The organism is Methanobrevibacter sp. (assembly GCF_030539555.1).
GTDB lineage: Archaea > Methanobacteriota > Methanobacteria > Methanobacteriales > Methanobacteriaceae > Methanocatella.
Map to the genome: position 1 here is coordinate 1 of NZ_JAUNXX010000009.1, position 46,752 is coordinate 46,752.

Below are 46,752 nucleotides of genomic sequence, written 5' to 3' on the forward strand. Positions count from 1 at the left end.
GTAGATCGTCGCCTTGGCATGGCGGAGGCCCCGGGTTCAAATCCCGGTCAGTCCACTTATTATTTTTAAAATAAAGAATAATTGTGATTAGAATATGTTATTAATTGCTCAGAATCATTTACAATTTATAATAGAAGTAGGAATAATGCTATTTGTTACATGGATATTCTGTCTTAACTTAATTCCTTTATCTTTAAGTGTGGTAACTTTCTTATCTTTATTCCTTATGGGTGGTTTCACACTTCTTTTCGGAGCAGATATTGCACTGCTTGTTTTATCTTCGAGTCAGGCAGAATTCACTCACCCGTTCGGACCAATAGCATTGCTTGGAGCTGTAACAGCTTTTGCTTCGCTGAAAGTGATGAAAGAATCGGGTGTTGATATAAGGCCTCTTAGAAGATTTGTAATTCTCTTCACTGTAGGTATTACAGTATTCGGAGGATTGATGCACAGGTCTTTCTTGATTTTATGGATTTTAGGATTATTCTTAGGGTATTTATTAATATCTAAATCTTTCAGAGAAAAAACAATCATAACAGGTAAAAGAATAATGATGTTTGCCGGAGCTGCAGTTGTAGGTTTGGTATCTCTTGAATTATTAGCTAAAATTACCGGAATGAGTATTTTCTCACCACTTCTGAGATTGGGTAGGATTGAGCAATACTCTCTGTCAAGTATTAAAACAGTATTGACTAACACACAATTGATAGGACACAGCGGAAATGCTTCTTATTGGGGTGTTGAAGGAACTGCTTTTGCTGAAGGGTATATTACATTACCAATGCAATTGGTTTTATTCTTTGGTCTGCCTTTCCCAATGTTTTTCGGTATATTGGTAAACCAAAAAGACACAATCGATTATATGCTTCCGGGAATATTCGGATACGGTTTTGATTTCGGATATCTTGGATTGGTCGGATTAGTTGTGTTTGTGCTTGGAACAATTATAATAGGCCTTAAAGTTTTAACAATGTACAGGGAAAAAAGAGAGAAGAATAATAAAAAATACTTGGGTAGAGAAGTATTATTAACAGGCGCATTAGCAGCATTCTGTGCACAAGCCCTAATTGGTCTATTTGTTTTTAACAGAACAATAAATGGTATGGCATTATTAACATTCTTATTCATAGGCACATTAATTTTAGCCAATGTGGTCACACTTAAAACAAGATCGTAGGAAGTTATTATCATGAAAGCTTTAGTATTACTTGGATGTCCTGAAACCCCCTCACAAACTCCAATGGCTGTTTATGTTTTTAACAAACTGACAAAAATGGGTTATGATGTAACAATAGCTGCAAACCCTGCGGCATCAAAACTGGTAAAGATTTCAGACCCTGAAGGTTATTACAAACTCAATCTTGTGGATTTGGAAAGAACTTTAGGTGAAATTAATCAGGGAGATTATGACTTGCTTGTGGGTTTTGTTCATAAGGATGCAGCAGCTTCATTTTTCGTAACATTTGACCAGATTATTAATACCAAATCCCTTGCATTGGTATTTTCAAGGGATATGGATGAAGTTGAAGAATTTGTTAATATGATTGAAGAGAGTGGAAGCAATGCTAAAATAGTTGCTGTTAGAGCATTCCATAATCCTTCTCCTATAAAAGTTAAATTCGATAAAGCGATTAAGGAGTTTGAATAAAATGTCTTTTTGTTTAGATACTTATCTTCAACAGTCTGATAACTATGAAATCCATGCTTCAAAAGCAGGATTCAAAGACTGTGCAATGATTATTAGATTTAAAGCTGATGATTTGGTATATATAAAACCTGGAGATGAGGTTTTAGGTGTTAGAGTTATTGGAATTCCACCGATTCCAATAGGATTTGATCATGAAAAAGGGACTGTTTTTCTCCCATATACAAAGCCTTGTCATGGAACTTCTGTTGTTGAATTACCAATAGATGAAGAAGAAGTTGAAAAAATAAGAAAATTGGATACTGGTAATAAAAAATGAAATCAACAGTTGTTGGTAGTTTTCCTGCTGAGGAAAGCTCCCCTTCTAATTTTAAAGATAAACTGTTAAATTCTTTAGGGTCATTTGATCCTTTTAAAGATGCTATCAAAAGCAGTGTTATCGCTCAGCTTGATGCTGGTGTGGACATTATCTCTGATGGTCAGGTCAGAGGAGATATGGTTTCTATTTTTACAAGATACATTCCTGGAATGAAAATAGAGGATGGGAATACTGTAATCGTTTCTAAGATAAGAAATCCCACTCAGGAAATCTCCATAAAGGACATGAAGTATGCAAAGAATGTCATGAAAGAGTATTACGGTGGAAAAATTCCTGAAGATAAAGGAATTAAAGGGATTATCACAGGTCCGAATACAATCGTACATTCATCAAGAATACAATCATTTTATAAAAATAAAGAGGATGCTATTATCGATTTGGCACATAGCCTGAAGTTTGAAGTTGATGCAATTGCTAAAAAGATTCAACCGGTTTATATCCAGGTTGATGAGCCGTTTTTATCAACAGGAATGGTGGATATGAAAACAGCCCGTGAAGCTATTGACATTATACATGACGGTTTGGATATTCCATTGGGAATGCATGTATGCGGAACGCTGGATAGTGCATTCAAAGATTTAGCTAGTTTTAATGTGGATATTCTGGACATGGAATTTGCCGGAAATGATGTTAATTTGGGAGTTCTGGAAAAGAACGCTTCTTTATTGGGTTCCAAAAAAGTCGGATTCGGATGCGTGGACTCTTCCGTTAATGAAGTCGATGACATTGGAGACATTGATTATTTAGTCACAAAAGCTATTGAAATAGTGGGAAAGGAAAATTTACTTTTAGATCCGGATTGTGGTCTGAGAAGAGCACCTAAAGATGTTGCTTTTGAAAAATTAAGATTAATGAATGAAATTAAGGATAAATACAGTTAATCCTGATAACATGAATTTTGAGTTTTCTTTTGTAGCATTAATTCTTCTGGTGATGTTGTTTGTTCCCAATATCTTGTGGAGCAGATTCCCTCCAAAGAATTATGAAAAATATTCTCAAAATGAAAATAAACTGCTTTTAGTTTTTGAAAGAATTGGCCAGGTATTGGTTGTTGTCTTCTCATTGTTTTGCGGTGTTAAATTTAGTTTAAATCCGGTACTGTTGGTTGTCATATTTTTAATGATTTTGTATGAAATATATTGGATAAGGTTTTTTAGAAGTTCCAGGACAATGAATGACATGAATAGAAGTCTTTTTTTAATTCCCCTTCCTGGCGCTACACTGCCTGTAGCGGCTTTTCTGCTTTTGGGAATCTTTTCAAATAATATATTTTTAACATTGTCTTCGGTTTTGTTGGGAATCGGACACATTGGAATACATGCCGGACATGTAAGAGAATTGGAATAATTCTTTTTGTTTTCGTCAAAAAAATATAAAAACTTTTATTATATGTTTTATAAACTAATGAATAAGTATTTAATTTGAGGGAGTATATGAATATTTTTAACATAATATGTCATAGAAAACCTGAAAGAAGCTTTTTTATTAGTGGACATCAATTTCCAGTCTGTGCTAGGTGTACTGGATTTTATATAACATTGATATTATATTTTGTTTACACCTACTTCTTTTTTGTAGATTATTCTCCGTCTTTGATAATGTTGGCGGTTATTTTACTGGTTCCGGCTATTCTTGACGGTGCAACCCAATTATTTTCACTGCATGAAAGTAATAATACATTAAGGTTTACAACAGGTTTACTAGGTGGATTAGGTCTGGGAATACTTATAAAAGCTTTAAAATACTTTATATTTCTAAATTTCAGAGGGATTTAAAATGAAAGGGATAATAGAACAGTGGAATGAATTTAGCACAGGACTAAAGGTAATTTCACTCATTATGGTATGTTGTATTGGTTTGGCCATTATTGGCGGGATAATAGGTGCACTGATGCCTGATGCAAATACGTCTCAACAAATGTTATTAAATAATTTGGATGATAATAATATGTTAGGAGGAAATCTCGCCAGCTCAGATAAGGACATCAAGGTAAAAATCACATGTCCTGTTTCATGGTCTGCTTCAATCAGTGATGGAAACTCAACAGACACTTATGAGGGAACCGGTAATGAGGTCATTACCATGAATAGATCAGATTACAGTGCATTGGCTGTTGCGGCACATAAAAAGACTAGCGGTTCTGACCAGCTTAAGATAGAAATTATTAAGGATGGAGATGTTTATGCTAGAAAAGCCACAACAAGTAATAATGTAATTTCTGCTAGTACTTCTTTTGACAAACCTTTAAGTAACAGTGCAGATGAAGGTTTGAAAGTAAGAATCACATGTCCTGTTGAATGGTCCGCTTCCATAGGCAGTGGTGATGACAGTACCCATTATGAAGGTACTGGAGATGATGTCGTTGAAATTGATGATTCTAAGTATGACGTTATAGCTGCTGCGGTACAGAAAAAGACTAGCGGTTCAGATAAATTAAAAGTAGACATTATTAAGGATGGCAAAGTTGTAGACACTGAAAGCACTACAAAAGACTATGGTGTAGTTACAGTTAGTGCAACTCTCAAATAGTTTGGTTTTTCAATCAAACTATTCTTTTTTTTAGTTTTGAAAAATAGTTAGGAAATTGTTAATTTCCTAATTTATCTATATTCGTGTTTAAAGTTTTTATCATATAGCTTGGATGGGTTAAAGTCACCTGGGTCCAACACATCTCCCACCACAATCATTGCAGTCTTTGTTATGTTGGCATCTTTTACTTTTTGTGCAATATTATCGAGGGTTCCTTTAATTATTTCCTGGTCTGGCCAAGTGGCTTTTTTCACAACTGCAATTGGGGTATCTTTCTCATAACCAACCAACAATTCTTCAACCACTTTATCGATCATACCAATACCTAAAAATATGCACATTGTTGCGTGATGTTTTGAAAAGCTGGATATGCTTTCACTTTCAGGCTTTGGAGTTCTGCCTTCTGGACGTGTAATGATAACGCTTTGTGATATTTCAGGCAAGGTTAGTTCAGCCTCTAACACGCTGGCTGTCCCGAATAAAGAACTGACTCCGGGAATGATTTCATATTCGATGTCATGTTTTTTGAGTTCACGAATCTGTTCGCCTATTGCACCATAGATTGAAGGATCTCCCGTATGGACACGGGCTACCAGTTTCCCTTCACTTACAGCTTCAGTTATGATTGCATCGGTTTCTTCCAAATTCAGGTAAGCGCTATTGTGAATTTCGCAATCCTTTTTTGCAGGAGTTAAAACATCTTTGTTGACAAGTGAACCTGCATAAATGATGACGTCTGCTTTTTCAATTATTCTTCTGCCTTTAACAGTGATTAAATCAGGATCTCCAGGACCTGCACCAATGAAAATAACTTTTCCTTTCATACTATAATTTTTTATTTCAAGTATTATTTAATAATTTTGTATTAAAATTGACCTTGGATTTCAATAAACTTTATTAAGCTCTAAAATAATTAAAAAATATGGATAAAAAAGGTTTTATTTCAATAGAAAATTTGTTTTCAATCTTTATTATGATAATTATTGCTTTTAGTTTGTTATTTTTTACATTAACATCAATAGAGTCCGTCAATAATATTGAAAATAATGTTCAGCATAGGTTAATTCTAGATAAGGTGGCAAGTTTAATAAGCCAGGTAAATGCTCATGGTGCGGGATATTCGATGTATCTTAAATTGGATTCGAAACCTGGATATTATGAGATAACGGTTGAAAAAAATAAGCTGACAATGGAATTTTTAAATAAAAAGGGTGAAACATTAATACTTCCAATAAAAATTGATTCCAAATATAAATTGCATGGTGGAAAGAGTTATATAGTCAGTAAAAACGATGAGGGGAGTATTGTGATACAATGATGGAAAATAAAGGACAAATCAGTGGGGAGTATTTGCTTTTAGTTGGGGTATTGATAATCATACTTATGGTGTCGGCGGTATTCATTGCAGGTGAAAATGAACTGAATGTCGCTATGAGTGCAGCCAGAAGTGGAGTTACAGAAGGAATCGGAGTATCATCAGCAGCAATGTATTCAATAGATAGCTATAATGATTATTCAACATCAAAAAGCAATCTTCTGCACCCATATTCAATTGATATTGTCAATATTTCCTATAGTGAACTTGGAGTTGACAATAACTACGGCAAGAAAAAGATTCAGTTCAATGTATATGCTAAAGCATCTGAAAAGTACAGTAAAAGTGAACTTGACTCTATTGGTGATAGGATAAATTATAATTTAAGAAAATCACTTGCAATCAGTTTCAATTCAACTTCTTCAACAAATAATTTATACAATCCAGTTTTTTCACAACATTATGTTTTCACAACAGCTAATATTAAATGGGTTTAATTCAATAATAATTAATAAGTGATTACTATGGACAGGTATGAGAAAGGAAAGGAATGTCTTGAAGGTATTCAGAATTCATCCGTCGAAGAGATTTTCAAGGATTTGGAGGATATTGCACCTGATCTGTCAAGATTTGTTGTGGAATTTCCATATTCAGAAATCTATACAAGAGATGAGGTTGATTTGAAAACTCGTGAACTGTGCACTGTTGCGGCTCTAACTGCAATCGGAACAATCCCTCAGTTAAAGGACCATATCAATGCAGCTTTAAATGTTGGAAACACTCCCATTGAAATTGTTGAAATAATAATGCAAATGAGTGCATATGCAGGTTTTCCAAAAGCCATTAATGGGGTAGTTGCAGCAAAAGAGGTATTCTACAAAAGAGATTTGCTTCCGATTAAGTAAGATGAGATGTATGGATGAAGAATATTTTAGGAAAGTTGCCCTGAAAGTACAAGACGAAATGGTTCAAATCATTGGAAATAACAGGCAGGTCAATGATTATGAGCTGATTGTATACAAATATGTATTTTCTAAGGAGCTTGAAATTCCCCTTATAGATGATTTGGCTATTGAAGTAGCAGACGATGGATTCATTTTATACATCCTTCCGGACAATCTCCCATTCAATAAATTAAGAATGCTGGATGATGTTTTTGAAAAATTTGAAATAGAATTCATGCCTAATTCATATAATGTATTGAAATTGAAATTTTTTATAAAGTGATGATATGTATAACGAAGAAGAAAAAAAGCAGCTGATGGATGATCTGGTTGAAATGGAAACATTCAAAGCTGATGTCGGTGATGAAGGAAAAATATTGCAGGAAGATCTGAAAAAATATTTCATTGAAGGGATTGGAGATAAGCAGGATTTGATATTCAGATTGGAGCTTTACTTCTATGCCTTTAAATTGTTCTGCAGGAAGGAAGTGAAGATTGATAAAAACCAATTTATAATATATTTAAATGATTCATTACTGGAATGGGATTTAATCAAGTTGGTAATGGATGACTTCACAGATTTTGAATTGGTGATAGAATCAGTTCGTGAAAACAAGGATGTATTGACAAACTTGAATTTCACATATCACTTTTAGATTTTAAAAATCTTACGGGCATTGTTTGAAGTTATTTCATCAACAGTGTCCAAATCCATGTTTTTAATTTCAGCTATTTTTTTAACGGCATTGGCAACATTTGCAGGTTCATTTCGCTCTTCTTTAGTCATTGCCAAATAAGGGCTGTCAGTTTCAGTTAAAACATAGTCAAGATCAATTTTTGCTATCAGGTCTTGGTGATGTTTTGAGTAACAAAGCATTGTAGAAAAGCTCATAAAACAGTTATCTTTATTCATGATTCTTTTTGCAGTTTTTAGGCTGCCTCCGTAGCAGTGAAAAACGAAATATGGAATATTGTCATAGTCTTCAATGATATTGACGGCTTTTTTTTCACAGTCCCTTACATGCATTACTATTGGAACTTTATACTCCTCGGCAAGATTTAAAAAGCTCATAAAAATTTCTTGCTGCCTTTCTCTTAAGGCTTTGTCGGTTACATAAAAATAGTCCATTCCCACTTCACCAACAGCCACAATATCGGAAAGGTTGTCAATTAAATGATTTTGGGCATCTTTCAGTTCCTCATCGGTTGAGTTTTGAGAACTCACAGGGTGAAAACCGAATGTGGGATAAATGAAACCTTCGTATTTTTTGGATAAGTCCAGAACATTCTGGTTGCTTTGTTTGTTAAAGCCGGATGCAATAACAAAATCCAGGCAATCCTGCGCTCTTTTTATAACTTCGCTTCGGTCATCATCATAGTCCTTGAAATCAATGTGGCAATGGGAATCAATCATTATTTAAACTCCAAATCTTCTTTCACGTGCTTGATATGATCTGATGGCTCTGATAAAATCAACTTTCCTCAGTTCGGGCCATAGTGTTTCACAGAAGTATAACTCGGAGTATGATGACTGCCAAAGTAAAAATCCGCTTAAACGTTCTTCGCCGCTGGTTCTGATGATTAAATTAGGGTCATCTAATCCACCCGTATAAAGGTTTTTACTTACTAATTCCTCATTAACATCATCTATTGTAATTTTGCCGTCCTGAACATCCTGAATGATTTTTTTAAATGAATCGATGATTTCCAGACGTCCGTCATATCCGATAGCTATGTTGAATAATCTTTTGTCATATTGTTTGGTTGCTTCCTCAGCATCTTCAATGGCTTCTTTTACATTTTTCGGAAGCAGTTCGGTTCTGCCTACAACTTTCACTTTCACTTCATTTTTATGGATTTTCTCGTGTGTTACCAGTCTTTTGAAATTTTTAACAAACAGGTTCATAAGTCCTTCCACTTCGTGTTCGGGTCTATTGAAATTTTCAGTTGAAAATGCATAAACTGTTATGATTTCAATTCCGAGTTCTATGCTCCAGTCTAAAACATTTTCTAATGTATCCACTCCTATTTCGTGTCCCTTAACAACATCCATATTTCCTTGGAGTTTGGAAAATCTTCTGTTTCCGTCCATGATTATTGCGACATGTTTTGGCATTTTTTCTGGTTTTAGATCACGTGATATGTACCATTCATATATTCTATAAAGTATATTTTCTGCCATTTTAATCACATAAAAAATATTTTCTATTGGTATTAGATTGTATTTATAATATATTAATCTTTGGCCAGGTCATGTGCTAGAATTAAGCTTCTCACATATCCTTCAATGCTTTGGTCTCTACTAGTGTCGATGTAGGTTCTATCTATTCCAAATGTTACTGCCCCGTAACTTGGCCATGAATTAAGTAGGACAAGTGTTCTAAATATTATATTTCCTACTCTTCCGTTTGGAGCAATGATAACATTGCATTTGTCCTTAATAGCTTTTTCAATTAGAATATAGTAATTTTTGACTTCCTCTTCTGTATTTTCCTGGATGAGTTTGGTTAGTTTTCTGCTTTCTTTAATTGAGTTGGACACTTCACTGCCTCTTCCAAAATCATCTTCTCTTCCTTCAGCAAGAATTGCAATTTTTGGAGTTTTTCCAACTTTTTTTAGAAAATCAACACAGTGCATTGTCATTTCAAAGCGCTCTTCGACACTGGTTCCTTCATCGATTCCAACAGGCGTTAACAAGAATTCAAATTCATTTCCATTAACATATGTTGCTCTTGAAAGATTAGGGTAGTGTTCTTTCAGCTCTTTCATGATATTGGATGCTGGAAGGGATCCTCGCACTACTCCATCTATTTTTTTGTCTAATACTGCTTTAATCAAGTCTTCATCATTATACATTAGTATAATATCCGTTTTTGGGTGTTTTTCTTTGAAAATATGGCATGCCTGAATAATATTTTCATTTTCTCCAACACCAATAGCTATTCTTTTCATTAGTTAATTATTTATGCTTCACTATAAAATAAGTTTTTCTAATTAATTGATGTTTATGTTGTATCTAAAAGTGTAAATATAATAGTAATCTATTTTAAATTTAATTAATTAATATTATAATATGAACGAAGAGGATATTTTTAAGTTAATTGGTTATGTAATTGCATCACAATATAGGACCAACATAATCAAATGTATAGGAAATGACATTAAAATTCCATCAGTAATAGCAGAGGAAGTGGGATTGCGGACAAATCATGTTTCCAATGTCTTAAATCAATTGAAGGAAGAAGGAATTGTTGTTTGTTTAAATGAAGAGGCTCGAAAAGGAAGATTGTATAAAAATACTGATTTGGGCATCGAAATTTTGAAATATATTTAATTTTCTTTTTGATGATAAAAAAAAATGAAATTTGGAAAAATAATTTTTTCCTATTTGTTATTAAAGCTGTCAATTGCTGAATCAACCAAACCGAGTACAGATTCAGATAAATCAGGATATCTATTATCAATCGCAACAGGAATATTGTCACAATAAATCACATCCAAACCAGCAGCCATAGCATCTTTGGTAGCAACATCAACAGCAGCTGCCTTAAGTTCAGTTAACATAACATCAGCTTTTGCAATGTATTTCTCCATGTCTTGGCGCAGCAGCGGCCTATTGGATAAATGTGCAGTTGTTCCAATCACTTCACAATTATAATTTTTTTCCAGATAATCGACTAGCTTGTCTTTGACACCTTCGGGAGCAGTTGTTGCAAACAGAACTTTTTTGCCGCTTAGGTCACCTAATGGTTTTGGTCTGAACACAGTAGATATTACTGTAGCGTCGGGATTAACTTCTTCTACAAACTCTTCAATGGCTTTGATTTTATTTTTATCAGCCATAGGTTCTTCACACATGGTTAAAATTATCAAGTCTCCAAGACCAACTCTATATGGTCCGAAGTATGTGGTTAAGTTTTCCAAAGGTTGATTCGCTCCGATGAGGACAATCTTCTTATCAGTTTTAATTGGGGGTATGGCAGCTCCACTTCCCTCAAAAATCGCAAATTTGGAATCGACTTCATTGGCTAGTTTGGCACCCTGTTTCATATTTGTTAGGAATACTTCACCGGCCATTCCTCCTCCGCAGCGTCTGCAGCCAATTGTCAAGATTCTACTCATCAAAGCATCTTCCCAATGATCACTCGCTGCATGAACTCCTTTTTCAGATTGCTCAAGCAGAAATTCGGCGTTAATCTCTAACTTTTCACCATGGACTATTTCAGGTTCTTCAGGACCTCCTCTTCCCATAGCTATTACGCACGGTTCATAACCGTTTTTATCGATTAATCTTGCAACAAAACCTGAAACAGCTGTTTTTCCAATACGTTTGCCTGTTCCAAGAATGGTGATTGATGGTTTTTCCATTATTTCATATTGGGAAGTCGGTTCGAATTTAAAATCAGGTCCTTCATAGGAGATTCCTTCATTTAGAACTTTACATGCAATTTTGAATCTTTTCGGATAATCAAGAATAGGTTCATCACTTAAATCCATCACTGAATCGATAGCATATTTTCTAATCATTTCGACAATGATGTCATATGGTATGTCCTTGTCTTTTGCAAACTGAACCGGAACGCCTAATTTTTCAGAGTAAGAATCTTCAGAATCGTCTCTAAGCTTTTCAGTTCCTCCAATAAAAACGCAAGCCGCAATATCAATGTGTTCTAATTTATTTAAAGTATCTATAGCTTCTTTAGTAACTGGCAAATAGTGTTCTCCGTCAACTAAACAAAGCATTTTGTTAACGCCTTTCATAGTATTATTATGAAAGTTATTATTATTTATAAATATTCAAAAAAAAGTATGAGATTAAGCCACTTTAAGTTCTTTTTCAGAACGAGCAACTAAATCTGATAGGGAATTGCGCACGTTTTCAGGAATGGAATTTCCTTCTTTATCTGCAATAACCTGTGAGATAATTTTACAAAGGACAAAAATTGCATGTTTATGTTCTGCTTTTGTCTTGTGTATGTGGTGTGGGCTAATTTTTAGGGTAATGTATTCGCTACAGTCGTTAGTTATCTGATCATCTTCTGCTAAGTATTTTAAGACATATACTAAAAATTGATGTAATTGTATCATTTCATCCTTATACATAACTATCTAACCTTTTATTTAACCTATTACTTTAGTTAAACGATAAATTATATGAAATTATAATTTATTAATGTATTTTTTTAATATTATTATATTGTTAACTAATCATATTTAAATATTGCATCAAATTATGTTTACAAATTTCTATTTTTCAATGTTTCTACATTGTCTATTAAAGTTTCATTGATAAATCAATTAATTAGTTGTAGTTTTCAATATTATGTTCACATCGATGATTTAGGTTAATTTTGTTTAGGGTTGTCGGATATTTTTTTACAGTTTTACATTAAATTCGTTTGTTTCAACAATTTCCGGCAACTTCCCTATTGTAGCGATGTTTTCATCTGAAATTATGAGTATTCCTTCATAAAATTCCCTGAAGTTTTCAGCTGTCTCCAGTGCGTTTGTGATTTTATCCTGTGATGTTTCACCGTTTACATCATTGGCAATTCTTGTTGCGAGTCCGTCGGCAATTGAAGGGCTTTTGCCTATTACTGTTACGCTGTCTGCACTTCCAAAGCTTATTGAATGGCCGATTTTACCTGATGATGTACATATTCCCAATTGTCTTTTTCTGGGCTTTATTTTAAAAGCTATGCTGTTTCCTAAAATCCTGTTGTTGGAATATATTCCGCAAAGCGTTGTCGTATTGTTTATCAATGCAATGTCTCCGCCATTTTCGACTATTGAATTTTTTGAGCCTTTTTCAATTAGATAATCCAGGGATAGCTGGGATATTGCACCGGCAACGCATGCCATGGGACCGACATCAGCTTTGAGTGATGATTCATGCATTGTTTTAACAATCAACGGCAAATTTTCATCAATTAGATTAAGCGGTTCAAGTGAAAGCAGAAAATCTTCGTTTTTAACGATATAATTTTTCAAATCAGACCTTAATGAGTAAATGCAGTGTTTTAAATCGTGCTTTGATAAGTCTGTCCTGAGGCGTATATGTGTTTCACCTAAGTCAATCTCCTCATGATTCATGTTTTTTATATTAATTGAAGTAATTATTAAAATTTTTTCGATTAATTGTTCATATGCTATCCGTTATTTTTTCTCTAATTTGATAGAACTTTGCCTTAAAAAGCAAAATATTAAAAAGATTTATATATAATATTTTATTATTTAATAAGTAAAAAAAATTGAATTAACACGTGTGATAATTGTGAAATCCTTTGAATTTTTATCTATTGAAAGAGAAGAAAAGCCAAGAAAATGCGGAATAACAATGGTTTTGGACAAAGGTATGGGTCTTGAAACCGCATCAAGTTTAATGGACATTTCCGGTGAATATGTGGACTATTTAAAATTCGGCTGGGGAACATCAATAGTGCATGAACAAGACATTATAAAAGCAAAAGTCGAAATGTACAAGTCTCATGAGATAACTCCTTACACCGGAGGAACATTATTCGAACTTGCTTATAAAAACGACAAAATATATGAATTTTTTGATGAAGCCCACAAATTAGGTTTTCCGGCAATAGAAATATCAGACGGATCATTGGTCATCCCTAGAGAGGATAAATTAAACTGCATAGAAATGGCTAAAAAAGATGGTTTTGAAGTATTGTCTGAAGTGGGTAAAAAAAATCCTGATTTGGATAAGGAATTGTCTTTGGATGAGAGAATTGAATTCATGCAAGATGAACTGGATGCTGGGTCATCCCTAATCATTGTCGAGGCAAGGGAAGGCGGAAAAAACATTGGTATTTTCGATAAATCCGGAAATGCAAAAGAAGATGAAATAGATTATATTTTGGATAGTTTCAGGGGAGATAAAATTCTTTGGGAAGCTCCAAACAAAGACCAGCAGGTCTTTTTCATATTGAAATTGGGAAACACTGTTAATTTAGGAAACATTTCAAGTGATGATATCACCTCTCTTGAAACATTAAGAAGAGGATTGAGAGGGGATACATTAGGCAAAATCCAGTGAGGCTTTAAATTGAACGAAAGAACTATTGACCAGATCAATAAAAAAATTGATGACGGCGAAGCTAATATATATACTGCAGAGGAGTTTAAAAAGCTCATAAAAAATGATGAAGCGCCAAGCTTTGAAGAGGTGGATGTGGTTACATGCGGAACCTGTGGGGTAATGAGTGGAACTGCTGCCGTACTTAACTTCATAGTGTCCGAACCGGGTGAATTCATAAGAGCCAGAGAAGTATACTTGAATGGAGTTCCGGCATATGCAGGACCATGTCCAAACGAATGGCTGGGTTCGGTAGATGTGATACTTCACGGAACCGCCCATTCGATTTATGATGAAAACTATGGTGGAGGATTCTTGCTTAAGGAAATTCTCGAAGGCAGAGAAATTGATGTGCGTGTGGAAAGTGTGGATGGAAAAACCATAGAAAACAAAATCACTCTTGAGGATATCACAAGAGCACAGATAATAGGTTGCAGAATGGCATTTAAAAATTATACAGCATTCACAAACCCAAATGTTGAAGCGGTTTCATCAATATTTGCGGCCATTCCTCTGGAAGGTAACTTGTCCGGGCTGACGTTTTCAGGATGCGGTGATTTGAACCCTCTTCAAAACGACATTCCTCATAATGTGATTAATGAAGGCAAGAAAGTCCTTATAAATGGGGCTCAAGGATATATTTTAGGTGACGGTACCAGATCAAGTGCTGAAAAACCAAACCTGATGCTTACAGCTGATTTATGCAATATGGATCCATATTATGTTGGCGGATTTAAAACAGGTCAGGGTGGGGAGGTATATGACACTGTGGCTATTCCAATTCCCGTTTTAAATGAGAATATTTACAATAATCTATTAATCCGAGATGAGGATATTGACCTGCCTGTAGCAGACATTAAAGGCCGCCATCTGCCATTGGACAATACCAACTATAAGGAAATGTGGCAGGATTATGATTTGAGACCGAAATTCAACGATTCCGCATGCGGTAAGTGTGATAAATGTGTTGTGGAAGATGTATGTCCTACAAATGCATTTAAGAGTGAAAGGCTCAATCTGGCATACTGTTTCGGTTGCGGAATGTGTGCACATTACTGTCGCCACAATGCATTTAATATGAACACCGGAGATGTTGATTTGAACATCAACGGAAAAGATGTCAATGTTCCGATAATATGTAGGCAATCCGACAGATTAAGAGCAAATAAATTATCATTGAAGTTAAAGAAAATGATTGAAAATAAAGAATTTAAATTGTAATGGGATGGTTATATGACTACTCAAAAGATTACGGACACTCCGATTGAATTTGCAGAAGACATTATTTCTGATGTTAAGAATTCAAAAGAGGATGGTGTTTTAAAATGTGTGCAGTGTGGAATGTGCACATCAACATGCCCGGCTGCGCGTCATTCGGACTATAATCCTCGTGATATAATTGAAAGGGTCTTGGATGGGGATATTTCAATTTTAAAAGACGACAATATTTGGAATTGTTTTTACTGCTATACCTGTCATAGCGTATGCCCAGTCGGAAACAGCGTATGCGAAGTTAACCAAATACTTAAGCAATTCGCAATCAGCAAAGGCATAGGCTATGATAAATTATATGAATATATGGGATTTGCCGACAGTTACTTTACCGCAGCTATTGGAGCAATTCCGGAAATATTTTTTGAGGATATTGCAAATGATGTTCCCGGATGGTGGGAATTCAGACAGAATTTGGGCGAAATAAGGGATGAGCTGGAACTTGAACCACCACTGATGCCATCAAAAGAAGTCATTGGTGAGGTAAGTAAAATATTGACCATAACTGGCTTTAAAGATAGGATTGATAAGATAAGAGCATCACAGGAGGAAAAAAATGAAGGAGATTCCTGATAAAAACATACTTCTATTCAGAAGCTGCTTAGTCAGCGTGGAATATCCCGGTGTCGAATCGTCTACAAAATTTGTGTTCGACAAACTTGGAATCAATTACGCAATTTCAGAAAAGCAGACCTGCTGTACCGGCCTTGGACATTACTCTGATGTCTTTGACCAGGTTTCCACATCAGCTATCGGAGCCCGTAACTTCAGGATAGCAAAAGAGCTTGAAAGACCAAACCTTGTCATGATGTGTGCAACATGTTATGCAATCAACAAAAAATCAGTCAAGCTGTTAAATAAAAAAGACGACTTGAGGGAAAAAATCAATAAACTTTTTGATGAAAATGGTTTGGCTCATCTGAAATATGAAAAGGGCGACCTGAAACCTACAGAAAACATTTTCCATGTGGTGGATATTTTATATAATAAAATTGATGAAATTCCGGATAAAATAAAATATGATTTAAGTGGTTATACCATAGCCACTCACCATGGATGCCATTACTGTAAAGTTCACTATGAGGATACGATTGGTGGAGTAAGAGATCCTCGTATTATGGATGATTTAATTGAAGCATGCGGATGCAAAACTATTGGTTGGTATGACCATAAGAGGTCAACATGCGGAACAGGATTCAGACAAAGATATTCTAACAGGGAACTGTCATTCAGTGCAACAGCAGATAAGATGAATGCGATTGATGATGAGGACGTTGATATTCTTGTCCATTTATGTCCTAATTGCCATATTCAATTTGACAGGTACCAGCATTTAATTGGTGAAAGGGAAGGCAGAAAATTTAAGGCAATTCATTTAAACATCACCCAATTCATTGCACTTGCGATGGGTGGCGATCTGGACAAGGTAATCGGTCAAAAAGCACATACAGTACCGATTAATTCTATTATTAAGGAATTGAAGGAGGTTGAAAAATGAGGGATGATTTGAAAGTTGGCGTGTTTTTATGTGAATGTGGTGGAAATATTGCAGATACAATAGATTTGGATGAGGTAAGAGATGCATTGGATGTTGAATTTATTGGACAGTTTGAAAATCTATGCTCCTTAAACGGCCGTAAGATAATCCGTGACGCAATATTTGATTATGATCTTGACAGGGTTGTTGTTGCAGCATGCTCACCGATAAGCCATGAAAAAACATTCCAGGATTACGTAAAACCTCTAAACCCTTATCTGATGGACATGGCAAACATAAGGGAACAGTGTTCATGGGTACATTCGGATAAGAAAAAGGCCACTCATAAAGCCATTACATTAATTAATGCATCAATTGAAAAAGTCAAACAATCTGATGCTGTAGATCCGATCTATTGTCAGACACCAAAGGAAGTTGCGGTAATAGGAGGAGGAATTGCGGGAATGAACGCCGCATTGTCCCTTGCAAAGCAGGGAACAAAGGTTACAATAATAGAGAAATCCCCCTCAATCGGAGGGCATATGGCTAAAATTGGTAAGGTATTCTCACCAGTTAAAATTGCTGAAGAATGTGGAATGTGCCTTTTAAACCCAATATTAAATGAGCTTGTCTGGAATGAAAACATTGAGGTATTGACAAATGCAAAAGTGATTGAAGCTGAAAGGAGAGCAGGAACATATAACCTCATAGTAGAACAGTCTCCAAGATATGTCGACCCTGAAAAATGTATAGCATGCGGCAAATGCGCCGAAGTGTGTGAAGTGGAAGTTCCAAACGACTGGAACGACAATCTTTCCATGAGAAAAGCAATTTACAGGCCTTTTGGCCAATCATATCCCGAAGCATATGTCATTGATATGGAAAACTGTTCAAAATGTGGGGATTGCTTTAGGACATGTAACATGAAAGCAATCAAGCTTAAAAGAAAGCCTGAAAAATTATTATTGCAGGTTGGCTCAATTATCGTTGCAACAGGCCATAAGTTATTTGATATGGAAAAACGTCCTGAATACGGATATGACAGATATGATGATGTGATAACACAGTCAGAACTGGGTCGTATCACAGGTGTAAACGGCCCAACCAAAGGAAAACTTCTTAAGGCAAATGGTGAAGTTCCAAAACGTGTTGTAATGATTCAATGTGTGGGGTCACGTGATGAAAAACCTGATGGACATAAATACTGTTCAAAAATATGCTGTACGGTAGCCCTTAAGAATGCAAACATAATCAAACATAAATATCCTGATACTGATGTTTTAATCTGTTATACAGATATCAGAACGCCGGGAATGTTTGAAAAATACTACAAACACACCCAGGAAAATGAAGTGAGATTCCTGCGTGGAAGACCTGGTGAGGTAGTCAAAAAAGGAGACAATTTTATTGTTAGGACAGAAGATACTCTTAAAGGAGAATTTGTAGAAATTGAAGCTGATATGGTAGTACTTTCAACAGCAATGGAACCATCTGAAGGCACATGTGAAATTGCAGAAATTTTGAACGTTGGAACCACAGAAGATGGTTTTATTAAGGAATCTCACCCTAAAATCAAACCTGTAGCTACCGATGTACAGGGAATTTTTGTATGTGGAACTGCACATGATCCGAAAGACATAACGGATTCGATTATGCAGGCGACAGCAGCTGCCTCAAAAGTTTCAGAATACAACTACGGTGGTGTTGAAATCGAACCGTTCATTGCTGAAATCGACAAGGAAAAATGCATTGTCTGCGGAGAATGTATTGCGAGATGCAAATACAAATCCATGAGCATACAGGATGATGAAATTTACATTGATCCTATGAGCTGCACAGGTTGCGGAAAATGCCTTGTAGGATGTAACCAAAGAGCAATTACAGTAAACGGTAACATTGATGAAAAGATATTGTCCACAATTAATGGGGTATTGTCTAAAAAACAAGAAGGCGAACGCATGATTCTGGTGTTCCTGGATAATATAGGATATACTGCCGCCGATAACATTGGAGTTAACAGATTGTCCTATCCTGAATCAATACATATCATCAAGGTAATTTCTGTAAATAGGGTAAGGCCAAAACATATTAGATATGCACTTGATAATGGTGCTGACGGTATATTTATTGGTGAATTCCCTGGAGATTTGATGTATGATGAGGTGGAACGTAAAATCCAAAGGGTTAAAGATAGAATTTCCGAAATGGGTCATAATCATGAAAGGATTACATTTTCAAAAGTTTATATACCCTACTTCTCAGGTCTTGCTCGAAAATTCAATGATTTCGATAAGAAAATCGCAGAGCTGGAAGAAGGAAAATAGTACGGTGATGTTTAGTTTTTTTCTAAACTAAGCATTATTTTTTTTAATGAAATATTTTACTTTATAAAATTTATATTAATTTAATACATAACTATTATTATGTTTAAAAAAATAATCTTTGCCCTAATTATACTCATAATAGCTATTTCATCAGTCAGTGCAACTGATATTAACTCGACATGTGATGAATATAGTAATTTTAACATGATTTCAAATAATATTTCTGATGTTAGTCTCACTGAGTTCGATGATGTGGGACTTGCTGACACGGATTCTGATGCATTGGCAGCAGCAAAAACAGTTTATTTTGATGCATCAGCAAGTACGGATGGGTCAGGTACCAAATCAAATCCTTATAAATATTTATACAGCGGAAGGATTACATCCGGCATGACAGCTTATTTTGCTAATGGGGTATACTCGTTTTCAGGCACTGGAAAAATTGGGTATAATTCATTATACAAAACCACTTTCATTGGGCAAAGTAAAGATAAAACAATTATTCGATCCACTGCAAGTTATTCGTTCGATTTAATTGTTTCATCAAATTCAAATTTAGTTTTAAAGGATTTAACATTTGACTATGGTCATATTGTAAACAGTGGAAATGTCGAAGCGGAAAATGTCATATTCAAGAATTCAGTGTGTTCATACACTTCTACAAGTTCTTCTGTAGGATCATATTCCTGCGGCGGAGTAATATACAGCAATGCTTCAAAAGGAAGTACATGTTCCATAAATCTTAAAAACTGTAATTTCCAGTCAAATGAAGCAAAACATGGCGGAGTTATATCTGCAAACTATACAAATATCGTAATAACAAATTGTGTTTTCCAGAATTCCATATCAAACAGGTCAGGTGGTGCGATTTATAGTTTAAATTCAAACATAACTATTTCAAAATCTTCATTTACTAGGAATAATGCGAAATATGGTGGTGCAATTTATAGTGAAAAGGGTATAATTAAGCTGATAGATTCAAATTTCACTTCATCACAGGCATATAGCTTTGGTGGTGTAATAGCTTCTCAATTATCCAATATATCATCAAGTAATTGTATATTTTATAATTATAATTCCCTAACCGATTCGGGTGGTGCAATTTATTCTGATAGGGGTTCTGTAGATATTTCAAAATCCACTTTTAAAAATGGTGTGGCTGATTTTGGTGGTGCAATATGTGTTTTAAATGTAGGTTTAACAGTTTCAAACTCTAATTTCCAAAACAACACTGCAAACTATGGCGGAGCCATCTATAACATATATAAAACTGTTTATATTTACAACACCAATTTTAAGAGTTCCACTGCATACCTTTATGGTGGTGCAGTCTGCAGCTATCTTGCCGATTCAATCACAATAAAAAATAGTGTTTTCGTTAGTTCAGATGACATGTATATCTTTGCAAAATCAACAACTAAAATTGTTCAAAGCGGAAACAGCGGTTTAACAAATGTTAAAACTGTTAATACTACTATATTGACAGTATCCCCTAATGTTGTTGCTCCAATAATCAATTATTCACCATCATCTCAAAATTCAATTCCATCTTACTATAATTCTAATGACTACGGCTATGTCACTCCAGTTAAAAATCAGATGGATGGAGGAAATTGCTGGGCTTTTGCGGCTATTGCAACATTGGAAATCTGTCTTAAAAAAGCAACTGGAATCACATATGACTTTTCAGAAGAAAACATTAAAAACCTCATGTCAATCTATTCGTTAGTTGGAAGAGACCAGTATCCCAATAAGGGAGGATTGGACAATATGGTTTTCGGATATCTGACAAGCTGGCTGGGTCCGATTAATGATAATCTGGATGTTTATGATGATTATTCTGCATTGTCCACAATATATTCTTCTCTTTTGCATATCCAAAATATTTATTTCCTGCCGGTTCGAGCAGATACAAGCGATAATAATGCTATCAAAAAGGCCATAATGGATTATGGTGCCGTTGCCGCCAGTTATGCTTGGACTACAAGTTATCATTCAGTCACTCTTGTCGGCTGGAATGATAATTATAATGCTAAGGATTACTTTGGAAATTATGCTAAGGGAGTATGGATAGTAAAAAACAGCTGGGGATCTGATTCAGACGATAACGGTTATGTATATATTTCATATGACAAGAACTTTAAATATGAATCATCCAATTATCATAACTATCTTTACACATTCATTTTCAATGATGCCGAAGGTTATTCAAGGAACTATCAGTATGATTTGAATAGTGTAAATTATTATGAAACTTCATCAAGTAATGGGGTTAAATATAAAAATACATTTGTAGCACAGGATAATGAAATATTGTCCGCATTCTCTACAGTGTTTAAGGAGCCGACAAGCTATAAGGTTTCACTTTACAAGGGAAATACTTTGATTTTGACTCAACAAGGATACAGTCAGGCAGGATACTATACAATTCCATTCAATACTAAAACAACATTATCTAAAGGCGACCAGTTCACAATATGTATTGAAAACCTGAATTCAGGAAAGAAATTTATTCCTCTTTCTGATGCTTCATATTCTAATCTGGGAAATTTCCCGAAGGGAGTCTCCTATATCAGTTTTGGAAGTAGCTGGTATGACTTATATTCACACTATAGTAAACCTAAGATTGCATGTATTAAAGCATTTACAACACCTTTGACCTTGAATGAGGTTACACTCAGCATTGATAAATTCACTAATGTTTATGTTAATGAGAAGTTGACAATTAATTTTAAATTAAGCAATAGTAATCTGAATAGAGGTTTTGTAACTGTCAATATTGGCGATAAAACTTATTATGCAAGTGTTTATGGTGGTAAGGCCAGCTTAAAAATTAGTTTCAATGCCATAGGGTCATACAATTTCAAAGCCCAATATAAAAATAACCTTTATGCATCAAACACTGTCAGTTTTAACTTTAATGTAATCAAAACTGCAGGTGTGATATCCATTTCAGCTCCTGATGTGACTAGTTATTATGGAAGGTCCACCAAATTCTCCATCAGGTTAACCGATGATGGCCAACCTATTAACGGTGCTGTTGTCAGTTATACATGCGGTTCTTTTTCAACTACTGCAACTACAAACAGCAATGGTTATGCGTATGTTTATGTTAATTTAAGTCCGGGAACATATGATGTAACATCACAATATGGCGGTAAATCAGTTAAATCCAAGATTACAGTCAAATCTACCATTTCAGCCAGTGACCTGACTTATGATTATGGAAGTTCTTATATTAAGGCCACATTTTACAATACTGCCGGAGGAGTTCTTTCCAACACTCAGGTAAAATTCCAAACTGGAATTTTAACGTATACTGTTACAACCAACAGCAACGGTGTTGCAGTTGTTAAATTTGATAGGAATGCATCCACATATGGTGTGATTGCCATTAACCCTGTAAATAACGAGGAGAAATCATTTAAGGTAACGGTTTCAAAGGTTACTCCAATCTTAACCTTAAAGCAGATCACATTGGATGGTTATGATGCGGTAAGGGCAAGTCTGTCTCAAACATCAGCTACAGGAAATATTGTTTTCACAGTCGAGGATACAGACTATTCTACTGGAATCAGCGAAGGCATTTCAAATCTAAAAATAATTAACCGTAACGGAATCTATGATGTAACGGTTAAATATTCCGGAGATGCCAATTTCAATCCAGTTTCCAAGTCAATATCTGTTAATGTGGGCAGTTATTTAGCATCAATATCCGTTAGTGGCATTACAAAGACCTATGGTGATTCCAAACAGCTGGTAATCACTGTTCGTGACAATCATGGTAATCCTGTTAAAGATAATTTCATAAGTGTTGATGTTTATGATGATGATTTGGAATTCTACGATAGCTATTATTTATGGACTAATTCTAAAGGTCAAGTAAAACTTAACTGTAATTTCAAACCAGGTACATATAGTTTGGATGTTAGCAATGATGATGATTATATTAATGTGGATGTGGTTGTAAAAAAAGCCGCTTCTAAATTGACTGCAGCAAATAGGATTGTCAATGCCAAATCAAAGATAAAAACCTATACAATAGTGTTGAAAAACAACAAGAACAAGGTTCTTAAGAATCAGAAAGTTACTTTAAGGGTTGGAGGTGTAACTTATGTTGCAAAAACCAACGGCTACGGCAAGGCAATATTTAAGATAACTAAATTAAATAGAAAAGGAACTTTCAAGGCCATAGTTAGCTATGCTGGCAATTCCTACTACAAAAAGATTAGTAAGATAGTTAGATTCTATGTACGATAAGGGGAATTATATCCTCTTTTACACTTTTTTGTAAGTATTATATACTTATTTTGATATAATTATTAATTAGTATGAATACATGGAGGGAAATTTTTGTCAAATAAAATGATAATACTTGTGTTGATTCTTGTAAGTTTTCTTGCAATTTCCACTGTCAGTGCACAGGATAACTCTACTGTTGTAGAAAATGCTCAAGACAATGATTTAGACAGTCAGATTGACATACAGGAAATTACTTCAAGTGAAAACACTTATTCTTTAGCTAATACTAATGAATCTGCAATAGGGGATGTTGAAGATCCCGGTGCATATATTTACACACCATCAAAAATTTATTATAGCTATCAAAAGGATTATGATGCTTATGAATATGACAGCAATATAATATACGGATACAATAATCATTTCGAAGGTTATTTAAAAATCTATAATGGAAATGCTCTCATTGCTTCCCACTTCTGCAATGGTACTGAAGACTTTGAAACAGGTTCATTTTTTGATTTGATTGATGGAAAGAAAGTGTCTTTAAGCAAATATACCTTGAAAATGGAAGATATGGATGGTAAGGTTTGGGTGTCAAAATCTTTAAATGTTGTTAAAAATCCAATAAAACTGGACTTTACCAGTTTTAAAGAGTCTGCTGAATATTCATCAGAAACTTTTTATCAGTATGTGCTGGATGAATATGGTAACAGCATTAATGATGCCAAAGGAACCATTACACTAACTTTAAATGGAAAACAATACAAAACTACAGTTAAAAACGGCAAATTCAAATTATCTTTTAACATTCCAGTAACCCCAAAAACATATGTCTGTAAAGTTAAGTATTCAGGAGATGCTAAATATCAAAGCAGTTCCAAAACTTTCAGGTTAACAATTTACAAGCCTGTTCCCAAAGTATATGCTTTAAATAAGGCAGTTAAAGTGAAATCAACTAAAATATATTCTGTAATACTTAAAAATAATCATGGCAAAGCCATGAAGAAAGCCCAAGTTTCCTTAAAAGTTAATGGAAAAATCTACTATGCAATTACAAACAATTATGGAAAGGCTTTATTTAAGATAACTAATATAAATAAAAAAGGAACAGTTAATGCTTTCGTGAAATATTCAGGAAGCGTAATTTATAAGCCTGCCTTCAAAACTGTCAGATTCACAGTCGTGTAGATGAAAACTCATCTACAATCTCTTTTTTTTTAAATCATTGTTTTGATTTTCTTTCAGTTTGTTGAAATTATTTTGGAAAAATGGAAATAATTGCTGTATCATGTAGATTAGGCAATAGCTATTTTATTAAATTTTATCATCGCTTGAAATCATTGATTTTTCAACTAATTATTTTAATATGTTTTCCAGCAGATGTTGAAAATATTGTTGGATATTGTCATTTAATGGAATTGAAAAATGGTTGATATTTCTGTGGTATTGAAAGTCATTTGGTGGGTTTGTTTTCAGTCGAGCAGTTCAATCAGTTGCAGCCCTAATTCAGTACATTTATATAATCTTCCCTTTCTCACTTCTTCATTAATGCAGATGACCAAGTTTTGGTTTTTTAAATCAGATAATGCAGAAGATACCTGGCTTGTGTTAATATTTATGCCTCGAGCAATTTCCGAAGGCATTTTCAAGTCATCACCTATGAATTTTAAAGTGTTTTTTCTATAAGATGATATTTTAACATATCCGAGAAGTTCATATAATTTTGTTTCATCCATAGGTATACTATTAACAAATTAATTTTAAATCTTTATATATCACTTACATTTTTTTATACTTTTTTAGACATAAAATACTCATAATTTTAACGAAAACTTAAAAAAAGGATGATGGCAGAGGAAGATTTTGGGATGCTTAGGGTCTGATTGCATCCATAAATCTTTTTTTAATTGTAACAGGATCCAAATCAATTATTGGCGCTTTTGAGTTTCCAGGTTCCGTATCATAAACAATGAAACTTACATCATCACTTTCGATAATTTCACGTAGGTTGATGTCTTCAAATCTATGGCTGTTTTTAAATCCAACACTTTTGGCAATTTCACACAAGTCTATTGCTTGTGCGTAAGTGTCCTGATTTCCTGTTGAGCCATATGCTCCATTGTCTATGACAATCCAAGTCAAGTTTTTAGGATTATTTGCAAATATGGTTACAAGTGAACCCATGTTCATCAGAAGTGACCCGTCACCATCAATTACAACAACATTCCTGTCGGGACGTGCCAGGGCAAGTCCAAAACCGATTGATGAGGCAAGGCCCATTGAACCAATCATGTAAAAGTTTTCTGCCCTGTCCTTTATATCATACAGTTCTCTGGATGGGAATCCTATATTGCAAACAACAATTTCATCATCAATATAATTCATTATATCCTGAATAGCTTCTCTTCTTGCCATATTATCACCAGTAACTTATTTCCAATAGTATTGAAACAGGTTTTCCTTCTTCAATGGATAACTCCCATGAGTCAAAGACGGCTCCATATGCAGCTTCGGGATTTCCGGGTTTGAAGAATCTGAAGTCCATCGCCTCCAATATTCTTGGGGTTGACTCTCCCATTGGGACTTGTCCGCAAATGTTTTCACCTTCTGTCCCCCTATGGCTCATTATCATGATGAGGGGAAATTCATATAATTGTGTCAATGATTTGAGGGCATTAATCGAGTTTCCAAGTCCTGAATTTTGCATTAAAATGGCGGTTTTCTTACCTCCCAAATAAGCTCCGGCACATATTCCGATTCCCTCTTCTTCACGGGTTACCGGAATGTGGATTATTTCATCATCCTCATCAATCATGTTCAGTAATTTTGATAGGTTAACGCATGGAACGCTTACAATAAAATCAATTCCGGCATCTTTAAGCCCATTAAAAATAGCTTCACTACTGTCCATTGTATCACATCTAATTTTGAATATTACAATTATATAATTCATTATTTAAATAGCTATTTTGTCATTTAATATTATTATTCTTCAATCTTTTTTTAATTTGGATATCTAATAATTCAACATTTTAATTTATATTATTGTACATTTTCATACATTTGATTTAGATTATAGAAAACTTTTTATTTATCTTGATAGTAATATATAATCATGTTTGATAAACTACCGGTTTCTTCTAAAACTGAAAAGATTTTAACCAAATCATTGGACGAGCAAATTACAGTTGAAGAGGCAAATTATTTGATGAACATCAAAGGTGCAGATTTGTATCCTCTTCTTGCAACTGCCGATTATTTAAGAGATCAGATTGTTGGAAATAATGTTACTTTCATTAATAACTGCAACATTAACTTCACCAACATCTGTACAGTCCGATGTGGCTTCTGCGCATTTGGAAAAGATTCGGATGACCCTGAAGCTTATATCCTAAATGATGAACAGATTCTGACTAAAGCTAAAGGCGCTGTTGAAAAGGGAGCTCATGAGTTTTGTCTGATGGGCGGAGTGCTTGCAGATGCGGACATTGAATATTATGAGCATCTGCTTCAGCTACTGAAAGGGGAATATCCCGATGTAATGATTCATGGATTTTCACCTACAATGATTAAGGATGCATGCGATGTGTCCGGAATCGACATTGCTGAAGGATGCGAAAGGCTAAAAAGTGCAGGTCTTGACACCTTGCCGGGAACTGCCGCTGAGATTTTAACAGACCGATCAAGGGAACTGATTTGTCCTGAAAAGGTAAGTGTGGCTGAATGGATTGATATTGTAAAAACAGCCCATGAAGTTGGAATTCCGGGATCTGCCACAATAATGTATGGTCATGTGGAGACTTTAGAAGAAAGGGTAGAGCATATTGACATTATAAGAAATCTTCAGTTGGAAACTAATGGGTTTACCGAGTTCATTCCAATGACATTTATGCATGAGTACTCTCCAATTTTCCTGGAAGGTCAGAAAAACCTTGGAGCTACCGGAACTGAAGATTTGAAATTATACGCAGTATCCAGATTGATGCTTAGGGACTTGATTCCAAACATCCAGGTATCCTGGGTAAAAATGGGTTTCAGATTCGCTCAGGTATCACTTACAGCAGGTGCAAATGATTTGGGTGGAACTTTGGGGGGAGATGAACTCTCAGAAGCTTCAGGCGCTCCTGATGGAGTTGATGCATCAATTGAAACTCTTGGAAATATTGTAAGAAACCTTGGAAGAAATCCAATAGAGAGAAACTCAAAATATACGGAATTCTATCCGATTGATTAGGTGGGTCATGAAGAAATTTATTGTTATTGACGGACTTGACGGGTGCGGCAAGGACACCCAGGTTAATTTATTGGCTGAAGCATACAAAAGCCGTGGAAGGGATGTTACTGTCCGATCCCACCCATGCAATGACAACAAGTACGGTAGAAAATCAAAACAGGCACTTCTAAAGACAGGCAAATTCAATCATATTAAGGCCACAATCTATTTTGGTTTGGATGCAATCAGATCAGTTCAAATGTATTATTACAACAAGAATACGGATGTGCTGATATTTTCAAGATACACAATGGCTGTTGCATACCTTCCGAATATGGTTGATGTGATTGTTTATAAGATTGTTTCATTTGTTCTTCCAAAATCGGATTGCATGTTCTTTTTGGATGTGACTCCCGAAGAATCACTCAGACGTATCAAATCACGTAACGAACAAGAAGAAATGTTTGAAAATATCGATGCCCTTCAAAAGGTCCGTTCAAAAACAAGTAAAGTCACATATGAATGGAATGTTATTCCAGCTGATGATTCTCCACAAACAATTAGCAGTAAGATTATTGCAAAATGCATGGAATCTGATTAGCTATAACACTTCTTTTATCCCGTCGGTAGTAATTATCATCAGTGAATTAAGATTTTCCAGAACCATTGAAGCTATCGGGTGGGTTTGAATATCCTTGTGCATGAATATGATTTCATTATCGATTATGTCAATCCAGTTGACGTGATATATTACAATGCCGTTAACTATAAGTCCCAGGAATTGTGGAATGAATCTATTTTCATTAACTTCATCAAAAAACTGGCTTTTTCTCAATATTTCCCTTAATGCTGAATCCATATTTCATACCTTCCTTTCATAAACGAATTTCGGGACAGCTTTTGAGAAGGGATCAAAGGTTTCCCTGTTTTCGACTTCCATGCATTTCATGCTGACTTTGGAGTGCAGTGATGATGGGAGTCTTAAAATTCTTTTCAAATCTATTGTTACTTTGGCATCGATTGTTGCAAGGTTTACACGTGCCATCGCATTTACAAGGTTTTTATATCTTCTGGGGCCGATGTCCCTTTTGAAGTATCCCCAGTTATCGTTTTCAAGGTGATGCCTTGATGCCATGATGTCTTTCATAAGTTTCGGGTTTATTCCGTCCAGCTTTTCATTTCCGACAAGATGCTGTATGTTGAATTTAACTTTATCGGTGAATATTTTGGAATATCCTACTGGAATGGAGAAATGTTCAAAGTTAAAGGTTTGATTTGACACTTCAGGATTCATGAATTGGGATTTTGGAACTTCTGCACCTGCAACATATTTCAATACCTCTGATCTAAGTTCGCTGCCTGCAGTCATCATTTCCTCGTCAAGTATCCTGATGTGATAACCCCTTCCTGAATAGATTAAATGTATGTTTTTAAGACCCAAATCTGATTCCAAAGTATCTATTAACGAATTGACTATTTCTAAAGCTTCACCTAAGCATGTTTCGCACACGCTGTCGCATTGGCATGACCTGATTGGAATGTCCTTTGCATCAACATCAAAAATGTATTCTGCTTTTAACCAGTCTTCTCTTCTTCGGGGATTATTGTAGAACGCTACTGAGACATATGCTGCAAAGGGTGCTTTGTATCTTAGAAATTTTCTTAAGGATTCTTTTCCTTTAAAGACCTTATATCTGTCGTTTGGTCCGCTTCCATTATGGTCAAAACCGAATTCCCGTTTTCTGATATCGGTAGCTATGAAATCCGGCAGGTCTTTTTCGGACCATTCCTCTCTATAGTATTGCCTTCGCTCTTTTAGAGTAGCTTTAGAAAACATGATTATAAATTTATTTTTAAAGTATATATTATTTCTCAAAGTGCGCATTTGCACAAAAGTGTTGTTGTGTTTTTAAATATTATTAGATACATAATTAATTTCATGCATAAAAAATTGATTATGGTCATTATACTATTCATCGTTGCATTTTCAGCAATCTCATCTGCCGGTGCAACTGATTTTAATTCAACTGAAGATAAAATGGATTTTTCACAGGAAAATGCCATTCGTGAAATAAATAATCCTACTTTTGTTGATTTAAATCAAAGCATATCCAAAAATTCAACTGTAAATTTGGATGCTGATTATGAATATGACTCTCAAATCGACAGTGAATTGTATGAGGGCATAACTATTGACAGGGATCTTACAATCAACGCTAACAATCATGTGATTACTAGTAAAGGAGCACGTGCTTTCATCATAGCGGAAGGCTATAATGTAATCATCAATGATTTAAAAATTGTAAGCAACAAAAATAACTCCTTTTATTGTGGCGGAAGCATATATAATCTTGGAGATTTGACATTGAATAACTGTACAATCGTCAACAGTTCCGCCTCCGTATATGCGGGAGCAATTTATAATGGGGGCACACTTAAGATTTCCAACTCTCAGTTTAGTGATAATTCCATTGATGTGGTCAATAAAAGTTTATATGGTTGCGGTGGAGCCGTTTATAATTCGAATGTTTTGACTATTGAGGATTCATGGTTCACCATCAATGAGGCTGATTTTGGAGGAGCAATTGCAACATCAAAATCCTCAACATTATCAAATGTATTTTTTATGCAGAATAAGGCAAATTATTATGGCGGAGCTATTTATAACTATCCCAATTCATCATGCAGCGTGAAAAATTCCATTTTGCGCTACAATACTGCATATGCCGGTGGAGCATTATATGACTGTAATTCAAGTTCATGCTCATTTTCATCCAATGTAGCAGAAATAGGAAACAATATGGTCGGCGGAAATGCTTACACTTTAGCAAAATCAGCCAAATCCAATGATTATGTAAACATAAGTGCAGTCGTCGATGCGGGTAAGCCTAAAATTACAATTACTCAGACAGGTTCCCACAAAGGTGACAAATGGATATCCGTTAAACTTGTTGATGGGGACGGTGAACCTTTAATGGACAGGTCAATAGCCATCTACATCTACAAATCAGGTAATCTGAAGAAGGTTTACAAATATGATTATTTATGGAGCGATGAAAATGGGAAAGATTCACTCAGATTAAACCTTCCTGTTGGAAATTATGTTGTAAAGGCAGTATGGGAGGATGATAAATCCATTTTCACTACTTTAAATAATGTTAAAATTTCTAAAAAAGCGGTCATACTTAAAACTAAAAAATTGACAACAACATATTACTCATTTGACTATTTTGAAGTAAAAGTAATTGATTCCAATAAGAAAATAGTTAAGGGCGCAAAACTTAAGCTTAAAATCTACACAGGCAAAAAATATAAAACAGTCACTGTCACAAGTGATTTTGAAGGTATTGCAAGATATGATACTGGTTTAATGAGTGCTGGAGTTCATAAGGTTGTCATAAGTGTAGGAGGAGGTTTTTCAGCAAAAACTGTTACATCATATATAATAATGAAGCCTGAAAAATTAAAAATTACTACAAAGACCAATAACTGGTATGACTCATCACAGCTTGGTGTCTGCATTCATCTGAATAAGAATCTACGTTTCAATAATCTTAAAGTTCAACTGAAGGTCTTTACAGGAAATAAATATAAGACATACAATGTGGTTACAGGTTATTCAAAAATATATAAAAGCAAGGGAATATGTGGAATCCAGACAAATAAATTTTCTGCAGGCATTCATAAAGTCCTGATAACAATCAAAAGCCCTAATTTTATTGGCTCTGCAATTGCTTTTATCAACATAGCCAAATCCGCTAAATCTTATCAGCCATTTACCTATCTGATAACCAACGGCAACGGCAGATATGTGAAATGATTTTTATGAGGGTGTTATTTTGGAAGAGATTGTTGAAGTTATCGGCGTGGAACACCTAAAAACTGTTTTGTCAAGTTTAACTCCAGAAGAGATTGTCAAACCTGCATTTGACAATTGGATTTCATGTCAAAGGACAGGACATACTGTATTGAACCTGGAAAACGGTAAAGTTTACGGGTTGGGCATAGAATTTAACCAGTTGCCTTTGGCAGATGCAATTTATATAGAACTCTTTACAATTAAATCGACCGAAGATCCGATAGATGCAAGCGAACTGTTTTCCAGGGAGGAATATGAAGAATTTATGGAATTCAGCAGTGATGACCCTTGTGAATATATACCTGACATTATTACTGATTTTTGCGAAAAAAATGATATCAATGAATATGAGCGAAAAATCGGGCTTTTAGCATATAATTTTGAGAAAAATGAGCAAGCCAATTATAATATGTGGGAATCAGCTATTTTAAATAAGTATTATGATGCGATATATGAAGACCATAATCCATTTAAGTTTTCACAATCTTCATTGTAAAAAAAAATAAAAAAAGGGAAGAAAGCTTATGCAGCTTCTTCAAATTCTACTTTTTCACCAAGTATTCTTAATCCGATGAACATCACTACAACAGAGATTGGGATACAGATGTACCATGCGACTCCAAATCCTGCTGGGATGTAACCGAATACGATAGCAATAATTGCAACAAATATTGCATAGTAAATTTGTGTTTGAACGTGGTCAATGTGGTTACAGCTGGTACCCATACTTGACAGAATTGTTGTATCTGAAATCGGTGAACAATGGTCCCCGAAGATAGCACCGGTCAATACACCACTGGTACATACAATTACGAATCCCATATCCGGTGAAACAGCCCATGCGAGTGGGATTGTTAAAGGCATTAATATACTCATGGTACCGTAAGAAGTACCTGTTGCAAATGAGATCAATGCTCCCAATATAAAGATTAATGTTGGTAAAATCCAGAATGGAATTGTATCTTTCAGAATACCTACCAAGTAATCAGCAGTACCTACATCAGCGATTACTCCTCCTAAAGACCAAGCGAGCAATAAGATTACACCAGTGATTACGATGGTTTTCATACCGCCCACCCATTCACTGATAGCTTGTTCGATAGTCATTATTTTTTGGAGAACAGCCATTACGATAGCTACAATTGAAGCGAGTAATGCTGCTTGGAACAATGCAACGGATGCATCTGATTGAGATAATGCAGTGAATATACCGTTAAATGATAATGGGGAAGATTTCATAATTGCAATGAGTGCTTGGTCTTCTCCACCTAAGATAATGGTGTATCCGCTCCAGTAGAATGCAATAAGAGCACCAATAATCAATGTTCCGATTGGAATGATTGCATTCCAGACACTTAATTTAATTCCTTCAACCGGTTGCACTTCATCAAAACCAGGCGCTTCAAGAGTTTGAATAGGTTCTGATTCTTTTCTTGCACGTGCTTTCTGTTCTGCTTTTTTCATTGGTCCAAACTCGTATAATGTGAGTGCAGAAATTACAATGAATATTAAAATCAAAATGTTGTAAAACCTGAATGGAATAGTTTGTAAAAATATTCCAAATCCACTGACGTTCATTCCTATTGATTTGAAACCTTCAGCAATTAAACTGATTTCCAAACCAATCCAAGTAGAAATAATTGCTATACCTGCAACAGGAGCAGCAGTTGCGTCAACAACGAATGCTAATTTTTCTCTGGACACTTTGAGTTTGTCCATTACAGGTCTCATGATAGGACCTACGATTAATGAGTTAGCATAGTCGTCGAAGAATACACATAATCCTAAGAACCATGTGATAAGTTGAGCTTTTTTAGGTGTATCAGCACGTTTAGCCAATGAATCTGCCAAAGCTTTTGCTCCACCCATCTTGGTAACTAATTGGATAATACCACCGATAAGTAAACATTGAAGAATGATACCTGCATTCCAAGGATCTGCCATGGAACTGATTACTTGGCCTCCCAATGCTAAAAATGCGTTGATTGCACTTTCAATAATGTTTAAATTATTTACGGAAACCATGAATTCTCCAACGAAAACTCCAATAAACAGTGATAAAATTGTTTCTTTTGTAATAAATGCTAATATAATAGCTACAAGAGGAGGCAGTAATGTTAGCACTCCAAATCTTACTGCATTATCATCACTTGCAGGTGCTGAGGTGATTATTAAAGATAATACAAAAAGGGCTATTACAGAAACAGCAGTTATTATCCCAATTTTCATATTGTCGTTTATGTTCATAAATTCCACCATTTTCTAAAAAAATATTTTTTTAAAAATACTGTAATAAGTATAATTTAATTATTTAAATCATAAACAATTTTTAATTTTTATTAATAAAAATAAACAAATTTGATTCTCATTTTATTTTCTAAAAATTATGAATGTTGTTAATTTTTATTTTTAAGTCATAAAAATCATTTAAGACTAATTAAATCATAGTATATATTTTATATTTTATATTATAAAAAGTATTATTATTTAAATGGGGATTTGTCTGATTATATCCGCTTATTTGTTATTAACCTAATATGTAATCAAAAATATAAATTTTTTATAATAATTTAGTTGTATGTATAGATTAAATATAAATTTTTAATATATTATAATAAAAAAATAGTTTATTATTTTACAGTTTGATTTTGAATTTTATTCATTTTTTGCCTGGTTGTCAAGCTGATATTTCTTGCGCCCGTAACATGACAGAGGGTTATTGATTCCTTTGCATGATTTGTCCGGATGACATAACTGTGGCAGGTGAATTTTTATTTTCTCACAGCTCATCGGAGTGTACCATTTGGTTTCGCCCTCATGGTTTATGTCCACCTTGCTGTGCATTCCAAAGCCTAATTTTGAAATGATGTTGATTTTCTCCTGCGGCTGGTCATCAAATAACGGTGGACTGCAGTTGTCAGCGGCATCAAATATCAGAGGAAGTATTTCATTTTCTGTAATGGTTAAATCAGGATCCATGTCGGAAACTTTAACTGTCTCATCTGAAGCAAAAATTCTCGGATATAGGCGTGCATAGGATGCAAATGAGGTTAAAAGAAGAACGATTGCATCGTTACGTCCTCCTGAAGACACTCCTTCAACTGTTGATTTGATGCATGGCGGAAATGCATCAGGATTTAATTTTCCAGCTTGAACGCTACCATATATTCCACCGCTTCCTGCATAGTACTGGTTGTATTTGCTGATTTCATCAGGAATGAATTCCTTTAGTTGTTCGCCGATTTTGATAATTGCGGGGTGGATTTCAACGCGTGCTGACATTTCCTTTATTCTATTTATGTATTCTTCAGTTTTCTGCATTATGAGCCTGGACAATATTTGCTCCTTGACGCTGTCTCCGATTAAAATATTATACATTCTATCTGGATTTCTGTCGTGGAACTTGTCGGAAAATCTCTGTGAAAAGTCTTCGGATTGAAGAATGATGTCTCCGTTGTCAATCAGCAGGTCAGTCAGTTTGAGTTTTTTGGATGATATGACATCTTTTAGGGAGCTCCATCTGATGGCGCCGTCAGTTTTCACTTCATCCAAAACTTCATCTATTATGTCAGCCCTTGCCATAGGAGGAATCTTAGATAGTCTTTCCTGAATTAAAATTCCCTGAGACTCAATAAAAAGCCTTGTTTCACGTGACCCCACGTTAAATTGAATTGCTATTGCCTGACATAGGATGTGATAGACGACGACATCCTGCATAAACAATTCGCTGTTGGTCAGGTATTCGAATTCTGCCTGTGTAAAATTTTTGTTGTTCTTTTTTTCTATAGCCCATTGAATACGTTTCATCGCATAATCATTAAATGATTTGGGAATCAGGGAATCATCTGAAATCCTTTGGTTGGTTGTATGGGTGATTTCTTCGATTAAATTTTCATCTTCTTCAAATATCTGATTCAAATCTCCATATTCACGAATTATCTGTCTTCCTTCATTTGACAATGGGTTTATATATGAAACTTCAGCCATGTTTTTAACTTTTTACTTTATCTTTTAAAAAGCTAACTTATTTTTTAAATCAATATTTACTTTAATTTGCAAGGAAATAACACTGTTAAAAATAATAATTTATTATATAGTAATGACATAATTATATCATGTTTAAAATAAATAAGGGGAAAAGATAAATGTCTAAAATTTTTATTTCATGTGCACTTCCTTATGCAAATGGACCATGTCATTTAGGCCATATCCGTTCTACATATTTGCCGGCGGATATTTACGCAAGGTACAATAGGATGGCTGGTAATGATGTACTGATGGTTTGCGCTACAGATGAGCATGGAACTCCAATTGCAGTAAAGGCTGATAAGGAAAATAAAAAACCGATTGAAATTTCTAAACGATATCATGATATGATTGTCCGTGATGTGGAATCAATGAACATATCTCTGGATAACTTTACAAGAACAACTGATGAAAAACATTACATGATAGCTAAAGACTTCTTTAAGGATTTATACGATAAGGGATTCATTTACAGGGAAGATATCCAACAGTTATACTGTCCGAACTGTAATAAATTCTTGCCTGACAGGTATGTTGAAGGATTATGTCCGGTTTGCGGATCCGAAGCTAGAGGAGACCACTGTGAAAAATGTGGAAAAGCCCTTGATCCTACAGAACTTGACGAACCTCACTGCATTACATGCGGTACAACTCCAATAATTAAGGACACCTTCCAATATGCATTCAAACTGTCCGAATTTGAGGATGACCTTAAGGAATACATTTCTTCAAATGAAAACCTTCCGGCAAATGTTAAAAACTATGCATCCAACTGGCTTAAAGAAGGACTGAACGATTGGATTTTAACAAGAGATATGGATTGGGGTATCCCGGTACCTCTGGATGAGGCTAAAGGCAAAGTATTGTACGTTTGGATTGAAGCATTCCTTGGTTATATATCATCAGCTTCACAATGGTCAGAGCAATCCGGCAGGAAATGGGAGGAATATTGGAATGACTTTGCAGTTCATTTCATCGGAAAGGATATCATTTACCACCATTCAATATTCTGGCCGGGTTTACTGAAGGCATACGGCTGTAAATTGCCTGACATGATTTATGCCGGTGAATTCCTGTCTCTTGAAGGAGAAAAAATGTCTACAAGTAAAAATTGGGTCATCTGGATATCCGATTTTGTAAAGGACTATGACCCTGATTTGCTTAGATATTACTTGACAATCAATGCTCCTTTAAATAAGGATTCAGACTTCTCATGGGATGATTTCCAAAGAAGAAACAATGATGAACTGGCAGACGTAATCGGAAACTTCCTGCACAGAACATTCACTTTTACCCACAAGTTCTTTGACGGCAAAATACCGGAGTATAAAAATCCGTCCGCCGAAGACATTGAATTTGAAAATGCAATCAAAGCGCTGCCGGCTTCCGTTGGAGAGTTAATTTCCCAATTTGAATTCAGGGAAGGTTTGCTTGAAATATTCAAGGTGGCCAAAAAGGGAAACAAATATTTCAATGACGCAGAACCATGGAAAGCCGTTAAGGAAGATATGCAAAAAGCTGCAAACTGCCTATACTTATCCAATCAGTTAGCTAAAACATTGGCATTCACCCTTAAACCATATCTGCCAACCAAAGCTGATGCAATAGCTGAAATCATGAACTTGGAAAACATAAGTGAATGGAAGGATGCATCAGTCTTTTTAGAGGAAGGGCATGAAATAAATAAAGCTAAACCATTATTCAAAAAGATTGAAGATAAGGTAATTGAAGCGGAAAAAGCAAAATTACAGGAAAATTTAAAACAAAGTAGTGAGGATGAAAACATGAGTGATTTAATCAGTATAGATGATTTTGATGAAGTTGTAATTAAAATAGGTCAGGTAAAAGAAGCGGAAAAAATTGAAAAATCAGACAAGTTATTGAAATTGCAGGTTGATATCGGAGAAGAAAAACCAAGGCAAATCGTTGCGGGTCTTGCAAAATTCTACTCCCCTGAAGAATTGGTCGACAGAAAAGTATGTGTTGTAGCCAACCTTCAACCAGCTAAACTATTCGGAACACTGTCTGAAGGAATGATTTTGGCAACAGGAGAAAGCGGTGCATTGTTATCTCCTGATGAAAATGCCGAAATCGGCGAGAGAATTCAATAAAATTTGATTAATATGGAAGAATCTGTCCTGGTAAACAAGGCTGAAAAATACCTAAAAGAAATATCAAATGATTCAATCAGTTTGAATAATATTGATGATTTTGATAATTTCAAAAGTCTTTACTTTAAGCTAGATGACAGATTAAACCATTTACAGAACTTGAAAGATGATATGGATGCTCAGGGATACACAACTCCTTTTACATCCCTAAGCCGTTACGGAACCAAATCGGTGGCAGAAGTAACTCTCGATGAAGTTGGCGAAAACAGTCGTCACAATCAGATATTCAGAATGAAAGCCAACGCTAAAAAGAATATTCTGGACCGGGTCAAATCAGCCATCGACTCTCATAAAATTGCCCTTGGACACCTTAAGCAATTTGGATATGTAAAATGTAATTCTTGTTATAAGAAATATTCAATTGACGAATATAAAAAGAACAAAGCCCAATGCAGTTGCGGATGCAAATCATTCACCTTTAAAATAAATAAGGAAACAACCCATAGGATTGAAATAATACCTTTCCTACCTCTTTCCGGAAATTATATGGTATTGATGAGTCAGTTTTCCAATTATGGAAGGGAAGCTCTCAAAAAAGTATTGTCTATCTTAAAGCAGGAACGTAAAGGTGTCGTAAAAACCATTTCGCTTGTCATAAGATTCAAGGATGAAAATAATCGTCTTGTTCGCAAAAACATCACGATGGATTCGGAATATGTGAATAATTATGAAGAAGAAGTAAGGAAGAGATACGGGCCAAGAGTAAGAATTGAAGCCTTGAGGTTTCACAGAACCAAACCTGCTATTATTGATGATAAACATGCAAGAACCGCTTTGGCAATTGCATATGTAAGATACTGTGAGCAGATTATTTTAAACATTAAAGACGACATTTTAAAAAGGCGTTTATCTGATTTTAAAAGAATTAAAAATTATGATGAAACAATCCATGAATTTGAAAATCAGACACCTGATTTCATTGACAAATATGATGTGGATGCAATCGAAGCATGGAGAGAGTCAAAAATCAATGAAAAGCTCAGAAATTATAACTATCTTGACCGTTTTGGAAATATGATAAGGCCTCTTAAAAGGGATTTGAAAGTAAGAGACAATATATACAAGAATTCATTCGTCAATATTGCATCTGCCCTGATAATGTGGGATATTTTCAGATATTACCTAACAACATCAAACAACTCCAGAAAAATAGAAAGCGGACCATTTCCTTACATACGTGTTGAACTTGACAGGGAACAGCGTAAGGTTTTTCAAACCACCTATACAAAGGTAATTGATATCTTAAATGATTTTACAGACATCAAGATTATTCCGGTTTATGAAATGGATTTGCTTTTATATGAAAAGTTCAAATTTGAAAAGCAAATCAAAAATTCGAATATCAAATTCAACCACGTTGCACTGGGCGCCGGATTGATACATGAAAATTCGGATATTGAACTGGAGGACATAAGCAACGCATTCAATATCAACGAATCAAAAATTAAAAAAGAAATAAAAAATATCAATCACATTAAAAATCCTAAATCCGATAAATCCAAGAAATTCCTTGATTTGATTAAAAAATAGTGATAATATGGACGAAAATGTAACAACAATTCATATAACTGAAGTATTGTCATCCTCATTAATCATGGATTTGATGGATGAGTATCCCAACTTAAGTGAGATTACATGTTCTCCAAGCGTGTATGATAGAACTTCAAAAAAGTATATTGATGCGCTAAATCAGTTGGACATTGAAGTTAAAAAGAAATATAACTGGGGTGCCAAAAGCAGGACAAACGGTGAAGAGAAAATAGTTTTGGATTTGGCCAAAAAAGGATATACAGCACGTGAAATATCTGAAAAATTAAATATAAAACTTAATCGTGTTTATTATTTACTTAGAAAAAATAAGGATAACGTTAAATTTGATGATTATAAAAGAAAATATGATTACAGTGATGTTAAATCCCTAAAAGATGAGGGATTAACAGCCAAAGAAATATCAGAAAATTTGGATATTCCTCTTAGAACTGTCTATTATATTTTAAACAAGAAGTGATATTATGTTGATTCTTCCACAACTTCCATTGTATGTAATCGCAATAATCTGTGGGTTACTTTCTTTTTTCGTAACCAGATTATCAATGCCGAGAATTATTAGAAAACTGGAAAAGGCAGATATTGTTGGAAAGGATATCCATAAATCCTGGAAGCCGATTGTAGCTGAAATGGGTGGATTCGGTATTCTATTCGGATTTATTATCGGAATGTTTTCCGGAATATATATGCATGACCTTCTGGCATTTCAATTAGTTATTGTATTGGTGGTAATTCTGCTTGTTGGTATTATTGGTATAGTCGATGATCTGCTTGCATTATCATCAAAAGAGAAATTTTTCTTATTGTTCCTTGCGGGCCTTCCATTAATATGGGCAGCACCACCTAATGTGGGATTATTATATCTGATTACAATTCCTATTGCTCTTTCAATAGGGTCTAATTTGACAAACATGCTTGCTGGTTTAAACGGAATCGAATCCGGTTTGGGTGTTATTTCAATGGCTTCACTAACAATAGCATGCATAATTTTAGGAAAATATGACGTAACAATAATATCCATGAGCATGCTGGGAGCATTGATTGCATTTCTATACTTCAACAGATATCCTGCACAGATTTTCCCAGGAGATACTGGAACACTTATTATCGGAGCGGCAATCGTATCCATTGCATTCATCGGACGTGTAAAATTAATTGCATTTATCGTGCTGATGCCGAACATTATTGATGCCGCATTGAAGTTCTACTCTGCAGGTGTAATGAACCGTTCCCAACAAAAGCCAACACAATTAAACGATGAAGGAAAATTGGTAAGACCTGAAACAGGTTTTAAATCTTTGATTAGATTAATCCTAAGAAAACCGATTGCAGAAAAAGATGCAGTAAAAATAATATGGGTCATAGGCATAGTATTTGGCCTACTTGGTATAATTGTGGCATTGATGATGCCTGGAATGCTTGAAAACAAAACATTAATGAACTTTTTACAGATAAAAGAGATGTTTTATCATATCGGGTGATATAATGAAACCTTATGTAATATTAAGTGCAGCCATGACATTGGATGGTAAAATAGCAACTGAAACTGGAAGTTCAAATATATCTGGAAAAAAAGATCTTGAAAGGGTTCATGAGCTTAGAAAAGAATGTGATGCAATAATGGTTGGAATTGGAACTGTGCTTGCTGATGATCCAAGACTGACAGTTCATAAAATTGACGCTGATCCTGAAGACAATCCTATAAGGGTTGTTGTGGACAGCAAATGCAGAACTCCTATTGCGGCAAGAATCACCAACAAAGATGCAAAAACATTCATTGCAGGTGCAAATGAATATAAATATGATTTCTTGGTTTCTGATAGGTATGATGTTTTTTCAAAAAGAGGAGTCAAATTCTTCTGGAGCGGAGACAAAAGGGTTGATCTGGTTGCGCTGATGAATTACTTGCATGAGGAAGGAATCAGGAAACTAATGCTTGAAGGGGGAGCCACATTGAACTTTTCAATGATAAAAGCAGGACTTATTGATGAGATAAGGTTATGTGTTGCGCCGATGGTGGCCGGTGGAGCAAATGCAAAAACACTGTTTGATGGTGAAGGTTTTCCTCTGATGGATTTGGCCGTCAGATTGGAACTTGTTGATTCATATAGTTTGGATAAAGATTTGATTTTAACATATAAAGTGTTAAAATAATTCTTTTCTTTTTTTTACAAATCAAAACAATCCGCTAAATCCCATGTTTTTACATATGCAGTATCTGCATAAAGATCTTTCATCATGAATATACTTCATGCGGCCTTTGCAGTAATAGTCTCCATTAAAATAATAGATTTCATCATTTTTATCTTCGCTGAAGGGGTGAAGTGGTTTTTTTGCTATAAGTACCAAATATAGTGAAATGTTTTCGGTGAATCGTTTGGTTTGCTCATCATCAGGACAGTACCTGTCAAAATAAAATCCAATATCACTCCTGATACTTTTAATAATTTCATCTTTTATTTCAAAATCATCTAAAATGACTGTCTCATATATATCATCATATGTAGATGTGTTATATTTTGCAAGTTTTTTAGTAAGGGGGTCTTTGTATCTCTCATCACTTACTTTGTTTCTCAAATAATCGATGGGATAACTTTCCAGATTTTTTCGGATAATCCTTAAGAGTTCGGATGCTTTCATAAGATTCCTTTACTTTTTAAAAGTTCACGGGGATTGTCAACAATGGCCTTCATAGCTTCATCATGTGATAAACCTGCACCTAAAGCTATCTGATATGATTTTTCAAAGGTAATGATATTGTCCGGTGAGTGGGTATCCGTATTAACTAAAAGTTTGTTTCCAACTTCACGCGCTACATTTGCAACATGACCGTTTCCAAGGCAATGTCCCTTACGTGCTGAAATCTCAAGATAGATGTCATTTTCTTTTGCAAGTTCCGCTTCTTCAACGGTTATTAAACCAGGATGGCCTAAGATATCAATATGTTCGGATTCAACTGCTGCCCTATTGGTTCCGGGAGTTACAGGTTCATTCAATGTTTCCCCATGAACCACTATGATTTTTGCTCCCAGCTCTTTTGCTCGTGCAGCAATACTGTCAATTGACTCGCAAGGTGCATGTGTGACTTCAGCGCCCAGAACAACTGTGATGTCCCAATTGGCATTTATGTCATCAATGGCATCCTGAATTGCAGGAATTGTATCGACATTTGACCAATCAACATGGTCGGTAATGGCTATTGCTTCATGATTTAATTTTAAAGCTCTTCTTGCAAGTTCGGAAGGCAATAGTTCTCCATCGCTGAATAAGCTGTGCATATGTAAATCGATTCTTTTTGACAAAATATAACCTCTTTTAATTAAATATAATATTATATATACTACATTTAATATAAATTTATATAACTTAAATATTTAAGAGGTTAATAAAATGAAGGCTAAGGCTTTTAAAATAACAGATGGCGTGTACTGGGTAGGAGTTATCCACTGGAACAGCAGAACTTTTCATGGATACGGAATTCCTGGAACCACATACAATGCTTATTTAGTATTTGGTGAAGAAAAAACAGTATTGATTGACAATGCTTATGTTGGACTGCAAGACCAGTTGGATGCAAGAATTGCCGATGCATTCGAACAGGAAGGAAAAGAAATTAAGATTGATGTATTTGTCCAAAACCACTCTGAAATGGATCATTCCACCTATTTGAGAGACACAATCAATAAATATAATCCTGAAGCTGAGATATATGCGTCCGCTAACTGTATCAAATTCCTGGAAGCTCAATATCACAACTTTTCAGATTTGGAAATCAATGCTGTTCAGACCGGCGATGAAATTGACATTGGCGGAAGAACTTTGGCATTTGTTTCAGCTCCGATGCTGCACTGGCCCGACAGCATGTTCACTTTCTTGAAAGAGGAAGGTATTCTATTCTCAAACGATGCATTCGGTCAGCATGTATGTCATTCCAAAAGATTCGATAAGGATTACTCACTAGATTACTTGCTTAGGGAAGCACAGAAGTATTATGCTAACCTAGTAACATTAGGTTCTCCAATGCTTAGAATGAAATTGCAGGAATTAACAGACAATGGTCTAATCAATGAAATCAAAATGATTGCACCATGTCACGGTCAAATCTGGACAAATCCTGGACCTATCGTTGAAAAATATACTGAATGGGGATCAGGAGTCTGCAAAGATAAAATTACAGTAATATATGACACAATGCACCACTCAACTGAAAAATTAGCCTATCAGATTGCTGAAGGTATTATGAGTGAAGGTGTGGAAGTTGAAATGTACTTTATGCAGGAAGACGGGCCTGATGATGTAATTACTGACATTTTGGACTCTAAAGCTATTGCCCTTGGTGCCCCTACAATGATGAACAAGCCGTTCCCAAGAATAGGTAACATGATGTACTGGCTGGATTGTGTTAACTTTAAAGGAACAGGCAGTGAAAAAAACGCTTTAATATTCTCATCTAAAGGATGGGGTGGAGGAGCTATTAAAAAACTCCAGGATGAATTGGAAACTGCTGGGTTCACTGTAACTGACACTTTGGACGTATTGTTTGTACCTGATGAGGATGTTCTTGCTGAAGCATTTGAAAAAGGTGCAGAACTCGCTAGATCTATAAAAGAATAGATTTAGCCATTTTTATTATTTTTTTAAATTTTCAATTGTTGCAATAAACAACATTTAAATAATAGTTTTAAGATAATATTATGCAGGAGGTTAGTTGTCATGTCTGATTTGGTTATTTATTTTTCAAGAAGTGGTGAAAACTACTTTGGAGGAGTGCTTAAAAACATTGAAAAGGGAAACACTGAAGTGATAGCCGAGTATATTCAGGAATTCACAGGCGCTGATTTATTTAAAGTTGAACCTGCGATTGAATATCCTCTGGATTACATGGAGTGTATAGATGTTGCTAAAAAAGAGCAGCAAAATGACGCAAGACCTGAAATCAAAGAAACATTGGAAGATATCTCAGCCTATGATACAATCTATATTGGTTTTCCAAACTGGTGGGGAACACTGCCAATGCCGATGTTCACACAACTTGAAAGCTTGGATTTCACAGGTAAAGTCGTAAAGGCTTTTGTAACCCATGAAGGGTCTGGCTTTGGAAGCAGTAAAAAAGATATCGCAAAACTCTGCTTGGGAGCTGAAATTAAAAATGGTCTTTCCATTCCCGGCGCTGACGTATACGATGTAAAGGATACGGTTAAAGCATGGGTTGATGAATGATACTTATTAATTTTTAATCTTAAAAATGTGAGAATGCCCCAACTTCTTAAGTTGGGGATGAATCGCAAGTTTGGGTGTAATACTGCAAATATGTATTTTTAACTGGATTAAGTTATATCTTTTTTAACATTCGGCAGAAAAATTGTTGATAAATGAAAAATAATTTAAATATTTTTATATATTTTTATTTTTTAAAAATATCAAATTTTGAATATATTTTAATATATTACTGAATATTAAATTTATGATGATTTTATTAAACATTTTTCAAATAAATATTAAATTATTAATTATATTTTACTAATTCATAACTTTTTTTAGCTTTTTTAATTAAATTATCTCTGTCATGATTTAGAAATATTTATATCTTATGTATTAAAAAGATGTAACTACGGAATATGAATTCATGTTAAGAAAATATTCCTGAAAATTTAAATAATATAATATTATGTTTATTGAGTTAGAACAAATCTTATATTAAAATACTTAAATCAAATTTCGTTAAATTCAATTTTAACTAATATGATTGGTATTTTTTGGCTTAGTGTTTTAATTGATGAGTATAATTAATTCCATTAGTTATATTTCGTTTTTAAAAGCATAATAATAGTTAGGTTATATTATTTGTATAGGTTTTAATTAACTGAAATAAATTTAAAAATATATTATTAAATTTAGTGATTTGATTTAGTTTATGTATATTGATTTGGTCTCTCGATTTGAGGGAAATAATGAAATGTAATAAACTGAAGATTTTATTGGTATTTTTAATACTAATAATGTCTATTGGGATGGTTTCAGCAACTGAAAGTGTTTCAACAGACGCAGATGTAAATAATGGGAATGAACAATTAACTATAGATCAAGTAAATGATGTTGACATTGTAAGCGATAGTAGTTCTACTGCTACATTCGTTGATTTGAAAAATGATATTGATAATGCTCAAGACGGTATTGTAACTTTAACTAAAGACTATAAATATGATTATAGTGATGGAAGTTCATTGAGAAATGGTATTTCTGTTTCAAGACTAACAATTAATGGAAATAACCATACTATCGATGGAAGCGGAATTGCTAGAATCTTCACAATATATGGTGGACAGGTAACTTTAAATGATATAAACTTTGTAAACGGACATTCTACCTCCGAGTCCAATGGGGGAGCTATCCTTATAACTTCAGGTAACTTGACAGTCAATCGTTGTACATTTGAGAAAAATACTGCTTACAATCATGGTGGAGGTATTGGAGTATCACTTATCACAGGTTCCAGTGTAGTGAAAGTCTATGACTCTACATTTGACAAAAATACGGCAGAATTTAATGGTGGATCTATATATGCAAGGAACTTAATTGTTGACAATTCAATCTTTGATTCCAATCGGGTTCTGGCAAGATATTCTAAAAATCACTTGCAGCTTGAAGAAAAGGGATTGGGCGGAGCAATATTTGCCGCATATTCAACAATAAGCAATTCGGAATTTAAGAATAATAGAGTATTCAACCCTGGCGAATATCAAATTGACGAGGGTGGAGGAGCAATCGCATCCACAAACCAGCTGACGGTTAGAAATTCAATATTTGAAAACAATATCGGATTTAAGGGTGGGGCAATATTTGCTATATCTCAATATGACAGTGCTTTAGTTCCTTCAAACTTTGTGAAAGTATATGACTCAAAATTCATTGCTAACACCGCATACAGTGCGGGGGCGATTTGTTCAAACTTCAACGTTACGGTAGACAATTCCGTATTCGATAAGAACAATGCTTCCGGATACGGTGGTGGAGCTATCAATACGGGATTTAAAAGTAATAATAACTATTTCACAAATTCCAACTTCACAAACAATGAAGCTCTGAATTACGGTGGTGCTTTATCTACAAGTAACTCACATATTGACAATTGTATATTTGACAGTAATAAGGCAAGACACGGTGGAGCAATATTTTCATTAAGTTTCGATGTATCAAATTCCAAATTCATCAATAATGTAGCGACTGAAGGTAAAAACATTATAGTTATCGATGGTTATACAAAAGATTCAAAAACTAAAATATCAGATAGCGATGTCGTAGTTTATAATCAGAACAAGGTTTCCGATTTCATCAAGGACATTCTTGATGGCAATTCTCGTGATACTCACTACATTCCAACTGGGGAGTATGCGGGCTATCAGATTTATTGTGTAGAAGAACATTTATTCCGTCCTGAAAATACCGAGGGAGTAATTATCGGAGATTTGTCATATATTGTTAATTCAATCGATAGATCATCAGTAGAAGATTACTTGAGGGTAATGTTCTACTTACTGGATGCATATCCTGAGAATTATACTGAGTATACAGAAAGGGATATTCAAACTGTTACTTGGATATTCACTGATGGGGATTATCTTAACTCAAGAGACAAACTCGTCAGAAATGTTTTAAATTGGTATAATAATCATTATGCTGAAATGAACATGACCAACAGCTCATATACCCTGCCGGATGGT

General features: G+C 34.7%; 48 protein-coding genes. 32 read left to right on the forward strand and 16 right to left on the reverse strand.

Going from position 1 to position 46,752, the window contains the following annotated elements:
• Positions 1-94: 94 nt before the first annotated feature.
• From Q4Q55_RS03365 to Q4Q55_RS03395, 7 genes are all read left to right on the forward strand, one after another.
• A complete protein-coding gene (locus tag Q4Q55_RS03365) occupies positions 95-1,177 on the forward strand; it encodes a hypothetical protein (protein ID WP_303371407.1) in 1,083 nt (360 codons plus the stop codon).
• Positions 1,178-1,189: 12 nt separating this feature from the next.
• A complete protein-coding gene (locus tag Q4Q55_RS03370) occupies positions 1,190-1,648 on the forward strand; it encodes a DUF1890 domain-containing protein (protein WP_303371408.1) in 459 nt (152 codons plus the stop codon).
• 1 nt (position 1,649) lies between these two features.
• Complete coding sequence (locus Q4Q55_RS03375) at positions 1,650-1,964, forward strand: DUF1894 domain-containing protein (protein WP_292603436.1); 315 nt, start codon at positions 1,650-1,652, stop codon at positions 1,962-1,964.
• Positions 1,961-2,905 (forward strand): methionine synthase, encoded by a 945-nt coding sequence (locus tag Q4Q55_RS03380; RefSeq protein ID WP_303371409.1) that lies wholly within the window; start codon positions 1,961-1,963, stop codon positions 2,903-2,905. Before Q4Q55_RS03375 ends, Q4Q55_RS03380 begins: the two co-directional genes overlap by 4 nt.
• A gap of 10 nt (positions 2,906-2,915) precedes the next feature.
• Positions 2,916-3,371 (forward strand): hypothetical protein, encoded by a 456-nt coding sequence (locus tag Q4Q55_RS03385; RefSeq protein ID WP_303371410.1) that lies wholly within the window; start codon positions 2,916-2,918, stop codon positions 3,369-3,371.
• Positions 3,372-3,457: 86 nt separating this feature from the next.
• Entirely contained in the window at positions 3,458-3,799 is a 342-nt protein-coding gene (locus Q4Q55_RS03390) for a DUF2085 domain-containing protein (protein WP_303371411.1), read from the forward strand.
• A gap of 1 nt (position 3,800) precedes the next feature.
• Positions 3,801-4,553, forward strand: coding sequence for a hypothetical protein (locus tag Q4Q55_RS03395; RefSeq protein WP_303371412.1), 753 nt, complete (start codon positions 3,801-3,803; stop codon positions 4,551-4,553).
• A gap of 71 nt (positions 4,554-4,624) precedes the next feature.
• On the opposite strand, the gene cobM is transcribed toward Q4Q55_RS03395, so the two are convergent.
• Entirely contained in the window at positions 4,625-5,377 is a 753-nt protein-coding gene (cobM, locus tag Q4Q55_RS03400) for a precorrin-4 C(11)-methyltransferase (protein ID WP_303371413.1), read from the reverse strand.
• 98 nt (positions 5,378-5,475) lie between these two features.
• Between cobM and Q4Q55_RS03405 the strand changes: the two genes are divergently transcribed.
• The 5 genes from Q4Q55_RS03405 to Q4Q55_RS03425 are packed head-to-tail and all read left to right on the forward strand — an operon-like array spanning position 5,476 to position 7,468.
• A complete protein-coding gene (locus tag Q4Q55_RS03405; protein WP_303371414.1) occupies positions 5,476-5,871 on the forward strand; it encodes a hypothetical protein in 396 nt (131 codons plus the stop codon).
• Entirely contained in the window at positions 5,868-6,365 is a 498-nt protein-coding gene (locus Q4Q55_RS03410; RefSeq protein ID WP_303371415.1) for a hypothetical protein, read from the forward strand. Before Q4Q55_RS03405 ends, Q4Q55_RS03410 begins: the two co-directional genes overlap by 4 nt.
• Positions 6,366-6,392: 27 nt before the next feature.
• Entirely contained in the window at positions 6,393-6,773 is a 381-nt protein-coding gene (locus Q4Q55_RS03415; RefSeq protein WP_303371416.1) for a carboxymuconolactone decarboxylase family protein, read from the forward strand.
• Positions 6,774-6,783: 10 nt separating this feature from the next.
• The gene (locus Q4Q55_RS03420) at positions 6,784-7,095 is read left to right on the forward strand and encodes a hypothetical protein (RefSeq protein ID WP_303371417.1); all 312 of its coding nucleotides are present in this window, start codon (positions 6,784-6,786) and stop codon (positions 7,093-7,095) included.
• 4 nt (positions 7,096-7,099) lie between these two features.
• Positions 7,100-7,468 carry a hypothetical protein gene (locus tag Q4Q55_RS03425; protein WP_303371418.1) on the forward strand — a complete coding sequence of 123 codons (369 nt, stop codon included), beginning with the start codon at positions 7,100-7,102 and terminating at the stop codon, positions 7,466-7,468.
• Here Q4Q55_RS03425 and Q4Q55_RS03430 read toward each other — a convergent pair.
• From Q4Q55_RS03430 to mtxX, 3 genes are read right to left on the reverse strand one after another with little or no spacing between them, the layout of a single operon-like run.
• Positions 7,465-8,226, reverse strand: a complete 762-nt coding sequence (locus Q4Q55_RS03430) for a TatD family hydrolase (RefSeq protein WP_303371419.1) — start codon at positions 8,224-8,226, stop codon at positions 7,465-7,467. The genes Q4Q55_RS03425 and Q4Q55_RS03430 overlap by 4 nt on opposite strands.
• Before the next feature lie 3 nt (positions 8,227-8,229).
• The gene (gene uppS / locus Q4Q55_RS03435) at positions 8,230-8,994 is read right to left on the reverse strand and encodes a polyprenyl diphosphate synthase (RefSeq protein ID WP_303371420.1); all 765 of its coding nucleotides are present in this window, start codon (positions 8,992-8,994) and stop codon (positions 8,230-8,232) included.
• A gap of 53 nt (positions 8,995-9,047) precedes the next feature.
• Positions 9,048-9,764, reverse strand: a complete 717-nt coding sequence (gene mtxX / locus Q4Q55_RS03440; RefSeq protein ID WP_303371421.1) for a methanogenesis marker protein Mmp4/MtxX — start codon at positions 9,762-9,764, stop codon at positions 9,048-9,050.
• Positions 9,765-9,885: 121 nt separating this feature from the next.
• Between mtxX and Q4Q55_RS03445 the strand changes: the two genes are divergently transcribed.
• Positions 9,886-10,146 (forward strand): helix-turn-helix domain-containing protein, encoded by a 261-nt coding sequence (locus Q4Q55_RS03445; RefSeq protein WP_303371422.1) that lies wholly within the window; start codon positions 9,886-9,888, stop codon positions 10,144-10,146.
• A gap of 50 nt (positions 10,147-10,196) precedes the next feature.
• Here the strand turns inward: Q4Q55_RS03445 and Q4Q55_RS03450 are convergent, their stop codons facing one another.
• From Q4Q55_RS03450 to Q4Q55_RS03460, 3 genes are all read right to left on the reverse strand, one after another.
• Positions 10,197-11,573, reverse strand: a complete 1,377-nt coding sequence (locus Q4Q55_RS03450; protein WP_303371423.1) for a 2,3-diphosphoglycerate synthetase — start codon at positions 11,571-11,573, stop codon at positions 10,197-10,199.
• A gap of 54 nt (positions 11,574-11,627) precedes the next feature.
• Positions 11,628-11,915: a UPF0058 family protein gene (locus Q4Q55_RS03455; RefSeq protein WP_303371424.1), complete on the reverse strand. Its 288-nt coding sequence runs from the start codon at positions 11,913-11,915 to the stop codon at positions 11,628-11,630.
• 273 nt (positions 11,916-12,188) lie between these two features.
• Positions 12,189-12,905, reverse strand: a complete 717-nt coding sequence (locus Q4Q55_RS03460; protein WP_303371425.1) for a UPF0280 family protein — start codon at positions 12,903-12,905, stop codon at positions 12,189-12,191.
• 181 nt (positions 12,906-13,086) lie between these two features.
• Here Q4Q55_RS03460 and comA point away from each other — a divergent pair, with 181 nt between their 5' ends.
• The 7 genes from comA to Q4Q55_RS03495 all read left to right on the forward strand — a co-directional run bounded on the left by comA (position 13,087) and on the right by Q4Q55_RS03495 (position 24,402).
• Positions 13,087-13,860, forward strand: a complete 774-nt coding sequence (gene comA / locus Q4Q55_RS03465; RefSeq protein WP_303371426.1) for a phosphosulfolactate synthase — start codon at positions 13,087-13,089, stop codon at positions 13,858-13,860.
• A 9-nt stretch (positions 13,861-13,869) separates the two neighbouring features.
• A complete protein-coding gene (locus Q4Q55_RS03470) occupies positions 13,870-15,120 on the forward strand; it encodes a methanogenesis marker 16 metalloprotein (protein ID WP_303371427.1) in 1,251 nt (416 codons plus the stop codon).
• A gap of 12 nt (positions 15,121-15,132) precedes the next feature.
• Positions 15,133-15,744 (forward strand): ferredoxin:CoB-CoM heterodisulfide reductase subunit HdrC, encoded by a 612-nt coding sequence (hdrC, locus tag Q4Q55_RS03475; protein WP_303371428.1) that lies wholly within the window; start codon positions 15,133-15,135, stop codon positions 15,742-15,744.
• Positions 15,728-16,669: a ferredoxin:CoB-CoM heterodisulfide reductase subunit HdrB gene (gene hdrB / locus Q4Q55_RS03480; RefSeq protein WP_303371429.1), complete on the forward strand. Its 942-nt coding sequence runs from the start codon at positions 15,728-15,730 to the stop codon at positions 16,667-16,669. Before hdrC ends, hdrB begins: the two co-directional genes overlap by 17 nt.
• Positions 16,666-18,972, forward strand: coding sequence for a ferredoxin:CoB-CoM heterodisulfide reductase subunit HdrA (hdrA, locus tag Q4Q55_RS03485; protein WP_303371430.1), 2,307 nt, complete (start codon positions 16,666-16,668; stop codon positions 18,970-18,972). The genes hdrB and hdrA overlap by 4 nt, the downstream gene beginning before the upstream one ends.
• A gap of 99 nt (positions 18,973-19,071) precedes the next feature.
• A complete protein-coding gene (locus Q4Q55_RS03490; protein ID WP_303371431.1) occupies positions 19,072-23,232 on the forward strand; it encodes a C1 family peptidase in 4,161 nt (1,386 codons plus the stop codon).
• Positions 23,233-23,325: 93 nt separating this feature from the next.
• The gene (locus tag Q4Q55_RS03495) at positions 23,326-24,402 is read left to right on the forward strand and encodes an Ig-like domain-containing protein (RefSeq protein ID WP_303371432.1); all 1,077 of its coding nucleotides are present in this window, start codon (positions 23,326-23,328) and stop codon (positions 24,400-24,402) included.
• A 284-nt stretch (positions 24,403-24,686) separates the two neighbouring features.
• On the opposite strand, the gene Q4Q55_RS03500 is transcribed toward Q4Q55_RS03495, so the two are convergent.
• From Q4Q55_RS03500 to comD, 3 genes are all read right to left on the reverse strand, one after another.
• Positions 24,687-24,950 carry a MarR family transcriptional regulator gene (locus Q4Q55_RS03500; protein WP_303371433.1) on the reverse strand — a complete coding sequence of 88 codons (264 nt, stop codon included), beginning with the start codon at positions 24,948-24,950 and terminating at the stop codon, positions 24,687-24,689.
• A gap of 136 nt (positions 24,951-25,086) precedes the next feature.
• Positions 25,087-25,629 carry a sulfopyruvate decarboxylase subunit beta gene (comE, locus tag Q4Q55_RS03505; protein WP_303371434.1) on the reverse strand — a complete coding sequence of 181 codons (543 nt, stop codon included), beginning with the start codon at positions 25,627-25,629 and terminating at the stop codon, positions 25,087-25,089.
• A 4-nt stretch (positions 25,630-25,633) separates the two neighbouring features.
• Positions 25,634-26,125, reverse strand: a complete 492-nt coding sequence (gene comD / locus Q4Q55_RS03510; RefSeq protein ID WP_303371435.1) for a sulfopyruvate decarboxylase subunit alpha — start codon at positions 26,123-26,125, stop codon at positions 25,634-25,636.
• Between the two features lie 204 nt (positions 26,126-26,329).
• Between comD and cofH the strand changes: the two genes are divergently transcribed.
• A complete protein-coding gene (gene cofH, locus Q4Q55_RS03515) occupies positions 26,330-27,448 on the forward strand; it encodes a 5-amino-6-(D-ribitylamino)uracil--L-tyrosine 4-hydroxyphenyl transferase CofH (protein WP_303371436.1) in 1,119 nt (372 codons plus the stop codon).
• Positions 27,449-27,455: 7 nt separating this feature from the next.
• A complete protein-coding gene (locus Q4Q55_RS03520; protein ID WP_303371437.1) occupies positions 27,456-28,028 on the forward strand; it encodes a deoxynucleoside kinase in 573 nt (190 codons plus the stop codon).
• Here the strand turns inward: Q4Q55_RS03520 and Q4Q55_RS03525 are convergent, their stop codons facing one another.
• Positions 28,029-28,286, reverse strand: a complete 258-nt coding sequence (locus Q4Q55_RS03525) for a hypothetical protein (RefSeq protein ID WP_303371438.1) — start codon at positions 28,284-28,286, stop codon at positions 28,029-28,031. It abuts the gene before it with no gap.
• A 3-nt stretch (positions 28,287-28,289) separates the two neighbouring features.
• A complete protein-coding gene (priS, locus tag Q4Q55_RS03530; protein ID WP_303371439.1) occupies positions 28,290-29,264 on the reverse strand; it encodes a DNA primase catalytic subunit PriS in 975 nt (324 codons plus the stop codon).
• Positions 29,265-29,366: 102 nt separating this feature from the next.
• On the opposite strand from priS, the gene Q4Q55_RS03535 reads away from it, so the two are divergent.
• Both Q4Q55_RS03535 and Q4Q55_RS03540 read left to right on the forward strand, forming a co-directional pair.
• Positions 29,367-31,247: a hypothetical protein gene (locus Q4Q55_RS03535; RefSeq protein WP_303371440.1), complete on the forward strand. Its 1,881-nt coding sequence runs from the start codon at positions 29,367-29,369 to the stop codon at positions 31,245-31,247.
• Between the two features lie 19 nt (positions 31,248-31,266).
• Positions 31,267-31,782: a hypothetical protein gene (locus Q4Q55_RS03540; protein ID WP_303371441.1), complete on the forward strand. Its 516-nt coding sequence runs from the start codon at positions 31,267-31,269 to the stop codon at positions 31,780-31,782.
• A gap of 26 nt (positions 31,783-31,808) precedes the next feature.
• Here Q4Q55_RS03540 and Q4Q55_RS03545 read toward each other — a convergent pair whose 3' ends face one another.
• Positions 31,809-33,533: a Na+/H+ antiporter NhaC family protein gene (locus tag Q4Q55_RS03545; protein ID WP_303371442.1), complete on the reverse strand. Its 1,725-nt coding sequence runs from the start codon at positions 33,531-33,533 to the stop codon at positions 31,809-31,811.
• 408 nt (positions 33,534-33,941) lie between these two features.
• Positions 33,942-35,273: a DNA primase large subunit PriL gene (gene priL, locus Q4Q55_RS03550; protein WP_303371443.1), complete on the reverse strand. Its 1,332-nt coding sequence runs from the start codon at positions 35,271-35,273 to the stop codon at positions 33,942-33,944.
• A 158-nt stretch (positions 35,274-35,431) separates the two neighbouring features.
• Between priL and metG the strand changes: the two genes are divergently transcribed.
• The 5 genes from metG to Q4Q55_RS03575 are packed head-to-tail and all read left to right on the forward strand — an operon-like array spanning position 35,432 to position 41,185.
• On the forward strand, positions 35,432-37,423 hold the full coding sequence (metG, locus tag Q4Q55_RS03555; RefSeq protein WP_303371444.1) for a methionine--tRNA ligase: 1,992 nt from the start codon (positions 35,432-35,434) through the stop codon (positions 37,421-37,423).
• 12 nt (positions 37,424-37,435) lie between these two features.
• Complete coding sequence (locus Q4Q55_RS03560; RefSeq protein ID WP_303371445.1) at positions 37,436-39,013, forward strand: DUF530 domain-containing protein; 1,578 nt, start codon at positions 37,436-37,438, stop codon at positions 39,011-39,013.
• Positions 39,014-39,020: 7 nt separating this feature from the next.
• Entirely contained in the window at positions 39,021-39,491 is a 471-nt protein-coding gene (locus tag Q4Q55_RS03565; RefSeq protein ID WP_303371446.1) for a hypothetical protein, read from the forward strand.
• Between the two features lie 4 nt (positions 39,492-39,495).
• Positions 39,496-40,512, forward strand: a complete 1,017-nt coding sequence (locus tag Q4Q55_RS03570) for a glycosyltransferase 4 family protein (protein WP_303371447.1) — start codon at positions 39,496-39,498, stop codon at positions 40,510-40,512.
• 4 nt (positions 40,513-40,516) lie between these two features.
• Positions 40,517-41,185, forward strand: coding sequence for a 2,5-diamino-6-(ribosylamino)-4(3H)-pyrimidinone 5'-phosphate reductase (locus Q4Q55_RS03575; RefSeq protein WP_303371448.1), 669 nt, complete (start codon positions 40,517-40,519; stop codon positions 41,183-41,185).
• A gap of 21 nt (positions 41,186-41,206) precedes the next feature.
• Here the strand turns inward: Q4Q55_RS03575 and Q4Q55_RS03580 are convergent, their stop codons facing one another.
• Together Q4Q55_RS03580 and Q4Q55_RS03585 are read right to left on the reverse strand one after the other, a co-directional pair.
• Complete coding sequence (locus tag Q4Q55_RS03580) at positions 41,207-41,671, reverse strand: DUF2115 family protein (protein WP_303371449.1); 465 nt, start codon at positions 41,669-41,671, stop codon at positions 41,207-41,209.
• Complete coding sequence (locus tag Q4Q55_RS03585; RefSeq protein WP_303371450.1) at positions 41,668-42,333, reverse strand: histidinol phosphate phosphatase domain-containing protein; 666 nt, start codon at positions 42,331-42,333, stop codon at positions 41,668-41,670. Before Q4Q55_RS03585 ends, Q4Q55_RS03580 begins: the two co-directional genes overlap by 4 nt.
• Positions 42,334-42,421: 88 nt before the next feature.
• Here Q4Q55_RS03585 and Q4Q55_RS03590 point away from each other — a divergent pair, with 88 nt between their 5' ends.
• From Q4Q55_RS03590 to Q4Q55_RS03600, 3 genes are all read left to right on the forward strand, one after another.
• Positions 42,422-43,645, forward strand: a complete 1,224-nt coding sequence (locus tag Q4Q55_RS03590) for an FprA family A-type flavoprotein (RefSeq protein ID WP_303371451.1) — start codon at positions 42,422-42,424, stop codon at positions 43,643-43,645.
• 99 nt (positions 43,646-43,744) lie between these two features.
• Positions 43,745-44,251, forward strand: coding sequence for a flavodoxin (locus tag Q4Q55_RS03595; RefSeq protein ID WP_303371452.1), 507 nt, complete (start codon positions 43,745-43,747; stop codon positions 44,249-44,251).
• A gap of 731 nt (positions 44,252-44,982) precedes the next feature.
• Positions 44,983-46,752, forward strand: a 1,770-nt coding sequence (locus tag Q4Q55_RS03600; protein ID WP_303371453.1) for a hypothetical protein, incomplete at its 3' end; no start/stop codon positions are given.

Coding starts and splice junctions, on each gene's coding strand:
- Q4Q55_RS03405 (WP_303371414.1), top strand. CDS start 5,476: ATGGATAAAAAAGGTTTTATTTCAATAGAAAATTTGTTTTCAATCTTT.
- Q4Q55_RS03415 (WP_303371416.1), top strand. CDS start 6,393: ATGGACAGGTATGAGAAAGGAAAGGAATGTCTTGAAGGTATTCAGAAT.
- Q4Q55_RS03425 (WP_303371418.1), top strand. CDS start 7,100: ATGTATAACGAAGAAGAAAAAAAGCAGCTGATGGATGATCTGGTTGAA.
- hdrA (WP_303371430.1), top strand. CDS start 16,666: ATGAGGGATGATTTGAAAGTTGGCGTGTTTTTATGTGAATGTGGTGGA.
- Q4Q55_RS03380 (WP_303371409.1), top strand. CDS start 1,961: ATGAAATCAACAGTTGTTGGTAGTTTTCCTGCTGAGGAAAGCTCCCCT.
- Q4Q55_RS03525 (WP_303371438.1), bottom strand. CDS start 28,286: ATGGATTCAGCATTAAGGGAAATATTGAGAAAAAGCCAGTTTTTTGAT.
- Q4Q55_RS03370 (WP_303371408.1), top strand. CDS start 1,190: ATGAAAGCTTTAGTATTACTTGGATGTCCTGAAACCCCCTCACAAACT.
- Q4Q55_RS03395 (WP_303371412.1), top strand. CDS start 3,801: ATGAAAGGGATAATAGAACAGTGGAATGAATTTAGCACAGGACTAAAG.
- Q4Q55_RS03460 (WP_303371425.1), bottom strand. CDS start 12,905: ATGAATCATGAGGAGATTGACTTAGGTGAAACACATATACGCCTCAGG.
- hdrC (WP_303371428.1), top strand. CDS start 15,133: ATGACTACTCAAAAGATTACGGACACTCCGATTGAATTTGCAGAAGAC.
- Q4Q55_RS03410 (WP_303371415.1), top strand. CDS start 5,868: ATGATGGAAAATAAAGGACAAATCAGTGGGGAGTATTTGCTTTTAGTT.
- priL (WP_303371443.1), bottom strand. CDS start 35,273: ATGGCTGAAGTTTCATATATAAACCCATTGTCAAATGAAGGAAGACAG.
- Q4Q55_RS03520 (WP_303371437.1), top strand. CDS start 27,456: ATGAAGAAATTTATTGTTATTGACGGACTTGACGGGTGCGGCAAGGAC.
- Q4Q55_RS03570 (WP_303371447.1), top strand. CDS start 39,496: ATGTTGATTCTTCCACAACTTCCATTGTATGTAATCGCAATAATCTGT.
- Q4Q55_RS03450 (WP_303371423.1), bottom strand. CDS start 11,573: ATGAAAGGCGTTAACAAAATGCTTTGTTTAGTTGACGGAGAACACTAT.
- Q4Q55_RS03575 (WP_303371448.1), top strand. CDS start 40,517: ATGAAACCTTATGTAATATTAAGTGCAGCCATGACATTGGATGGTAAA.
- Q4Q55_RS03375 (WP_292603436.1), top strand. CDS start 1,650: ATGTCTTTTTGTTTAGATACTTATCTTCAACAGTCTGATAACTATGAA.
- metG (WP_303371444.1), top strand. CDS start 35,432: ATGTCTAAAATTTTTATTTCATGTGCACTTCCTTATGCAAATGGACCA.
- Q4Q55_RS03595 (WP_303371452.1), top strand. CDS start 43,745: ATGTCTGATTTGGTTATTTATTTTTCAAGAAGTGGTGAAAACTACTTT.
- Q4Q55_RS03365 (WP_303371407.1), top strand. CDS start 95: ATGTTATTAATTGCTCAGAATCATTTACAATTTATAATAGAAGTAGGA.
- cofH (WP_303371436.1), top strand. CDS start 26,330: ATGTTTGATAAACTACCGGTTTCTTCTAAAACTGAAAAGATTTTAACC.
- Q4Q55_RS03385 (WP_303371410.1), top strand. CDS start 2,916: ATGAATTTTGAGTTTTCTTTTGTAGCATTAATTCTTCTGGTGATGTTG.
- comE (WP_303371434.1), bottom strand. CDS start 25,629: ATGGCAAGAAGAGAAGCTATTCAGGATATAATGAATTATATTGATGAT.
- uppS (WP_303371420.1), bottom strand. CDS start 8,994: ATGGCAGAAAATATACTTTATAGAATATATGAATGGTACATATCACGT.
- Q4Q55_RS03560 (WP_303371445.1), top strand. CDS start 37,436: ATGGAAGAATCTGTCCTGGTAAACAAGGCTGAAAAATACCTAAAAGAA.
- comD (WP_303371435.1), bottom strand. CDS start 26,125: ATGGACAGTAGTGAAGCTATTTTTAATGGGCTTAAAGATGCCGGAATT.
- Q4Q55_RS03590 (WP_303371451.1), top strand. CDS start 42,422: ATGAAGGCTAAGGCTTTTAAAATAACAGATGGCGTGTACTGGGTAGGA.
- Q4Q55_RS03535 (WP_303371440.1), top strand. CDS start 29,367: ATGCATAAAAAATTGATTATGGTCATTATACTATTCATCGTTGCATTT.
- mtxX (WP_303371421.1), bottom strand. CDS start 9,764: ATGAAAAGAATAGCTATTGGTGTTGGAGAAAATGAAAATATTATTCAG.
- Q4Q55_RS03545 (WP_303371442.1), bottom strand. CDS start 33,533: ATGAACATAAACGACAATATGAAAATTGGGATAATAACTGCTGTTTCT.
- cobM (WP_303371413.1), bottom strand. CDS start 5,377: ATGAAAGGAAAAGTTATTTTCATTGGTGCAGGTCCTGGAGATCCTGAT.
- Q4Q55_RS03565 (WP_303371446.1), top strand. CDS start 39,021: ATGGACGAAAATGTAACAACAATTCATATAACTGAAGTATTGTCATCC.
- Q4Q55_RS03455 (WP_303371424.1), bottom strand. CDS start 11,915: ATGTATAAGGATGAAATGATACAATTACATCAATTTTTAGTATATGTC.
- Q4Q55_RS03490 (WP_303371431.1), top strand. CDS start 19,072: ATGTTTAAAAAAATAATCTTTGCCCTAATTATACTCATAATAGCTATT.
- Q4Q55_RS03500 (WP_303371433.1), bottom strand. CDS start 24,950: ATGGATGAAACAAAATTATATGAACTTCTCGGATATGTTAAAATATCA.
- Q4Q55_RS03445 (WP_303371422.1), top strand. CDS start 9,886: ATGAACGAAGAGGATATTTTTAAGTTAATTGGTTATGTAATTGCATCA.
- Q4Q55_RS03390 (WP_303371411.1), top strand. CDS start 3,458: ATGAATATTTTTAACATAATATGTCATAGAAAACCTGAAAGAAGCTTT.
- Q4Q55_RS03420 (WP_303371417.1), top strand. CDS start 6,784: ATGGATGAAGAATATTTTAGGAAAGTTGCCCTGAAAGTACAAGACGAA.
- priS (WP_303371439.1), bottom strand. CDS start 29,264: ATGTTTTCTAAAGCTACTCTAAAAGAGCGAAGGCAATACTATAGAGAG.
- hdrB (WP_303371429.1), top strand. CDS start 15,728: ATGAAGGAGATTCCTGATAAAAACATACTTCTATTCAGAAGCTGCTTA.
- Q4Q55_RS03580 (WP_303371449.1), bottom strand. CDS start 41,671: ATGAAAGCATCCGAACTCTTAAGGATTATCCGAAAAAATCTGGAAAGT.
- Q4Q55_RS03430 (WP_303371419.1), bottom strand. CDS start 8,226: ATGATTGATTCCCATTGCCACATTGATTTCAAGGACTATGATGATGAC.